This is a genomic window from Paenibacillus sp. PDC88, from assembly GCF_900106725.1.
GTDB lineage: Bacteria > Bacillota > Bacilli > Paenibacillales > Paenibacillaceae > Paenibacillus > Paenibacillus shunpengii.
Map to the genome: position 1 here is coordinate 1 of NZ_FNNT01000014.1, position 57,671 is coordinate 57,671.

The following is a 57,671-nucleotide window of genomic DNA, read 5'->3' on the forward strand; positions in this document are numbered from 1 at the left end:
GCGGAGGGGTTCCACACGTACCCATCCCGAACACGACCGTTAAGCCCTCCAGCGCCGATGGTACTTGGACCGCAGGGTCCTGGGAGAGTAGGACGTCGCCAAGCAAAGAACCACTGTCGATTACGACGGTGGTTTTTATTTTGTCTATTTTTACAGATGAATCGTTTATGTAATAGGTAGTAACATTTTTGTTACGGATTAAAACACATGAGAAGTTATAATAGAATAGGGTTCTTTTAACATAGAGATCGTGTCACTTCGCAACAAAGGGGGAATTTCGACTGCGTTACAGAATGCTATGTCTCTATGCTATCATCTGCTTCACTATCATCCTTACCGCCTGCAGCCAGGGCACATCGTGGGACTCATACGAGGGTGCAGTGAATGTTAATACCTTTCCCGTACCTAAAGAAGCCAATCGAATGGATCGAGCATCGAATAATCCAGAAATGGATTATGTACAATACACTCTGCCTGGTGTAGGGAAGAATACAGATATACCTCAAGAATATATTAATGAAATTATAGAGTGGGGCTGGAAAGAGGATACGGCGGCCGAGGATACGAGCAACACGGACTCTGCCCCTCGCATTTTCGTAAAAGATAGCACCCGTGTTCATTTATCCCTGCATAATGGCTATCTGACGGTATTGGTACCCACACAGGACCCTTCCATTATTAAACCTAAGACCGTAGACAGTAACTAGACCTTCACGAGTGTGAAGGTCTTTTTTATATGTATAGAAATGAGCCTTATGCGCTCTAATTCATTGAATATAGTAGGCAACTTCTTGATGGGATATTTTTAAATAGCCGTCTTTTCTTTGTCTGAATAGCCATAGGAGGCACGTGAGACGCGGCGCCATCAGCCATACATGCCAAAATAACAAGCTCATCGCAAATGAGGGAGGAGAAGCGACGATAAAAACAAAGACAAAGACAAGACCGATCCAGGTCATATGTAAATGAATACGGCTAAAAAGAGGATAAGCAATATGTTGGGAAGGAATCAGTCCTATCCAGGGAGCTCTCCAGGACCAGTGCCACCGATGAAGCTGCCGATTACGAAGAAGAAGGATAGAACGAGATACTAAATAATGAATCCATATCATGGTTACACAGGACAACAGAAAATACAAAATCCCAGACCAATTAAAGAAGATGAGGCAAGCGAACAGCATAATGAATGTTAAGCTTAAGTAACTAAGTAAAGCGGGCCTGGATATATTGATTTTGCGGATAAGACGATATTGATAATAAGTAGCCTGATCTCCGATTACCGCGGACATTCCATTCATAACCTCCTATTCATAGCAGAGAACGGCTCTTGATACGAGCTACACAGCAATCAAAAGACCGAATTTATATATTATATATCGGATGGCTGTCTGGAAAAATTTAAATGTTACGCATAATTGGGTACAGACACCTATACGTATTAGGTTGAATAGCATAGGTTATGGAAATAAAGTAGAGTTTCACTATGAAAAGGTTTAAAATAGTAGAAACTGTACCATACTGATAGCAAAAGGAATGAAGGTGGGATCGTATGGAAACACAACAAATGGAGCACACGTGCATTGTTTGTGAGCAGCGTAAGAAGGAAGGCATTTTTATAGTCTCTGAGTTTATTTGCACAGATTGTGAGACCGAGATGGTACACACTGACGCGCAGGACGCCAAGTATCCATTTTTTATTCATCAGTTAAAGCAGATTTGGCTGCATCAAAATAATGTATAATAGACAAGTCATAATTATGAACTTATTTTTAAAGGTCTGAGTAAGGCCTTTTTATTTTTTCTAAATTAAATAGATGGGTCCAGAGTAAGTTTGATATGATATACCTTTAAAATGTTTTACAATGGAAGAAGGATAATGACGGAAAGGTTTTATGATCTATGGGAAACCAGCTTGATAAGCATAGAGCACCTTTATATGAAGCACTTTTGAAATACAAATCATCTCAACAACGAACCTATCATGTTCCAGGTCATAAAAATGGACAAGTATACTCAGATGCATACAGCCGATTCATGCAAGACATCCTGAGTATTGATGTGACTGAAATAACAGGAACAGATGATTTACATCATCCTGAGGGTGTCATTTTAGAAGCTCAGCATCTGGCGGCAGATTGTTTTGGTGCTGAAGAGAGCTACTGGCTCGTCGGAGGCAGCACTTCAGGAAATATCGCCTTACTACTTACGGTATGTACAGAACCTGGTGATCTTATACTTGTTCAGCGGAACGTTCATAAATCGGTGTTACACGGGTTAATGCTGGCCGGAGCTCAGGCCGTCTTTATGTTACCGGAGATGGATCATCAATCCGGGTTAGCTACAGCTCCTTCGGTCGAGACGGTTAGGGCCTCCCTTGAAGCCTATCCGCAAGCAAAGGCTGTATTGATTACGATGCCGAATTATTATGGAATGGGCTTCTCTATCCAATCCATTGCAACAATATGCCATCAATTCCACGTTCCGCTTCTTGTGGATGAAGCACATGGCGCACATTATGGAATGCACCCAGATGTCCCGGTATCCGCGTTGTCGGCTGGAGCAGATGGTGTGGTTCAATCCACGCATAAAATGCTGTCGGCGATGACGATGGGAGCCATGCTGCATGTACAGGGAGAGCGGATCAATCGGACACTGCTGAAGCAGCGCTTGTCCATGATCCAGAGCTCAAGCCCTTCGTACCCGCTTATGGCTTCGCTTGACTTGGCGCGCCGGCATCTTCATGTGCACGGCGCAGAGGCTTTCACGGCTGGCCTCGCTGCCGTGGATACAGCAAAGCGCGGCATACAGTCGATGCCGCGCTACGGTATACTGCAGCCACAGACAACAGAGGCTGCAGGCTATACCGCTCAGGACCCATTTAAACTTGTCGTATATGACAAGTCAGGGGACCTGAGCGGTTACGAGCTGCAGCGAGAGCTTGAAGCTCACGGCTGCATGCCAGAGATGAGCGACGACCGTTACGTCGTCCTCCTGTTTAGCCTGGGCTCTACAGAAGAGGATGCCATGCACCTTTTAGGTGCACTCATGCATATATCGTTAGAGAAGGAGCCCAGAAATAAAGACAGCACAGAAGCAAACAACAGTCCTGTTTCCACGTGGAACATTTTGCAATCTGATGTCTATTCCTGTCCCGTCCCTTTTGATATGCGAACCAGAACGGAAGAAGATACCGAATCTGTTGAACTCAGCAAATGTGCTGGCCGCAGAGCAGCGGAGATGGTGATTCCTTATCCGCCTGGTATTCCGATCCTGTATCCAGGAGAGCTGATTGGTGAAGCCATGCAAGAGCGCTTAATTGCACTTCGCAATGCTGGGGCCAAATGTCAAGGAACGCGTGATTCGAGTTTAAATCAGCTGCTCGTTATACAACAAGAAAAAAGCTAGCGAACACTGAATATTTCAAATAGATCAAGTTGAAAACGTAGTTTAGGAGAGATACACATTGCCGATAGGAAAATTGATTACATTTGAAGGTGGAGACGGCTCCGGTAAAACAACCATGATTAAGAAGCTGTCTGCGTATCTAGAAGACAAGAAAATCCCATACTTAATGACACGCGAGCCCGGTGGAATTGATATAGCAGAGAAAATCCGCTCCATTATATTAAATCCGGAGCATACAACGATGGATGCTCGCACCGAAGCATTGCTCTATGCAGCTGCCCGCAGGCAACATCTTGCAGAGAAAGTCATTCCCGCTCTTCAAAAGGGTGTGATGGTTTTGTCTGACCGCTTTGTCGACAGCAGTTTGGCTTACCAAGGATATGCCAGAGGTCTTGGTATGGAGGAGGTTCGCTCCATTAATGAATTTGCTACAGATCATTTGTCACCCGATTTGACACTTTACTTTGATATTAGTCCAGAACAAGGATTAGCTCGAATTGCTGCCAATCAAGGGCGTGAAGTGAATCGGCTGGATATGGAGAACCTGTCGTTCCATGACAAGGTAAGAGAGGGATATCTAATTCTCGCGAAGCAAGAACCGGATCGAATTCAGATCATTGATGCTTCTTTGTCACAAGAAGAGGTATTTTGTAGCTTAATTACGAAGCTAAGGTGTGTAATAGAGGATATTTGAGGGTATATGTCTAATTATTAAGTATTTAAGAAGTACTGTACATCTCTCAGGTACGCTTTGAATCAAATTTTTAGGATCTTAGTATGGGTTATCACTGCAGCTTAAGATTCTTATGGACTAAGTTTTATTCTTCATTATTTGTCGAACTCCCTTAGATGGGGGAAGACTCATCATATCTTTGAAGGTTACGCTGCCTTTGGGCAAGAGTGGCCTACTCTGGAATAGAGTAGTAACTTATGCTTTATTCTAAAGCTTGATCCATGGTTGAAGGCAGGTTGAAGCATTAGTGCTGAGCAGGACATTATTTAGAGGAGGCGTTTCAAGATGAAACTTATTGTTGCGATTATTCAGGATAAAGACAGCAATCGTTTATCTAGTGCACTGGTCAAAGCGAACTTCCGGGCGACGAAGCTGGCGAGTACAGGTGGATTTTTGAAAGCAGGGAACACCACATTCATGATCGGGGTGGATGACAGCCAGGTTGAATCCGTAATGAACGTAATCCGCAGCAGCTGTAAGGTAAGAGAGCAGCTCGTTACTCCGGTTACACCAATGAGCGGAACGACCGACTCTTATTTACCACTTCCTGTAGAGGTTCAGGTAGGAGGAGCGACCGTGTTCGTTCTGCCGGTTGATCGATTTGAACATTTTTAAGAGCAGTCTTTTGGCAACAGAAAGCAGGGATATCTTGTGAAAATCAATCCAGGATTCAGACCACTTCAGAGCGGCATCAATTCGAATGAGAATAATACGAAGCCTGTGCAAAATAAAGGTTTTGCGGATATGATGCAGCAGCAGGGTGAACGAGCTTCTCAGGCAGAGCTTACTCGGCGGTTGAATGAAATCCAGCTGCAAGGGGATCGATTAGCGAGATCGATGACCATACGAGAGCTCAAGGCCTATAAGCAGCTGGTTAAGCGATTCTTAGATGATACGGTAAGAAGAGGCATAGCTACGAAGCAGACCAAAGGCTGGGACCGCCGTGGACGCGGTAAGAAGTATCTGCTGCTTGATGAAGTGGATGCCGCGCTGGTTGCTATGGCGGAGGAGCTGCTTCAGAGTGAGCAGGGGAAGATAGAGCTTCTGCAAAAAATCGGCGAAATTCGGGGAATGCTGATTAACTTGAGCTTTTAAAATCTCATAGCTTATGACGTAACCAAAGACAAGTGATTTCGATCGCTTGTTTTTTTGTAGATAAGAGCAGGCGTTAAATAAGCCGATTGATTTTTTGGCTGAAGAAATGGAAAATGTTTTTTTGTAAATACTAAAATTAAAATGGCTGCGTGTCATGGTATAATGAAGATTAGAGGATTGAACTAAGGATATCCTTCTTTCGAGGTTTTGCTAAGATGGATGATCTTTTTGGTTCTACTCTTCTAAATGATATATAATATCTCATGCTGACTTTTGGTGTGTAACAAGTGAAGTTCTAGACCGCAGCAGCTTTTTTATAGGGGAGGAACTCATGTCATTTCGTGAAATTTTGGGGCAAGATACAGCAAAACAAATGCTGCAGGGCGGACTCCGCAAGAACGCGATCAGTCATGCTTATATATTCAGCGGTCCATCCGGCAGCGGACAACGTCAGATGGCAACAGCATTTGCCCAATCTATTTTTTGCACTCAAAATGCAGACGATGCATGCGGTGAATGTCTGGAGTGTCGGAAGGTGAAGCATGGGAATCATCCAGACCTCCATTATGTAGAGCCTGAAGGCGCAAGCCTCAAAATAGATCAGATTCGCGATTTGCAAAAAATCTTTGCCTATCGGTCTGAAAAAAATAATCCTAAGATTTATATTATTGATCAGGCGGATAAAATGACGGTGCAGGCTGCGAACAGCATGCTGAAGTTCCTGGAGGAGCCGCCGGTGCCGGCAGTAGGAATACTGATCACGAGCAACAAGGGAGCTATGCTTCCTACGATTTTATCTCGAACGCAGGAGATCCCCTTTAAGGCATTGAATCCAGAGCTGGTTCAAGAGATGCTGCAGAAGGAAGGATATGCTCCCGCGCTCGTCAGAACAGCTTCATTTTTAAGCGCCGGACTTGATTCTTGCAAGAATTTGCTTGACCAGAATTGGTTTGCAGAAATTAGAAATGTAGTGTTACAATTAGGGAAAGAATCTCTGTCCAGAGGCGATATTGCGCTGATTTCTGCCCAGCAGAAGCTGTTCAAGACAGGGCTTTCTGAACATCTTGAACTGATGTTTGAACTCTTTCACTTATGGTTCAAGGACATGCTTTATGTTATTTACGGTAAGCAGGAGAACGTTATTTTTATAGATCAACTCAATACACTCTCTACCATTGCTATGACTCGTACAACCGAACAATGGGTGTCCTATATGGACTTGGCTGCAGAATGCAGGAAGAAGCTTCGGTATAATGTGAATGGTCAGCTATGTGTAGAACAACTACTAATTGGACTAGCCTCTTGAGGTGGAGCGCGCAAGTATGAGGTGACTCGATCTCAGGGACGTTCATTCTATACCCTAGCACAGTCCTAACATGATACGCTTCTCGATTGCGGCCCTGTCTTCAGGCTTCGATAGAGGTTTATTGGCATACAAGGGGGTTAATTTTTTTGTATAATGTAGTCGGTGTCCGTTTTAAGAAAGCGGGCAAAATTTATTACTTTGATCCCCTCGATCTTCCTATTGAAAAAGATTCTAGCGTCATCGTAGAGACAGCGAGAGGGATTGAGTACGGCAAAGTCGTTATAGGAAAGAAAGTTGTTGGTGAATCTGACGTTGTATTACCTCTGAAGAAGGTAATTCGCATTGCAGGTGACTCGGACGCCAAAGTGGTGGAAGAGAACAAGCTTGCTGCAAAAGACGCATTTGGCACCTGTTTAAATAAAATCAAAGAGCACGGACTTAAGATGAAGCTTGTCGATGTGGAATTCACATTCGATCGAAATAAAATCATATTTTATTTTACGGCTGAAGGACGTGTCGATTTTAGAGAGTTAGTTAAAGATTTGGCCAGTATTTTTCGGACACGGATTGAGCTTCGCCAAATTGGCGTTCGTGATGAAGCGAAGATGCTGGGAGGGATCGGTCCATGCGGACGGATACTCTGCTGTTCATCTTGGCTGGGTGATTTCGAACCGGTATCCATTAAGATGGCCAAGGATCAGAGTCTGTCCCTGAATCCAACCAAAATATCCGGACTTTGCGGCAGACTTATGTGCTGCTTGAAATTTGAGCATGATAATTATGAGAGCGTCAAGGAAGAGCTGCCGGCTGTCGGTAAGCTTGTCGTAACCTCGTTAGGTGAAGGCAAGGTTGTTGGCATTCACGCAGGCAACCGCAAGGTACATGTTCAATTGTTTGAAATCAACAAGGTAAAAGAGCTTTCTATGGATGACGTCGTCATCAAGTAACCATTATGTTTGCTTTCGGGGTGGGATCTTGGAGAAAAAATCGATTTTTGCGCACATTCTTGAAATGGAAACACAAATGGGACAAATGCATAATGATCTTGGCGAGTTAAAAATGATTGTAAAGGAACTGCTCGAAGAGAATCAACGTTTGACGCTGGAAAATGAACAGTTGCGCAAGGTCCTAAAGCGGGAGTCCTCTTCGGAGACACCTGCACCAGCTCCCAAAAATCCTGTACAATTAGTGCCCGCAGCCGAGACTACCGAAGAGGTGGTTGGAGAGGGTTACGATAATTTGGCAAGATTGTATTACGAAGGTTTCCATATTTGTAACGTTTATTATGGGCATTTACGTACAGAGGGCGATTGTTTGTTCTGTCTGTCATTTTTGAATAAGTAACGAGCCGTAGGGATACCCTACGGCTTTTCTATTAACAATACAAACATGAATCATTTCATAATACCTTTAGTTGCTTCAATCAAGGGTATATCCATTAATATAAATCAGGCAGGTATCAAAATGAGCATAAACAAGATTAAGCTACAGCCATCTGAACGATTGGATGATCTGTTAACTCATGATTTGCGTATTATTCAAAGCGACGAGGTATTCAGCTTCTCAATGGACGCTGTGTTGCTGGCCAGATTTGCAGGCCTTCCCAAGCGGGGAAAGGTCCTGGATCTCTGTACAGGGAATGGGGTCATTCCACTCCTCGTGTCCACAAGAACAGAAGCATCGATCGAAGGAATTGAGATTCAGCCTAGAATTGCCGATATGGCCAGACGAAGTGTCATGCTGAATGAGCTCGGAGACCAGATCATGATTCGGGAAGGGGACCTGAGAGCACTCTCTGGCATTACAGGTTATGGAGTCTATGATGCCATTACTGTTAATCCACCCTATATGCCGTTAAACGGCAGTGATATTACACTGAATGAGCATCAGGCGATCGCCAGGCATGAGATCCATTGTACTTTGGAGGAGGTGCTGAAGGCTTGTATGCATTTAGTACGTACAGGCGGAAAAGTATCCATGGTACACAAACCCCAGAGAATCGGTGAGATCATCACCTTAATGCGTAAATATCGGTTGGAGCCGAAACGAATTCGCATGGTTCATCCACGAATCGATAAAGAAGCGAATATGGTGCTCATTGAGGCTTTAAGAGATGGCAAACCGGATGTCAGAATGCTGCCGCCGCTGATCGTGTATAACGAAAATGGGGAATACTGCAAAGAAATTATGGATATTTACTATCCGAGTACATGACTAGCGCTGGATTGGATAGAAGCAGGATCCATGAAACGTGGAACTGGAGAGGAGTTAGCAATGAGTATTCAAGTACAGAAGAGCTTTGAACAAAAAGAAGGGACAGGTACATTGTATCTTGTAGGTACGCCCATCGGTAATTTGGAAGATATCACATATCGGGCGGTAAACACCTTGAAGTCATGTGATATCATTGCCGCGGAAGACACAAGACAAACCCGTAAGCTATTAACTCATTATGAGATTAGCCCTGAGCTGTTGTTTAGTTATCATGAGCATAACAAGGAAGCCAGTGGACCTGAATTAATTCGATATATAATAGAAGGAAAAAATTTAGCCCTCGTCAGCGATGCTGGTATGCCAGCTATTTCTGACCCTGGTTCAAACCTGGTCCGTCTTGCCATTCATGCAGACATTCCCGTGGTGACGGTGCCAGGAGCGAATGCTGCTCTGTCCGGACTAATTGCGTCTGGTCTTGGAACCGAGAGATTTACCTTTGTCGGATTTCTTCCCCGTGAGAAAAAGGACATTACGGCTATTCTGAAAAGTTTTGGCGCATCGCAGGGCACCCTGCTGTTTTATGAGTCGCCGCATCGGGTACAAAAAACGTTGACCGTCATGCAGGAGTTATGGGGTAACCGAAGAGCAGTGCTCGCCAGAGAGCTGACCAAGCGTCACGAGGAATATGTGCGAGGGAATCTACAGGAGTGTATAGAGTGGCTTGAGGAGCATCCGCCCCTAGGAGAATATTGTTTGATTGTAGAGGGAAGAAGTCAGGACGAAGAGAAAGAGCTGCAGAACGAGTGGTGGCAGCATTTAAGTCTTACAGCGCATGTGGAGCACTATGAGAAGGAAGGCCTCTCTCGCAAGGATGCGATGAAGAGTACGGCTGCAGACCGCGAGCTATCCAAAAGGGATGTATATAATGCTTTATTAAAAGAGGGACAATAGACCTCATGCGGATTACAAAGAAAAAACACCTTCTTCGGCAGATTGGATCTGACGAGGAAGGTGTCTAAGGAGATATGAAAAAGGTTAGAAATAACAATTATATATTCTTAAGAAAAGCGAGCATCTATATTAAAGGAATCGTAATGATTACTGATTGAAAGTATGCTTTTCTCTATCCAAAATTGATTATAACCTATTTTACTTAATTTGTCACAGGTGCCGGAATTTCAGAAATACATTCGTGACAAACAATTTTACCTTTGAAGTAAGTTACGTTCTCAGCGTTGCCGCAGAAAATACAAGCAGGCTCATATTTCTTAAGCATGATGCGCTCACCGTCTACGTAGATTTCAAGAGCATCTTTTTCACCAATACCGAGTGTACGGCGCAGTTCGATAGGAATAACAACCCGGCCCAGTTCATCAACTTTTCTTACAATACCTGTAGATTTCATCATTTTATACTAACTCCTCTCGCCATCGCTTATTACTGTCATGATTCGACATTATTTTATCTTTTATGCTAATCATCATACCAACCATTCCCAAATCAGTCAACATTGAAAATGAAGAATTAAGTTAACATTGTATGAAGAAAGGGAATGAGTACTGGTATTAACGATGATTTTCTAGTATCTATCTATTATTATAACGCGTGTCGATTTGGAAATCAAAACTGCATCATCATTCGACAAACTTTGTCGTATAATGTCGAATATATGAAGTGATTTGTATGGAAAAAGTCGAAATCCGACTTTAGTTGCACACAATTGAATTTTGTTATAAGAAATTAGGTTGAAAAAGGAGCTGATTATCGATGGAACAAAAGCTTAGCGAAGAGAAAGTATTCAAAGACCCTGTTCATAACTATGTGCACGTTCAGGATCCGATCATATGGCAGCTTATCAATACCCCTGAATTTCAGCGTCTTCGCCGAATTCGACAATTGGGGACTACATATTTGACTTTTCATGGAGCAGAACACAGCCGTTTCTCTCATTCTTTAGGTGTGTATGAAATTACAAGGAAGATCATATCGCAGTTTGAACGGAATGAATATCCCGATTGGCCAAAAGAAGAGAAGCTTGTCGCTCTATGCGCAGCTCTGCTGCATGATGTTGGACATGGCCCATTTTCTCACTCCATTGAAGAGGCGTTTGATATGGATCATGAAGAATGGACCTGTAAAATCATACTGGGAGATACAGAAGTAGGGCGGATACTGGGTACCGTAGGTCCTGATTTTGCCCAAAAGGTCGCTTCGGTTATTGCCAAGACGTATGACAAGCCTATAGTTGTTAATCTGGTTTCTAGTCCGCTTGATGCCGATCGAATGGATTACTTACTGCGAGATGCCTATTATACCGGAGTGAATTATGGAACTATTGACCTTGACCGCATACTTCGAATGCTGCGTCCTTACCAGGGGAGAGTTGTCGTTAAAGATTCAGGAATGCATGCCGTAGAGGATTATTTAATGTCGAGATATCAGATGTATTGGCAGGTGTATTTTCACCCGGTCACTCGAAGCTCCGAAATTGTCCTGCGTCAAATCTTTAGAAGAGCCAAGGAACTTGTAGCAGAAGGGTACATATTTGACTTCATGCTCAGACCTCTCCTTCATCTGATTAAGGGGGATGTATCGGTCACAGACTATCTTCGTATCGATGAATCCACGATTCAGGCTGCCTTTAATGAATGGACATATGAGAAGGATCCGATTCTGAGTGAGCTTTGTACCCGGTTCCTGGACCGTAAGCTCTATAAGTATGTGGAAGTGGATTATATTGAGCAGAAGGATATAAAGCGGATTGAAGATGCATTTCTCAAGGCAGGCTTGAATCCAGCCTATGACCTTGAAATTGATTTTCCTACCGATCTGCCGTATGATGTGTTCCGACCTGATATTGCGGGGAGCAAGAGACAGATCATTATTCTAGACAAGCAGGAAAGACAAAGAGATATATCCGAAGTATCCGAGATTGTTCGCTCCATTAGCGGCATGCAAAAAGGGAATTATCATTTATACTTCCCACAGGAGAAGCTGATGAATGCACTGCCCAAGCTTCCACCGGAAATTGCCGGCATGTTTAAGTAATGTGAGACAAGATACAGCATTGAAAGGAGTAAGAATATATGATGTTATTCGACACACATACCCATTTGGATGCACCTGAGTTCGACGCTGACCGCGAGGAAGTGATTCAGCGCGCTGTCGAAAAGGGGGTTACCCGAATGATTAATATAGGATTTAATCGGGAAACGATTCCTACTACGATGAAACTTGCTGAAACCTATGATTTTATCTATGCGGCAGTAGGCTGGCACCCTGTCGATGCCATCACGATGAAGGATGGAGATTTAGAATGGATTGCATCATTATGTAAACATGAGAAGGTTGTTGCAATCGGTGAAATTGGCTTGGATTATCATTGGGATACTTCTCCCAAAGAGGTTCAGCATGAGGTGCTGCGCAAACAAATCGGACTGGCTAGAGAGATCGCTATGCCGATTGTGATTCATAACCGGGATGCGCATGAAGATATTATTCGAATTCTGCGTGAAGAGAAGGCGCATGAAGTGGGCGGAGTGATGCATTCCTTCTCAGGCAGCTGGGAAACTGCAAAAATGGCGCTGGATATGGGCTTTCATATCTCCTTCGGAGGGCCGATTACGTTCAAGAACGCGAAGCAGCCCAAAGAGGTGCTTGCAAAGGTACCGCTTGACCGGCTCTTGATCGAAACGGATGCTCCATACTTGACTCCACATCCATTCCGCGGCAAGAGAAATGAGTCAGCTCATGTGGCCTTGGTAGCAGAAATGGCAGCCGAGCTGAAGGGGATTTCTGTGGAGGAATTGGCAGAGATTACGACCGCAAATGCACTGGAACGATTTGACATTCGTTAAAAGACAGAGGAAAATAGGCGAAAAAGTGAGTAAAACGGAGCGATTAAACTTTTTGTAAGACTTTTTCGCTGATTATTACAAATTTTTAACCAATTATTTAGAAAAACATAGTTGAATACTGCTTTACAACATGTATCGAAACAGGATATCATCGTTTCAGTGAATTGTTGATTGTTGGTAAAGTCCATTTTACATTGAGTTGATTTACCACTTTGAATTCACTTCATGAGTCATTCTCGCTGAATCTTTTGTAATTTAACAAAGAACGGGGGAACCGATATAGTGGTCTGCTGCTAGTCAGAAGATGGAATTAAGAGAGTTGTCTCTCTTGCTCTGACCACTGTATTTGATTTCAACACTTGAGTCTTGGGGTGAACGTAAAGGACAGCTGCCATGAGCAGCCTGGATCTGAGCGGGGGCGACTCTTACGCCCGAACCCGACAGCTAACTCCGTAAGCGTATTGAAGAGGCAAAACTCGTGCATGATGTTTCCGATATTCTCATTTGAACTTATCGGAGCCACGAAAGAGTTCCTCTTAAACTCTTTTTTGGCTTCTTTGTTTTAGGAGAATAAAAGTTACATTGTCGTCATACTGTTGGTTAACAGGAGGTGACATCATGCTGCGAAGAGTGGCACATGATGCAGAATCGGACGGGAGTTTCTCCGGTTTTGTAGACAAATCGGTATAGTCGCGTCAAATACAATCATGCAATACTCTTGACGGCGGGACTATGAAGGAGGACGGAGGAAGTGGGAAATTTCCAACTAGAGGAGACCCATGAGTCACCATCATCCAGCAAGTCTTTCGCGTTGCGATGGAAGCATGAGAATCTGCGTCAGATCACACTAGTCGCAATCTTCTCAATCGCACTGTTAGTCATGATCTCACTCATTGTGTATGGTCAGGGAGGCAAAGAAATCTCAATTGTCGTGGACGGCAAGGTTCAAACCTTGGAAACACGTGAAGGAATGCTTAGTGAAGTGCTGGATGAGCATTCAATCGCAGTCAGTCCACATGACGAAGTATCGATGTCTTTGAGTGATGAGATTGAAGATGGGGATCGAGTAACAATTAACCGGGCCGTAGCGATTAACGTAACGGCAGACGGTGAGACAGAGCAAGTTTATACAACACAGGATACCGTTAAGGAAGCACTTGCTGCTCATAGCATCGAAGTATCAGAAGATGATAAAGTATATCCTGCTGCTGACACTGCGGTGAAGGCAGATCTTAATATTCGAGTAGTCCGGGTGACTAAGCAAACAGCGTCACAAGAAGCTTCGATTCCGTTCAAGGTGATCAAGACGGCTGACCCAAGCTTGTACAAGGGCGATAACCGGGTCATTCAGAGCGGTAAGGAAGGCGTGATCGTCCAGACGATCGAGAAGACCTTCCAGGATGGCGAATTGGTGTCCAAGAAAATGACGGGCAAGAAGGTTCAAACAAACCGTGTCGACAAGGTCATTGCCGTAGGAACGAAGAAGAAGCCTGAGCCAGTTCAGGAAACCGTGGTTGCCTCTGCAAGTGAAGCTGAAGCTGCAACTGCAACTGCTTCTAAAGCTTCTAATGCATCCTCTTCGAAATCGTCAGCAAATCTGGCTGATAAAGTGAAGAAGGTATCTGCTTCAAGTGACAGCGATTCTGTCACGAAGGACGGAGTTACATTCAAGGCCAAAAAAGTGCTAAGCAATGTATCTATGACGGCCTATTCCTCAGAACAAGAGGGCATTGGTACGAAGACGGCTTCCGGCACGCGTGTACAGGAAGGGCGTACCATTGCAGTTGACCCTGATGTGATCCCTCTCGGATGGTGGGTATACATTGAAGGCGTAGGATTCCGTCGTGCCGAAGATACAGGCGGCGCAATCAAAGGCAACAAAATTGATGTGTATTATGACAGCTTGGAGCAGGCACTCAATTTTGGTCGCAAAAAAGGTAAAACAGTATACGTTATCGGTCCGGTGAAGCCGGAACTGAATTAAAATATATTTTACAATGCGTCCCTGATGTTATAGTATTAACATCAAGATTAGGTGATGCTATATAAGGTGAACGAAAGTTTAGACAGCAAGTCTATCGTTTGCCTCTTACATGCAGAAGAGGAGTTTTTCCTCTTCTCTTTTTGTTTAGAAAGGAAGTCATGTGGTCATGATTAAAGAAATCATTGTCGTTGAAGGCAGGGATGATACCGTAGCCATCAAGCGTGCAGTGAATGCAGATACAATTGAAACCGGCGGTTCTGCTATAAACGCCCGTATACTTAAGAAAATTGAGCTTGCTCAGCAAAGAAGAGGTGTTATCGTCTTTACGGACCCTGATCATGCAGGCGAGCGAATTCGCAAAATAATATCGAACAAGATTCCCGGCGTGAAGCATGCCTTCATTAAGGAGCAGGATGCGACCCGCAAAGGTGATATTGGTGTGGAGAATGCATCTCCTGACTCTATCCGCGCAGCACTGTCCAAGGTGCATACAACCTATGATGGAGCTAAGCCGCTCATAGACTGGCAAGATCTGATTGAAGCCGGACTCATCGTCCATAAGGACGCCGCAAATCGGCGTATGATGCTGGGTAACATTCTGGGCATAGGATATTGTAATGGCAAGCAGCTGCATAAGCGGCTGACGATGTTTCAGATAAGTCGTGAGGAATTTGTACGAGCACTAGAGCAAATAGAACGTGAGGGATCATGAGAACGTGAAAAATATAGATGAGATTGCAACGCCAAGACGAACGAAAGAGATCATAGCGAAACACGGTTTTTCTTTCAAAAAAAGCCTGGGACAAAATTTTCTGATCGATCAAAATATACTCCATAAAATTGTGGATGCTGCTGATCTGGATGAACATAAAGGTGCACTTGAGATCGGACCGGGAATCGGTGCTCTAACAGAGAAGCTTGCACAGCGTGCAGGGACGGTAACTGCGGTCGAAATAGACCAACGCTTGATACCGATCCTCACCGAAGTGCTGGAACCTTACTCTAATATATATGTACATCATGGAGACGTTCTTAAAACAGATCTTCCTGAATTATTTGCAAAAAATTTTGCAGGCATGGATAAGGTCAGCGTCGTTGCTAATTTGCCTTACTATGTAACGACACCGATCTTGATGAGACTGCTGGAGGAGAAGCTCCCGCTCGACAGCATCGTTGTCATGATTCAGAAGGAAGTTGCAGAACGAATGGCTGCTTCTCCAGGAACAAAGGATTATGGGACGCTCAGCATCGCGGTGCAATATTACAGCGAGCCTGAATTGGTTTGTATCGTTCCTCATACGGTTTTTATCCCGCAGCCTAATGTTGAATCTGCCGTTATTAAGTTAAAGGTAAGAGAGAAGCCTCCGGTTGAAGTGAAGGATGAGAAGTTTTTCTTCGAGGTGATTCATGCTTCATTTGCACAAAGACGGAAGACCATCGCAAATAATCTGAAGAGCCGTTTCTTTACCAAAGAAAACAGAGATCAGCTGGAGCCCCTGCTGGAGGCAGCTGAGATTGAACCTGCGAGACGAGGAGAGACACTCAGTATTGAAGAGTACGCCCGTCTAAGCGATGTCTTGCTGGAAGCAGGGATTAAAGGTTAAGACGCTGAAGAGCCTTGTACTCCGCAAATTACGAAAAAAGAGATGAACCAAAGCCCTGCCTCGCCCATAACATAGGGTTAGAGGTGATAACGTTGATGAATATAGGAGACTTGGTCGTTCGGAAATCGTATGGGGGAGATGTCACGTTCCGAGTGGAGGGCCTCGAGAAGGATAAAGCAGTCATTAAAGGAACTGAATTCAGGCTCCTTGCGGATTCTCCGCTGAATGATCTGATCAGAGTGCCGTATGAGCCAGAGACGAACAAGACCCGGCTGGCACATATTAAAGCAAACGAATCTTACTCGCTATTGCAGAAGCATCGTCTGGAGCAAGCACAGCGTAACCAGGCGGGGTTAGTTGATGAGTGGAGCAAGAACACACAGACAGAGTCTCCTTCTTTTTTTGAAATGCCTGGCAAGGTGCTCCATCTGGATGGAGATCCTAATTATCTTAAGAAAAGCATGGCATTGTATGAAAGACTGCGTGTACCCGCAGAAGGCCATTATGTACATGAAGCTTCCATGGCAGATACACTATATCGGCTCCTGCCGCGCTCACGTCCTGATATAGTCGTTATTACGGGGCATGACGGAGTACTAAAGGGCAGACAGCCCTATGATCTGTATAACATCAATCATTATAAGAATTCATCAAACTTCATTACAGCTGTTCAGGTAGCGAGACAATATGAATGGCATTTGGATGCGCTGACGATCGTTGCAGGTGCGTGTCAGTCTCATTTTGAAGCACTGATCCGTGCAGGTGCGAATTTTGCCAGCAGCCCCAGCCGGGTATTAATACATGCGCTTGATCCTGTATATGTGGCAGCGAAGGCGGCGTTCACTTCCGTAAAGGATACCATTAACATTAATGATATTATCCATCACACGATTAGCGGCAGTGACGGTGTCGGCGGGCTTGAGTCCAGAGGGAGCTATCGGATAGGCTTACCTCCCCTTCAGGATTTGTCCACTCTTAAGGTCACACCAGCGGCGATCTGAAGCTTATAGAAGAAATATTTGTGTCACAAGGACTCCTTAATTTAAAGGGGTCTTTTTTTGCTTCATATAACAAGGGTGAAATGAGCTATTTACCAAGAGAAGGGTAGCGAATTCGATCCAAAAAATATGGTGGCGAATTAAAGCAATAACGTTGCTAAAATATTCGTTGACAACACATTTTTGATGCTGATATAATTGATGATTTGACAAACTCTGAAACCCCTTGTATAATGGACAAGGAAAGAGGTGGTCGTTAGCCATGGCTAAAAATTCGCTATTGGATATCAAACGCAGTCTCGACGCTCATGTTGGCCAGAAGATTCTACTTCGTGCAAACGGTGGACGCCGTAAGACAATTGAGCGTACTGGTGTATTGGAAGAAACGTACCCTTCTGTTTTTATTGTGAAGCTAGATCAAGAACAGCAAACGTTTAAACGGGTGTCTTACAGTTACGCCGATATATTGACTGAAGCAGTACAGGTTTCAGTATATGATCCTGAGCAAGTGGTCAGCGAAATATCGTACAACGAAGTGTAAGCTTGATTTCTCAAGGCGGCTCTCGTCCATTAAGGACGAGGCCGTTTTTTTTATTGTCCAAGTGAGAGGATTAGCTGCCAGCACCGTCTTATTAAGGGCGAGGGATAAGTACGGCTTAAGGAGGGTGTTATGGAGGACACACACAGCATAGAAGAACAGCAAATCATCGCAGATATCCTTAATGGAAATAAGCAGCTATACAGCGTGATCGTAAACCGCTACAAGCATCGAATATTTTGCTTTATACAAGGAATGGGGATTCCAAGGGAGGACGCAGAGGATCTTGTCCAGGAGACCTTTATTAGAGCTTACCGCAAGCTGGCAAGCCACAGATTGGATAGCAGCTTTAGTGCTTGGCTGTATAAGATTGCAGTTAATCAAGCAATTGATGCACGTCGGAGACAGAAGACCTGGCTGCCTCAGGAATACATAGCTCATAAAGAAGCGTTAAATACTCCGGAGAACGTGATGCTCCAAAGTGAAATGATCTCTGAAGTGCATGCCCTCCTGCAGGTGCTTAAAGATGAGGAACGCTTAGTCATTCTATTGAGGTATACAAACGAGCTGAGTTATGAGGAAATAGCCAACATTACAGGGCTCAGCTCACATCAAGTGAGAAACAGGCTCCACCGGGCGAAGAAACGGATGAAAAAGGCATTGACTGAGGAGGTGAGGGATTATGAGCTGCTTGAAGCCTCATCAAATGGAAGATAAGGTGATTCGCGGATTAACGCTAACAGACAAAGAACATCTTAGCCGCTGTGAGCATTGCAGCACATTATATGAGTCGATCCTGCATGAACAACAGGATTGGAACAGCAGGCTGTATTCAGCTCGCGCAAGCGAAGAGTTCACCACCAATATAATGAATGCATTAGAAGATGTTGAAGTAGAGCCGGCTGGTTCGATAGAGGAGAAGAACATGACTTGGTTTAGACGTACAAACATTAAGAAATGGGTTTCAGCAGCAGCTGTAATAGTGATTTTGGCATGGGGTTCATATTTTGCTCTGCAGCAGCCTTTAGTTCAGCAACAGCTGGGGATTAAACAAGAGCAGCCTGATTCTTGGTGGGCAACGCCTATGGAGCTTGTAGGTTATGGTATTTTCAAGAAATACGGAGAGTTGGCGCACTATCCAAAAATTGAGGCAGAGAGCAACGGTATTACAGTGAGTGTAGAAGAGGTTTTGGCTGATGCCACACAGATTTTAATAGCACTGGAAATCACTAAAGATAAAGATGTAAATTACTCGCCTCATCTCGGATGGGAAATGAATATGGAGGATTACTTTAGGGTAACGAACTCGGAAGGAAAGGATATTGGCATCGTGGATAACAACAAGAGCAGGGGAATGAACGAATATAAATTCGTTAGGATCCCGCTGGACACGAGCAATATTTCGGACACCATACAGATCACCAGCACACTTAACAAGCTGCAGGCCTCAGACGCAAATGGCGAGCCGATCTTTCTCGAAGGAGACTGGAGCTTTGAGTTTGATATCGATATGAGGAAAGCGATGCAGCAAGCTGTCATTACTGAACTTCATGAATCTTATCAAATGCCTGATGGGACAAAGGTGAGAGCAGAGCAGCTCACTCGTACCCCGAACGGATACAGGATAGATTTTGTGACGGAGCAAGCGAGTGCCGATGTAAGTGAGGAGAATCCGCTTTATTCTGGGGATGAGGAGACGCTTCTATATTTTGACCTAGCCAATGTGACAGCTGGAGACAACTATGAGAGATATGTTTACTTTAATGATGATGATAACCGAATGACGATTCGTTATAGAGACGACAAGGAACTCCATTGGAGCCTCTACTTTAATGCAGAACAGGACATGGTTGACAAGCCATTCGTATTTCATTTCAAAGGATACTCTCAGCTTGCTTCTACCAAGGGAGAAATAACCTTTAGACCGAGAGCTCTCCTGTCCAAGCCGGCGGTGTTTAAAGATCAAGGAGATCAGTTCACATTTACCAGCATGACCGTGTCGGATGACCCCGGAGGAGAAGATGAAAAGGTAGGCATACTTAGTCTGACGGCTGAACTCAAGAACAACTTTGCTAAAGATAAGTGGGTAATGACCGATAAGAATGGGCAGGAGTATCAGGTTGAATATAGAGGAGCCATGGATATGGACACGAAAGAATTGTCCGGTTTCAAATTCATTATGAGAGGGATGTCAGAGCTGCCAGAGGAAGTGACCCTGAAGCGGGTTACAACCGATAAAACAGTCGATGATATGAATTGGAAATTAGAGCTGCCTGGCGTAAAGGAAGTTCCATGGGAATTAATCGATTGGGAGAAGGAAGAGCTCAAGTATAGAATGAATTTGGTAAGTGAATAAGTAAAATAAAGGGAAAAACTATGTCTACGCTTTAAGCAGATGCGCATACTTTATGCCTGCCAGACACATACTAACGTTCGAAACATGAAATTATGAGTCCCCTAATATAAGGAGGAAATCTGATGAGCCGCAGAAGACGCAGTGTAATGTCAGAAGAGCTCAAGTATGAGCTGGCCAAGGACCTGGGCTTTTATGATACTGTTCAGCAAGAAGGCTGGGGCGGAATCAAAGCCAAGGATGCAGGCAATATGGTGAAGAGGGCTATACAGCTTGCAGAGCAGGCAGCACGTAAGAATCAAGGATAATTAGGAGGGTCCCCTGGGATACAGCAGGGGGCTTTTTATATATTCGTATTCTAACAGCCTTATTTGTGAAGGGAAGAATATGACTTGACAGTCTGCTTTTGATATAATATGTTAAGTTGTCTTGAGGGAATAGCTGAGGGTGGGTGAGTCGCCTTGAAAATTTATGAAAAAGCTCCTGCGAAAATTAATTTGATGTTGGATGTATTACATAAAAGAAGCGATGGTTATCATGAAGTAGAAATGATTATGACCATGGTTGATCTTGCCGATCGGATTGAAATGTCTGAAATCAAGCGGGATACGATTATGATATCAAGCCAGGCGGGATATATCCCCCTGGATGAGAAGAACCTGGCCTTCCAGGCTGCCAAGCTGGTGAAGGAGAGATATGACGTTAAGAAAGGTGTGTACATTCATCTCGATAAGAAGATACCCGTTGCTGCCGGTCTTGCAGGCGGCAGCAGTGATGCTGCGGCAACCCTGCGGGGCTTGAATAAGCTGTGGGGTCTCGGTATATCAGATGAAGAGCTGAGGCTCCTGGGTGCAGAATTAGGCTCGGATGTACCTTTTTGTATTACCGGAGGTACCGCACTAGCTACAGGAAGAGGAGAACAGCTGCATCAGCTTCCGAATCCGCCGCAATGCTGGGTCGTGCTGGCAAAGCCGCCGATTAACGTCTCTACTGCAGAGGTATATGGTCGTGTACGCAGCGATCAGATCCAAAAGCATCCATCCGCCAAAAGAATGGAAGATGCGATTCGCAATCAGTCTTTTGCAGGGGTTTGTAAGGAACTAGGTAATGTATTAGAGGATGTGACAGTGAAGCTGCATCCAGAGGTAGGACAATTGAAGGAAGCCATGTTGAAGCTCGGAGCGGATGGTGTTCTTATGTCCGGAAGCGGACCTACTGTATTTGGTCTCGTATCAAAAGAATCAAAGGTGCCGAGAATTTATAATGGTCTTCGAGGATTCTGTAAAGAAGTTTATGCAGTAAGATTACTGACATAGGCTTCATTTTTTCCATTTATAGTATAAAAACGAATTGATTGTTGTACAAATACGTACAAAAATGATATATTGAATTGTAAACATTCGGATTTGGAGATAGATCGTGAGGAATCGACGTGAAGAAATTAAAGCGAAGCGCTCGTTTAGTGGAAATGACACAATATTTGCTCTCGAGACCACATACACTGATTCCCTTAACGACTTTTGCAGAGCGTTATGGTGCGGCGAAATCTTCAATTAGTGAAGATCTTGCCATTATCAAGGAAGTATTTGAGGATGAAGGAATGGGAGACTTGCAGACACTCGCTGGCGCAGCGGGCGGGGTGAAGTTTATGCCCAAGATGTCTTATGAACGTTCGTTATCCTTCATACAGAATTTATGTGAACTACTCGAACAGCCTGATCGGATTTTACCTGGCGGATATTTATATATGTCTGATCTGCTCGGTCAACCCGCTACAACGAACGAGATCGGCAAGATTATGGCTACTGCATTCGCAGGCCGAGACATTGATGTCGTGATGACAGTGGAGACCAAAGGCATTCCGCTTGCCTATGCTGTAGGCTCCCAGCTCAATCTTCCTGTAGTCCTAGTTAGACGAGATCATCAAGTGACAGAAGGCTCAGCTGTGAGTATCAATTATGTATCCGGCTCTCATAAGAGCCTGCATACGATGTCCCTATCCAGAAGGGCTCTTCCAGAGAAGTCTCGCGTGCTCATCGTCGATGATTTTATGAAGGCTGGAGGAACGGTGCAAGGGATGATTGATTTGTTGAAGGAGTTTAATGCGGAAGTGGCTGGAGTCGGCGTGCTTGTTGAGTCGGGCGAAGTTGATTCAGAAGAGCGTTTGCTTCATGATTATGTTTCGCTGGCAACACTGACAGCAGTGGATCCCAAGACGAAACAAATCTCAGTGGCACCAGGCAATTATTTTAACCGAAGCGAGTGACATGAACACCTGTGATACAGAAGGATTTTTATCGATCTTTCGCAAGTTTTGTCGAATAGCTCTTGAATTGCACCAAAACTCAAAAAATTCCTTAAATTAGGACATTTTTATGGAAATAAAAAGAAGGAGTTTCTGTATGCTGTGTGGAATTATACACCAAGTTCCGATGGAAAAAGGTGGTGAACACACATGCAGATTACAGATGTCAGACTCCGCCGTGTCAACTCTGAGGGGAGAATGAAGGCTATAGCTTCGATTACAATCGATAACGAGTTCGTCGTTCATGACATTCGCGTTATTGATGGTAACAACGGAATGTTTGTTGCTATGCCGAGTAAACGGACTCCCGATGGAGAATTCCGTGACATCGCCCATCCGATTTCTTCCGGTACACGCGAGAAGATTCAAGCCGCTGTTTTAGCTGAATACGAACGCGCTGCAACTGAGGAAGAGGTTATTGAAGAAGGCGCTTAAGAACATTATTGGGGTTCGAAAGAAAAGAGGGTCATTTTATGGCTCTCTTTTCTTTTTTTCAAGAATGAAGTATATTCATTAATGAGCAATATTGGAGCACAGACTTGTTCTCTCCCATAATATGGATTATGGGGTACTTGCTTGTGCCCAATTTAATGTTGACTAGACCGTTATTCCTTTCAAAGTGAACGAGGAATGGGATCCTTTTCGTTCTGTAACAGCAGAATGGATAACATTACAAATTTCAGCGCAGGAGGTCGGGATGTTGAAGAAAATGGCTATTGTACTTGCCGCTGGGCAGGGCAAACGAATGAAGTCCAAATTGTATAAGGTGTTGCATCCGGTATGCGGCAAACCGATGGTCGGCCACGTTCTGGACACCGTAAAACGTGCAGGCGTTACTCGTAACGTTGTCGTGGTAGGACATGGAGCAGAAGCTGTACAATCTTACTTGGGAGCTTCCGCAGAATACGTATTACAAGAGCAGCAGCTTGGCACGGGACATGCCGTTAAACAGGCTAAGGATTTGCTAGGTTCTGAGGAAGGAACCACGATTGTCATTTGCGGCGACACCCCGCTCGTTACAAGTGAAACACTCGAAGGCTTGATGCAGCTGCATGAAAGCCGCGGTGCTGCAGCTACCGTTCTGACCGCTCATATGGACAACCCGGCTGGTTATGGCCGTGTCATTCGGGGCGAGGATGGATCTGTAACGAAGATCGTTGAGCAGAAGGACTGCAACGATGTAGAGAATGCGGTTCAAGAGATAAATACAGGTACCTATTGCTTCGACAATGCCAAATTGTTTGAAGCTCTGGATAAAGTGACGAACAACAATGCACAGCAAGAATATTACCTGACTGATGTTGTCGGTATTTTCCGTGAAGCAGGCGAAACGGTTGAAGCCTTCATGACCTATGATGCAGCAGAATCGATTGGTGTAAACGATCGTGTAGCTCTATCTGAGGCGGAAGGATTTATGCGCGAACGTCTTGCACGCAAGCATATGCTTAATGGGGTAACGATTATTGATCCTTCTTCCACCTATATCGGTGCCGATGTTGAGATTGGCGCAGACACGGTCTTGTACCCTGGAACGATGCTTAAAGGCAACACCAAGATTGGAGAGCAATCCATCATTGGTCCGAATACAGATATTGAGAACAGTGTCATCGGCGATAACGTTACCGTGAAACAGTCCGTATTAGTCGATGCTGAAGTGGGCAATGAAACATCGGTAGGGCCATTCGCGTATCTGCGTCCAGGTGCCAAGCTGGGAGAACAAGTGAAGGTCGGCGATTTTGTTGAGATCAAAAACGCAACCATTGACAACGGATCGAAGGTGTCTCACTTGAGCTATGTAGGTGATGCAAAAGTCGGTAAGAATGTGAATATCGGCTGCGGCGCGATAACTGTGAACTACGATGGATATAATAAGGCTGTCACAGAAATTGAAGATGATGCCTTTGTCGGCAGTAACGTGAATTTAATTGCGCCTGTCAAAGTAGGTAAAGGCGCTTATGTTGTTGCAGGCTCGACCATTACGCATGCTGTTCCGGAGAATGACCTTGCTATTGCAAGATCGCGTCAAGAGAATAAGCCAGGCTATGCAGAGAAGATTCGCGGACGTGCGATAGCCAAGAAGAATAACGCTAAATCCTAATATTTGCTGCATTTCTCGATGAAGCAGCGCCGACGTTTTAGACACAAGCAGATCTAAAAATAGATTCCAATGAACCAGCACGGAGGTTTTTTATTTTATGACTTATTTTGATTCCAAATTAAAAATATTTACTTGTAACTCGAACCCGAAGCTTGCACACCAAATTGCTGATTACATTGGTATTCCTATGGGCGAATCCCATACCACAAGTTTTAGCGACGGTGAAATTCAAGTGAAGCTGTCTGAAAGTGTACGTGGCAGTCATGTTTACATTGTTCAATCGACTTGTGCCCCAGTAAACGACAACCTCATGGAGATGCTGGTTATGATTGATGCATTGAAACGTGCATCTGCCAAAACGATCAATGTCGTTATTCCTTACTACGGATATGCAAGACAAGATCGGAAGGCACGCTCAAGAGATCCGATTACCGCTAAGCTTGTAGCTAACCTGATCGAAAAAGCAGGAGCAACACGCGTCATCGGGATGGACCTGCATGCCATGCAGATTCAGGGCTTCTTCGATATTCCGGTAGACCACATGCTGGCGGTTCCGATCTTGGCACAGTATTTCCGTTCCAAGCAAATTGAGAATCCTGTTGTCGTATCTCCAGACCATGGCGGCGTTGTACGCGCACGCAAACTGGCGGACTTCCTGAATGCTCCACTTGCGATTATCGACAAGCGCAGACCGGAGCCTAATGTCAGTGAAGTTATGAATATTATCGGTAATATTGAAGGCAAGACAGCAATCTTGATTGATGACATTATCGATACTGCGGGTACAATTGTGCTGGGCGCCAATGCACTTATGGAAGGCGGAGCCAAAGAAGTATACGCTTGCTGTACACATCCTGTATTGTCAGGCCCTGCGATGGAGCGTTTGGAGAATTCTCCGCTGAAGGAAGTTGTTGTAACGGATACCATTCCGATTACACAGCCGAATCCAACGAAGAAGCTGAATGTTCTATCCGTCGCTCCATTGCTTGGCGAAGCCATCATTCGGGTTCACGAGGAATTGTCGATTAGTAAATTGTTTGAAATCGAATAAAGATCTGCATGAAATAAGAAAAAGGGGTTACGTTGTCGTCTAGGACGACAATGTAACCCCTGTCGGCGTATCCCGGTTATTTAATATCCGGGCCTTGAAATGAATTGATGATAAGATCGGTTAAACAGAGCACCGTTAATTTCTACAAAGGGCTCATCATAAGTGGTAATGCATCCGATCTCGACATGGTTGCCGTGGTCATACACTTGCACCGGTATGGCCTGTTCCAAATGGTGTTGAAATTGGTACGGCTGCGTTAAACGTTCAATATCATGGCGCATGACCGGTTCATCCTTTCTTGCTGTTATGCTGATCGAATCTAAACAATTGTTTTTATTGTAAAGTGAAACTTCGTGTAAGTCCAATTGGTTGTTCAAGATTTATGTGCTGGCAAGGAAGCAATATAATATATGAAGGAGGCAGCTTCTCATATGAAATGGATAGTGGGACTTGGTAATCCTGGTTCCGAATATGCCAAGACGAGGCATAACATAGGATTTATGGCCCTCGACGCTATGGCAGAGCGCCATGGCATCACTATTAATCAGAGTAAGTGCAAGGCTCTCATCGGAGAAGGTATGATACAAGGGGAGAAGGCTGTATTGATTAAGCCAATGACGTATATGAATCTCTCCGGCGAATCCATTAGAGCGTATATGGATTATTATAAGGTTGCCCTTGAAGATCTTATTGTAGTCTATGATGATATGGACACTGAAGTAGGCAAGATCCGCCTCCGATACCAAGGCAGTGCAGGCGGCCATAACGGAATTAAATCGATTATTCAGCATACCGGGACACAGCAGTTCAATCGTGTGCGTATGGGTATTTCGAGACCGGAACCAGGCTACGCGATTGTAGATTATGTTCTGTCTAAGTTCGCGAAGAAGGAGCAGGAAGCAGTTGAATCTATGATTGAAGCAACCTGTGACGCCCTCGAGTATGCGATGAAGGATACTTTCGAACGGACGATGGCGAAATTTAACTGATTTCATTTCCATGATAAAGTATCAAGAAAAGAATTATATAAACTCGTGATTTCTGGAAAGAATAGAAGATATCATTTCTTTTCAGGAGGATACGAGTATGCCAATTCATTATGTCTGCAGACATTGCGGGACTTCAATCGGACAAATTAATTCATCCGAAATAACAGAAGCAAGGCTGGGTCTTCATTTCTTGACCCCTGCAGAACGAAGGGATATAATAGCCTATAATTCAAAAGGCGAAATGATGGTTAACATCACATGCGACTACTGTAATGAGGCTATCCTGGTGAACCCAGAGCTTAGTCTGTTAACAAGCCCGCTGCAATAGCGGTTAATAGGGAATCAAGAAGCATAGTACAGTGCTTTAAGGATGGGAATTATGCATCCAGCCTTGCGGCCTTGGCAGCGTTTGCTGAGGCTTTTTTTTCAGTTATCGGACGGCAGCCGGACCACTTTTGCTGGTAAGGTCAGTCAAAAAAGATTATGATGAAATCAGATTCATTATCCATATGTTTACAGTTTAAAAGGCAATGACAGGTTATATTAAAAGTAAAGTAAGTTATAAGAGAGGTGCCCCTTTTGCTACAAGCACTTATTGAAGCTTTTACTAAAGATTCCGATTTTGAATCGATAACTTCCGGTATTCGGTCAGGAATGAAGGAGCAGCTTATCTCCGGATTATCGGGTTCAGCTCGCCAGGTCATGATGGCTGCGATGCATAAACAGCTGGATCGGCCGATGCTCGTGGTGACACATAATATGTTTGCGGCACAGAAAGTGGCAGAAGACTTACAGGAAGCGCTTTCTGCGGACCAAGTGCTGCTCTATCCTGCTAATGAATTGATTGCTGCAGAAGCAGCGATTTCTAGTCCTGAAACACTTGCTCAGCGCATTGAAGTATTACTGAAGTGTGCAGCCGGTTTTCGGGGCATTGTTGTGATTCCACTCTCTGGTGCAAGACGTTACCTTCCTGCTCCGCAGGTGATAGCTAGTGCAGAGATTACCCTTAAGCAGAGTGGAACGATTGAGCTGGAGCATTTTCTCAAGCGTATGGTTGAGCTCGGATATGAACGCGTTGAGCGTGTCGAATCTCAAGGTGAGATGAGTGTACGCGGAGGAATTATTGATTTCTTCCCACTCACGGCCGAGCTGGCTTATCGTATTGAGCTGTTTGATGATGAAATTGACTCGATACGGACATTTGATCCCGCAGATCAGCGTTCCATTGACCGAGTAGAGCAAGTGGTTATAACACCGTGCAAGGAACTGATTGCTAGTCAGGAGAGAATGGAACAGGCAGCAGATCGAACCGCGATTCTGCTTGAAGAGCAGCTTGATAAAACAACGGACCGCCAAGCGAAGCTGCGTCTGCGCGAGGAGATCCATCGTGAAATCGAGCTGCTGCGTGAGCATGTCTATTTTCCGGAAATCTATAAATATGTAACAGAGCTGTATCCAGAGAAACAAACCATCTATAACTACATGCCTGAAGATACGATTCTTATTATGGATGAGCCGGCAAGGCTTCTGGAGACAGGCAAGCAGCTCGAACGAGATGAATCGGAGTGGAGCGTTCATTTGCTGCAAAATGGCAAAACGCTGCCGCAGCTTACACTCTCGCTTGACCATGATGAGGTGCTGTACCATCGACCGTTCCAGACTTTATTTGTATCCATCTTCCTTCGTCAGGTACCACACACACAGCCGCAGAACATCCTAAATATGGTCAGCCGCAGTATGCAGGATTTCCATGGCCAAATGAATGTGCTTAAGGCGGAGATGGAGCGCTGGCAAAAAGCCGGCGTCAACGTCGTTATGATGGCCAGCGGTGAGGAACGGCTTGATCGGATGCGTAAAGTGCTGCAGGATTATGACATCCATGAGCCAAACATGGTCATTGGTAATTTGCAGAGTGGATTTGAAATGCCTTCGATCCATCTGGCTGTCATCACTGAGGGAGAGATGTTCTCTCAGAAACAACGTAAAGTACGGAAACCGATGCGTAATGTGGACAATGCAGAACGGATCAAGAGCTATAGTGAGCTCAAGGTTGGAGATTACGTCGTACATCAAAATCATGGAATCGGCAAGTATATGGGTATCGGCACCCTTGAAGTAGGCGGTATTCATAAAGATTACATGCATATTTTATATGCAGGCGGCGACAAGCTGTCTGTTCCGATTGAGCAGATCGATCTCATCCAGAAATATGTCGGTTCAGAAGAGAAAGAGCCGAAGATCTATAAGCTGGGCGGAAATGAGTGGACCCGTGTCAAAAATAAAGTCCGCAGCTCTGTCCAGGATATAGCCGATGACCTGATTAAGCTCTATGCAGAGCGGCAATCCTCTCCGGGGTATGCCTTTGATAAGGATACCGCAGAGCAGCAGGAATTCGAGGATATGTTCCCATATGACGAAACGCGAGATCAGGTTCGCGCTATTGAGGAAATCAAGAAGGATATGGAGCAGGGTCGTCCCATGGACAGACTGCTGTGTGGGGATGTAGGCTACGGTAAAACAGAGGTGGCCATACGTGCTGCATTCAAGGCGGCGATCGAAGGCAAACAGGTTGCTGTTCTTGTACCGACGACTATTCTGGCTCAGCAGCATTACGAGACATTCCGCGAACGCTTCTCGGGGTATCCGTTTAATGTCAGTGTCCTTAGCCGCTTCCGTACACGCAAAGAGCAGAACGAGACGGCCAAAGGCATCAAGCAAGGAACAATTGATATCGTCATTGGTACGCATCGTCTTCTCTCTCAGGATCTTGTGTTTAAAGATCTCGGGTTGTTAATCGTGGATGAAGAGCAGCGATTCGGCGTTACACATAAGGAGAAGCTGAAGAAGCTGAAGACGAATGTCGATGTGCTTACACTAACGGCTACTCCGATTCCGAGAACTCTCCATATGTCGATGCTGGGTGTAAGAGATTTGTCGGTTATCGAAACACCGCCGGAGAATCGCTTCCCCGTACAAACGTATGTTGTAGAGCACAGTCAGACGCTCGTTCGTGAAGCTATTGAGCGGGAGCTGGCACGAGGCGGTCAGGTGTACTACTTGTACAACCGAGTACAAGGTATACAAGAGATGGCAGCAGAGATTTCCGCACTTGTCCCAGAGGCAAGGGTGGGGGTTGGTCACGGCCAAATGTCCGAATCTGAACTGGAAAAAACGATTCTCGATTTTCTGGATGGTGAATTTGATGTGCTGGTCAGCACCAGTATCATCGAGACCGGGGTTGATATTCCAAACGTGAATACACTGATCGTGCATGATGCGGATAAAATGGGCTTGTCCCAGCTGTATCAGCTGCGCGGTAGGGTAGGGCGTTCGAATCGGATTGCGTATGCCTATTTCACGTACCAAAGAGACAAAGTCCTTACAGAAGTAGCTGAGAAGAGACTGCAATCGATCAAGGAATTTACAGAGCTCGGATCTGGATTCAAAATTGCGATGCGAGATCTCTCTATCCGCGGCGCCGGGAATTTGCTTGGTGCGGAGCAGCATGGTTTCATCGCCTCTGTCGGTTTCGATCTGTACTCTCAGATGCTGTCAGAGGAGATCAATCGACGCAAAGTAACGATGCTCGGTGAAGAAGCACCGCAGGAGCAAAGCTGGAGCACCTCCATTGATATCAGTATTGATGCTTATCTGCCTTCTGATTATATCTATGACAGTATTCAGAAGATCGAGATTTATAAGAAGGTTGCCGTACTGGCTGCATTTGATGATGCAATGGAGCTTGAGGATGAGCTGGTTGATCGGTTTGGCGATCTGCCGGAAGCCGTTACGAATCTGCTGTCTGTTGCCAGACTCAAAATATATGGCAAGAAATACGGAATCGAGACGATTGTGCAGCGCGGAGACCAAATCTCTGTGAAGTTCTATGAAGGACGCGAAAAAGCAGTGGATGGCGCTAAGCTTGCAAGGATTGGCAATCAATTCGAAAGACGTGTACAATTTGAACAAGGACAGAGCATGATTGTCCATATTAAAGGCAAGGGTCTGAGCGATCAAGAATTGCTCCAAACATTAGAGAAGTTTCTTGCAGCCATGAAGGATGCATTCAAATCAAAGGGGGAACTACAGGATGTTGCAAAATAACAGAAAAACCTGGAAAGCGATCGCGGTGACCGCTGTCGGTGCTCTATCGATCTCACTTCTGGCAGCATGCGGAAGCAATGATGAGGGAGGAGGCAGCACCAGTTTCAATAACTCAATTGAAGGCGACACGAGCAGTGTGGTTGTAAAATATAAAGGCGGCGAAATCACGGAGAAGGAATTCAATTCAGAGCTCAAGATTATGGAGTTCATGAATCCAACGATTGCAGCCTACCTGCAAATGGATGAAATGCGCGAGATGTTTGTGAAACAGCAAGTAGCGTATGAATATTTGAGTAAAGACGTGTCTCAAGAAGCAGGGGAAAAAGGTCTTGAAGAGGCTGAAGCACAGCTTACTCAAATGAAAACCCAGGTTGGCGGAGACGAAGCCTGGAAACAGATGCTTACGGATTATGAAGTAACAGAGGACGAGCTTAAGAATTATATGACTCGTGTCTTAAGCTTGGTTGAGTATAAATCGCAGGATGTAACGGACGAGCAGGCAAAGACGGAATATGAAGCGAATAAAGATCAATTTATTACAGCAAGTGTTCGTCATGTGCTGATCAGCAACACCGATCCTGAGTCAGGGGAAGCTCGCCCGGAAGGGGAAGCTCTTAAACTTGCGAAGGAAGTCAAAGCCAAGCTAGACAAAGGTGAAGATTTTGCTGCCATTGCCAAAGAATATTCGGAAGACCCGGGATCTGCAGAAAATGGCGGATTGTATGAGGACACACCGGTTACGAATTGGGTAGAGGCTTTTAAGGAAGCTGCAAAGACTCAAGAGAAGGGTGTCATTGGCGAACCGGTTGAAACGGATTACGGCTACCATATTATTAAGGTGGAGAAACGTACAGAGCCAACTTTTGAAGAATTAACAGAAGCTCAAATGAAGATGCTGAAGAGCTCTGTTGTAAACCAGGACGTGCAGGAATTCATGACGAATGAAGTGGATGGAGTCATTGAGGGAGAGATCACTCTGCCTGCGAAACCGGCTGCTGAAGAAGGTACCGAGGGTACGGAAGGCACCGAAGGTACTGAAGGAACCGAAGGAACTGATGCTGGAACTGAAGGAACTGAGGGAACTGATGCTGGAACTGAAGGTTCTGAAGAAGGATCGACAGGCGATGAAGGCGCAGCAGATGCAGGAACAGAGGGCGAGACCACAGAATCGAATACCGATGGTAAATAAAAAGAAGGCAGAGGCGCGGGAAACCGCGCCTTCTCTTTTTTGGCTGAAGGCTGATTCTGTGCTTAGGAACTTATTGTATATTTCATGTATAAGGAACTGGGAACAGAAGAATACTATGGTCTAGATAGATTGAACTAAAGTTCTGCATCGTCATTATTTTGATCAGAGGTGGATCTGGTGGCAGGACTAACCCTGCAATTACTGCAGGAAGCCCTTCACATTGGGGCTGATCTGTTACCCGTGATGAACATATTTTTCTTTAGTTCACTCTATATAGAAATCACACTTAACTACCCTGGCCCTCCTCATAAAAAGGAACAGTAGTTGAAAAATCTTCTCGAGAAAGTGGGGCAACATGTAAATGAAAGCTACTGGTATCGTCCGCCGTATTGATGATCTTGGTCGTGTGGTTATTCCGAAAGAGATTCGCCGTACTTTGCGAATTCGTGAGGGAGACCCGCTAGAGATTTTTGTGGACCGTGACGGCGAGGTCATTCTGAAGAAGTACTCTCCTATTGGAGAACTTGGCGATTTTGCGAAGGAGTATGCAGAATCACTGTATGAAAGTACCGGCCATGTAACGTTAATCTCAGACCGGGATACGATTATTACTGTGGCAGGCGGATCCAAGAAGGAATATTTGGATAAGCAGATTGGTCATATGGTAGAAACGTCTATGGATAACCGCAAGACATTGCTTGAGAACAGTAACGGATCTTATGAATTAGCTAAAGATCATATCGAACCTTTGTCATCCTATGTTGTGGCACCGATCATATCGGGAGGAGACCCGATTGGTGCAGTCATTATGTACAGCAAGGACGAATCCATTAAAATGTCTCAGCTCGAGACCAAAATGGCTGAAACCGCTGCCGCATTCCTTGGAAAACAAATGGAGCAGTAGCGTGCAGAAAAACTCCCGCCTTCTTATAGGCAGGAGTTTTTTGCTTTATTTGAAGCTTGTTTTGGGATTTATGCAAAATGCTCGTATAATAGAGATCATGTACTTCACCTTCATTTTATAACAAAGCAGGTATACATAGATGAACTCATCCAATTCGAGCAAGAAGCTGCTTCAAGGTGCATTTATTCTGAGCAGTGCTGCTATTTTATCCAAATTGATTGGAACACTGCAGAAGATCCCGCTGCAAAATATTGCCGGAGACAGCGTTTTCGGTATATACAATACAGTCTATCCTTTTTATATTATGCTTGTTACACTCGCAACCGCCGGCTTCCCTATTGCTGTATCTAAGCTAGTCGCAGAGGCCGAAGCAAGAGGTGATGAAGAAGAGGGACGGAGAGTACTGAAGGCGACGACCATACTGCTTGCCATCATTGGAGGATGTCTCTGTGTCCTTACGTATTGGAGCGCACCGCTGATTGGTGGTCTAATCGATAACAGCGAGGTCATTGCATCGGTGCGGGCTGCCTCTCTCTCCTTGTTATTCGTGCCGGTGATGGCAGGGCTGAGGGGGTACTTCCAGGGTCTCCAGAACATGGTGCCCACCGCGGTGTCTCAGGTTACCGAGCAGACGATACGTGTGACCGTCATGTTAATTGTGTTATTTCTGCTCATGGGATATGGTGCCGGTGCAGAGGATATTGCCGCTGGTGCTATGCTGGGATCCGCAGCAGGTGGGGCGGCAGGTCTTGTCGTCATGTGGATATTCTGGCTGAAACGATCTCGGTCAAAGGGATTTCCACAAATGGAGAACCGTTCTGGAGTAAAGGCGAAGCCTTTGGTCCGGGAGGAGAAATCTACAAGAGCGCTGCTCCGGACGGTATTGAAATATGCGATTCCGGTTGCTCTCGGCTCGGTTGCTGTCCCTCTCATTAATATGGTCGATACATTTACCGTCCCTCGTCTGCTAAAGCAAGAAGGACTGAGCGATCTGGAAGCCATGGGGACATTCGGCATCTATAATCGGGGATTGCCGCTTGTCCAGCTTGTCACCATGTTGGCAACGTCTCTATCGGTACTATTTGTTCCCGCTCTGGCAGAAGCCAGAATCAGACAGGATCAAGCGGGAATTCAAAGACACAGCAGCCTGGCCTTGAAGTGGTTTTGGCTGATCGGACTTGCCGCTTCGGTTGGTATTATGGTGTTGGCAGAGCCGATTAACCGCATGCTGTATATGAACGCAGAAGGGACAATGACGCTTCGTATACTCGCGTTATCTGCTGCAGGGAGCACCGTCAGCGTCATCGCTGCTGCCTTACTGCAGGGGCTCGGCAGCGCCAAAGCGCCTGCGCTCATCATGCTGGCAGCAGCAGCGATCAAGACGCTGCTGAACCTCGTGCTCGTGCCGCCGCTCGGAATCAGCGGAGCGGCTATCTCGCCGGCGGCAGCCTTTGCTGCAGCTGCCGCCATGAACGCGCTGCTGCTGGCAAGGCTCCTGCAGCTGCGTGTCTCCCCCAGCGCCGCGTTACTCAAGCCGGCGCTGGTTACCGCCGCGATGGCAGCCTTCGCGGCGATCGTCTCCGCAGGCGCTGCTGTGCTGTGCACAAGCGCCGCCGGGCTTAGCGCGGATGGGAGAATCACCGCGCTCGTCCAGAGCCTGCTGGGTGTTGCAGCAGGCGTGCTTGTCTTCGTGCTGGGAGCCATCCGCACGAAGCTGATTACGGCAGCAGAGATTGCCGTGCTGCCGAAGGGAGCGAAGCTCATACAGCTGCTGCAGAAGCTGAAGCTGCTGTGAGCCGCCTGCATGCTGATGACTGCATGCAGGCTGTCGGGCTGTGTTATAGTGAATACGACTTATACTATTTTGGAGGTAATGCTTATGAGCGGAGCGATCACGGTTGTTGGTCTTGGCTCGGGAGGGGAAGACCAGCTGACGCTTGGAATACTGAAGAAGTTGAAGCAAGCGAAGCGTATCTATGCACGGACACTCGATCATCCGGTGTTTCATGATCTGACAGATCTACAATTAACGATTACTTCTTTCGATAATATATATGAAGCCAAGAGTTCTTTCCCCGAGGTCTATGACGCGATTACGGAGGAGCTGATCCATCTGGCTGCCGGAGCGGCCGCAGGGGAAGAGATCGTGTACGCTGTACCCGGGCACCCCATGGTAGCGGAAGCTACGGTCCGCCTCCTGAAGGAACGTTGTCCAGAGCGGGGAATAGAGCTGACTGTGCTTGGCGGAGAGAGCTTCCTGGATGAAGCCTTCACAAGGCTCGGCTTTGATCCAATTGAAGGCTTTCAGCTGCTGGATGCCGGTGTCATTGACGCAAGCCTGTTTCATCCCCAGCTTCATACGGTGATAGGACAGGTATATGATATGTTTACCGCTTCCGATGTGAAGCTGAGCCTGATGGAGGTCTATCCTGACGATACTCTTGTCTATGCCTGCCATGCGCTCGGAGTAGAAGGTCAGGAGCAAATTCATGAAGTTCCGCTATATGAGCTGGATCGGGTAGAGGGATATGGCAATCTGTCCTTGATTTATGTACCAAGAAGAGACGACGAGCAGCTGCGCAGACGTACCTTCAGCCGTTTGCATGAGATTGTGGCCATTCTCCGCAGTCCGGAGGGCTGCCCATGGGACCGTGAGCAGACGCATACTTCGATCCGTAAGAATCTGATTGAGGAAACCTATGAAGTGCTGGAAACCATCGATGATGATGACCCAGAGCACATGAAGGAGGAGCTTGGAGATTTGCTGCTGCAAATCATGCTTCACTCCCAAATGGAGGAGGAGCTGGGCTCATTCAACGTATATGACGTGATTGAAACGCTGAATGATAAGCTGATCTTCCGTCATCCGCATGTCTTTGGCGATAATCAAGCAGAGGATGCAGACGAGGCGCTCGCGAACTGGGAAGCGATGAAGCTGCAGGAGAAGAAGCGCAAAGGACAAGAGAACGAGGATACATCGGCCCTGGCGGGGATTCCAAGAGATCTGCCTGCATTGATGAAATCGTACAAGCTTCAGAAGAAAGCGGCCAAAGTCGGGTTTGACTGGGACGATGTGAGCGGCGTCATCGCTAAAGTCGAGGAGGAACTGGCTGAGCTGAAGGAATCGATTGCCGAGGGGCAGTCTCCACAGGAGCAAATGCTGGAGCTCGGTGACATTTTGTTTGCATCTGTCAATATTGCAAGGTTCATTGATTCGGATCCGGAAGAGGCGCTGTCTGCCGTAAACCGCAAGTTTAGCCGCAGATTCCGCTACATTGAGGAGCGGCTGGCCGAGCAGGGACGAACGGTTCATGACAGCAGCTTGGACGAGATGGAAGGTTATTGGCAGGAAGCAAAGCAAGTGCTGAAGGATTACTGATGGAACCTGTTCTTTAGCTCCAAGGTATTGCTGAGAAATGGATTCAGGAATGAAGAAAATGGAATAGCATTCCTATTCACAAGAGGCGGCCTTGTTTGACAATGGCCCCTAAAATATCGTATTCTTGATCAAACCATGGGACAAATACCGGGCTTGTCACAAAAAAAGATCCATTACAGAAGGATTTATCCGGTATAAGCAAGAATAGACAAGTAGTAAAGTTACGTGACAGGATAGCGTTAGTGCGCTAAGGCTTTAGTTGCGTATCATTTTCTTTAATTTGGGAGGCTTTTAAACATGAACAAAACAGATCTGATCAACAACATCTCTGAAAAGAGCGGATTAACTAAAAAAGACGTAGAGTCTGTACTTAACAATTTCCTGGGTGAAATTACAGATGCACTTGCAAGCGGCGATAAAGTTCAATTGATCGGTTTCGGTACTTTCGAAACTCGCAAGCGTTCCGGACGTACGGGACGCAACCCGCAAACAGGAACAGCGATTGAGATCCCTGCTTCTAACGTTCCAGCATTTAAAGCGGGTAATAAACTTAAAGAAGCCGTAAAGTAAATGCGTGTTGATAAATTTCTTAAAGTGTCCAGGCTGATTAAGCGCCGTACCGTGGCAAAGGATGTCTCTGAGCAGGGGAGAGTGCTGATTAATGGACGCGAGGCGAAGCCTAGCACAAGTGTTAAGGTGGGGGACGAGATTACGGTCCAATTCGGGCAGAAGCTCGTTACGGTTCGCGTCGAACGATTAGCCGAGAGTACACGTAAGGAAGAGGCATCCAGCTTGTTCTCTGTGGTGAAGGAAGAAGCCATCGCCAAGGATAATGGACTTTTTTAAATGCCGTCAACATCATGGAAGAGCACTCTATCCCTCGGTCGGATAGAGTGCTTTTTTTCTATTCCTGGGATGTTCTAATCTCTGTATCTTGCCCATAAGCTAGGTGTAAGAAGGGAGGGGTACATGCCATGATGGAACAAACGAAGCTGAAACAGCACAGCATGTCGATACAGAATCGGAAGCTGCTCGATATTACGGGTGTCATGAATGTAGAGAGCTTTGACAGTGAGGAATTTCTGCTCAAGACAGAGCTCGGTCATCTGACCATTCGGGGCAACAATTTACATATTAAGAACCTCAGCTTGGAGGAAGGATTGCTCTCAATTGAAGGTTACGTCAGCTCCCTTGTATATCTTGATCCCGGTTCTAATGCTAAATCTGGTAAGGGGCTTCTTGGCAAGCTGTTTCGATGAATCCAGAGCTTCAGTGGCTTACGCTGGGATGGATGCTCCTCTCCGGAGGGATTATGGGAATTGTGTATGACAGTTACCGGGTGCTGTCAGGCCAGTTAAGATTTCCGCGGTGGAGCATTCATATCCTTGATTTGATGTACTGGCTGATCGCAGCCTTATTTATATTTCGAACACTCTATTCGGTTAACCATGGAGACTTGAGGTTTTATGTCTTTTTAGGTCTGTTCATAGGGGTTTGGATCTATTTTTTGGTTTTAAGTGTTACGATACAAAAATTTGTGGTAATGTTAATTGGAATTGTAAAACGTTTGGCATATGTGGTTTACCGGATATTCAATGTACTGATTGTTCTTCCGATCAAAGGGATGATAAGAATCCTGCACATTTTATTCGGATTTATCATGGCAGCTCTTATTTTTATCATCAAGATGCTGTATCAGTTGGTCAGACCGATATTGAAGCTGCTCTATTGGCCGCTTCGGCCACTGTTCAGCAGATGGAAGACACCGATGTGGCTGCAACGCATATGGGTTCGGATTAAAGAGTGGTGGACCTACTGGTTCTAGACCACCCTGATTATGATGAAGGAGGTTCCACGGATGAGTAAACCGTCTGGACGTCATGCTCGAAGTACAACTCGAGGAAATACACAAAAATCAAAAACGACGGGGGCACGCAGGCGAATCATGCTGTGGCTTACCTTTATGATTTGCTTTACAGGGTGGGCAGGGTACACTTTCTATAGTCAGTCTGTTCAAATGGCGGACAAGAGTGCCAAGCTTGAGCAGGCGACAAAGATCAATGCTGAGGCTGAGAAGGAGAAGACTGAACTGTCCAATGAAGTGGAGCGGCTGCAGGATCCAGAATATATCGGGCAGCTGGCACGGAAGAAATACGGAATGTTTCTGCCGGGCGAAACCCCCATTTATCCAGTAGACGAATAGGACAGGCAGGTACTTTGTAATTAGACGAAATTACTGGTATTTGATGCATATATAACCGTAAAATAGGCAATAAAGCAGGCGTCCGCTCAGTTGACCTTGCTTTGTGGCATAAGGTATAATTGACATACCGCAACAGATTCAAAAATCGGGTTGTATAATTTTAAGGGAGGATCATTTTATTCTATGGCAATTGAAGTGGGCACCAAGTTAGAGGGCAAAGTGACAGGCATCACGCATTTTGGAGCATTTGTGGATCTGTCAGGAGGTGTCACGGGTCTCGTTCACATCTCGGAAATCGCCGATAATTACGTTAAGGATGTCAATGATCACCTGAAGATCAATGACGTTGTAACCGTTAAGGTCATTAACGTTGATAAAGACGGCAAAATTGGACTTTCCATTAAGCAGGCGGTAGATCGTCCTGCAGGTGAAGTACAACAACAGGCTCGTCCGCCAAGAGCACCAAGACCGGAACGCACGGGTGGAGACAGAGAACGATTTGGCGGCGGCGGCAGCGGTAGTGGCGGCGGCAGCTATAACAATCGTGAACGGGGAGGGCGTCCTTACAAACCTTCTTCCGGCAAGCCTTCATTCGAGGATAAAATGTCACGCTTCCTGAAAGACAGCGAAGAGCGAATTTCATCGCTGAAGAAGAACACTGAAGGCAAACGTGGAGGCCGCGGCGCGAAACGTATGTAAGTTATCAACCTGATCTTACGCATAGATTGTAACGTATGGAAGAACCACAGACTTTTAGAGTCTGTGGTTTTTTTGTCGCTTGTAAAGAATCGTCCGACAGGTTTCAAGCGATTTCCAGTATTCTCTTTTCATATCGCTAGCAGATTTAGGCAGAAGGGTGTATGCAAAATAGGGTAACTTGATTCGAGTGGGAACCGACGAACCTAGATGGGCACTTCATTCGCCTGTGTTTCTCTGAACTTTCGCACACTCCCTGTTTTTGTCGGAAATTTCTTTTGGCACGGTCTGTGTTTCTGACAAACTTTCACAGAACAAGCTGACTATAATGGGTACCATCAAATCAAACGATTGGGGTGCCAAGTTAAATGGACAAGTGGAATGTAATACCTTTCCCTGGACTGAGAACAGGCAAAGGAGGCAAAGCCATTCGTAAAGAAGCGGGCATGAGAATCAAATCCTGGGTGGGATCGCTGAAGGCTGTACAGTTCATTGCGGAGAAGAAATGGATGATTCTGCTGACGGTAATGGGTTTTTTGCTCGGAAAGGCTATGATATTGGACGAGCTATCTCCTTTTGCCATAGCCTACTTCGCCGTCATTATGTTCCTGAGAAGAGATTTTTTGCTCCCGGTAGGGATCGCTATCTTGGCTGGAGGCTTTTTCGCTCCCTATCCCACACTGTTTACGATCGCCGCCGAGGTCAGCATTTTCTATCTGCTCTATCGAGGACTCTCGTCTTTTGGCAAAACAGAACTGTCTTACGCACCGGTGATGGTATTCACTTCAGCCTTTATGGTCAATTTGTTTACCGTCCTGATCGGACCCTCATTCACATGGTACGCGGTCCTAATGATGACCATCGATGCTGTACTCAGCTTCGTGCTCACTCTTGTGTTCATTCAGGCCATTCCCGTGTTCACCTATCGCAAGAAGAATGTAAACCTCCGCAGCGAGGAGATCCTGTGTCTTATTATTCTACTGGCATCTGTTATGACAGGGGCTGTCGGTTTCACGGTATATAATCTATCCGCAGAGAATGTATTGTCACGATATCTTATTCTTGTCTTTGCTCTAGTAGGGGGTGCACCACTTGGCGCATCGGTTGGGGTAATTACAGGACTGATCCTAAGTCTGGCCAATATGTCAGCGATCTATCAGATGAGCTTGCTTGCTTTCTCCGGTATGCTGGCGGGGATGCTGAAGGAAGGAAAGAAGATGGCTGTCTCTCTTGGGATGCTGCTTGGCTCCTCCATTCTAGCCATTTATCTGGGCGGAACAGGAGATGTGATCACATCAACCTATGAGAGCTGTGCCGCGATCTTGCTCTTTTTACTGACACCGAAGAGTATATTAAATGTCATATCAAAATACGTGCCTGGCACGCAGGATCATAGTCATAATCAGCATGAGTATGCGAAGCGGATTCGGGATCTGACAGCAGAGCGTGTAACAAGGTTCTCACAGGTGTTTAAGCAGCTGTCGAAGAGCTTTGATCAGATGTCGGAGGTGCCTGAGATCAAGCAGGGTCAACAGGACATGGAGCATTTCATGAATGCTGTGGCTGACGGGACTTGTGCTGCTTGCTTCAAGCAGTCTCAGTGCTGGGACGGCAAGTTCTATCAGACATACAAGTATATGACGGAGATGATGTCGGCCATCGAAGAGAATCCAGACTTTGAAGCCAAGGATATTCCTGCTTCCTGGACCAAATCCTGTGCCAAGACGGAGGCTGTATTAGACGTGATGAAGCGTCAGTACGGGCTATACCAAGATAATATGCAATGGAAGAGGCAAATATACGACAGTCGTGTACTGGTTGCCGAGCAGTTGTCCGGCGTGTCTCAGGTAATGGAGGACCTGGCACGTGAAATCCAGCGTGAAACGACGATCATGCATAAGCAGGAGGATCAGATTCGTTCCGCTTTGGAGCAGCTCGGTTTATCCATTCACAGCATCGACATCATTAACCTGGACGCAGGTCATGTCGAGATTGAGATCGTACATGCTTATACGAAAGGATTTGATGAATGCCGCAAAATTATTGCACCACTGCTGTCCGATATTCTAGATGAACACATTGCTGTAGTAGAGGAGGTCATGACTTTACCAAAACAGGGTCTGGCGACGGTTACCTTCGGTTCGGCAAAAACCTATGAAGTAACCACTGGCGTTGCTGGCGCAGCCAAGGGAGGAGGACTCTTGTCTGGTGACAGCTACAGTACAGTCGAGCTCGGGAATGGGACCTTTGCTGTTGCGTTAAGTGATGGTATGGGCAATGGTGAGCGGGCGAGAATGGAGAGCAGCACGGCTCTTAACATTTTGGAGCAGCTGCTTCAATCCGGAATGGATGCCAAGCTGGCCATTAAATCCGTTAATTCTATTCTGATGCTGCGGTCTCCGGAAGAGATTTATGCCACAGTGGATATGGCACTGATCGATCAATATTCTGCCCAGTCCACCTTTTTGAAGATTGGATCAACACCAAGCTTTATCAAGAGAGGAGATGAGGTGATCCCTGTGTCTGCAAGCAATCTGCCGATAGGAATTATTAAAGATATTGAGGTTGATCTTGTCAGTATCCAGTTGAATCCGGGGGATATCGTCATTATGATGACCGATGGCATCTATGATGCACCCGGCTATGCGGTGAATAAAGAAATGTGGATGAAGCGGATGATTCAGGAGCTGGATAGTGAAGATCCACAGGAAATTGCCGATATCCTTCTAGAAAGGGTGATTCGTTATCAGCAAAATAAAATTCATGATGACATGACGGTTGTAGTCGGCAAAGTAGATCACTTCAGACCTGAATGGGCAACACTGCGTATTCCAGGAATGGATCGAATGGAACGGCCGAGAACAGTCAGCTGATCAGGCTCTATTATATAGAAGAAAAGAAAATTTCCCCCGTTTGAATCAAATCCATACTGGAAATAATAGGAATGATCCAGTTGATTTGAAAGGGGAATGAAGGATGAAGCAGATTTTGCTGATTACAGATGGATGTTCGAATGTTGGATCAAGTCCGGTTCTTGCAGCGGCGCATGCCTTGGAGGAGGGCATTACCGTCAATGTGGTCGGTGTAGTGGATTATGGGACCATTGGAGAGCTGGGAAGTCAGGAGATCGATGAAATTGCGAAGGCAGGCGGGGGGATCAGCCGTATCGTCGGTACGCCTCATTTGGCCAAGACGATGCAGATGATGACACGCAAAACCGTGGTTCAGACGATTGAGATGGCGGTTAATAAAGAGCTGAAGCAAATTTTAGGCAAGGGGACATTAACGGAGCTTCCACCGCATCAGCGCGCGGAGGTTGTGAAGGTAATGGACAACTTGAGTGAAACGACTCCCTTGCAGGTCGCGCTCTTAATTGACGCAAGTGCGAGCATGAAGCCCAAGCTTCCTGCTGTTGAGGAAGGAATCCGGGATTTAATGCTGAGCCTTCAAGCGCGTGAAGGCATGAGTCAAATCTCTGTATTTCATTTTCCGGGAAAGCATGGGGGCGAGGATGCTGTCAATGATATCCCTTGGACAAACGATGTTCATGCCCTTCGCTCGATGTTTAACAGGCTCCAGATGAGGGGAGCAACCCCTACAGGACCCGCAATATTAAAGGTGATGGATTACTACCGTTATGGTACACTAAACGAACACGAGCTTATATCTTATGATCAAGGGACTAAAGAAGGGATGCTGGGTGACTATGCCGCTGGATCCTGATTTTTCTCCTGGAACGGTGGTAACCGGCAAATGGAAACAGGGCAAGTATGTTATCCTGAGAACGCTGGGTAAGGGAGCAAACGGGATCGTTTATTTGGTTCAGCGTGAACCGGGTGGAGGCCGGTATGCGTTGAAGATGGGCTTTAATGGAGTAGACTTGCAGTCAGAAATTAATGTCCTGACATCGCTCGAAAGTCGGTATTCGCAAGCTGGACATAAGTCCGCTTCCTATCTTAAGGAAGTCGATGATTATCGGATTAACGGTATCGATATTCCTTTCTACGTGATGAAGTATGTTCGAGGTGAACCTATTCACCATTTTATTCAGAAGCATGGCTCGGACTGGATTACGATCACGGATCTTAGGCTGCTGAAGAAGCTGGCCGAGCTGCATCGCCTGGGCTATATATTCTGTGATCTAAAGCCGCAAAATGTACTCGTCACCCGGTATGGGGAAGTTGAGCTCATTGATTACGGCGGAGTAAGTCCTGTCGGGCGCAGTGCCAAGCAGTTTACAGAATGGTATGATAGAGGATACTGGAACGCGGGAAGCCGTGTGGCAGATCCTGAATATGATGTATTTTCCTTTGCACTCCTGCTCATTCATCTCTCGGAGGGAGATGAATTACAGCGGCTTGCCGGAGAAGGCCTCCCCCAATTAAGGGGAATGGGTCCATTGACTGCATTGATTCAGCGCAGTGAGAGGCTCTCTCCATATAAAGGCTGGCTCGCACAAGCGGTTCAAGGAAAATTTGAAAATGCGGAGATCGCATTTCTACATTGGAAGAAGCATGTGTATGGACCGGTTAAACGGCAAAGAGAGTCCAGATCTGAGCCCGCTCCTAGATGGTTAATTCCATCGTTTGCATTATCTGCTCTAATCATGGCGGGAGCGATTATGTTCCTGTTCCGCTGATGGTTTAGAGGTACATAGGCTAACCTTGATTTATAGAAAGAAGGAGCAGCATGGAAGGACGCAACAAGCTGAGCAAGACGGCACTTCAGGTGCTAGAAACGGCAGAGTCTTTTGATTTATGGCAGCCGGGTTACCGGATCGTGGTCGCAGTATCCGGAGGAGCGGATTCTGTGGCTCTTTTACATATCCTGCACCAAATTTCGAAATACCACACACCGCTTACACTGATCTGTGCTCATGTTCATCATGGCTTTCGGGCTGAGTCTGACCAGGAAGCGGAGATCGTGAGGGAATTCGCCGAGTCTCTATTGATTCCGTTCGAGATGACAAGGGTAAATATACCGCAGTATGTCGAGGACAGCGGAAGGAATGCACAGGATGCTTCACGCGAGAAGCGGTATGCATTTCTTCATCAGATAGCTGCCAAGTATGATGCGGATAGTATCGCTTTGGCTCATCACGCCGATGATCAGGCGGAGACGGTCCTGCTTCATTTGCTGAGGGGGAGCGGTCCTTCGGGACTCACCGGAATAAAAATTAAACGTTTTGAAAAAAACGTGGAACTTATCCGCCCTTGCTTACGTATTAACAAGACGGACTTGGTTCATCATTGTGAACAATATGATTTGCCCTATGTTGTTGACAGCAGCAATATGAATACGAAGTACAGAAGAAATGCGATTAGACTGGATGTACTTCCTTTTTTGGGGCAATATAATGCTCAGTTTACAGAGTCACTGAATCGCTTGGCTGAGGTCATGAGTGTTGAAGATGATTATATGGATACTATCTCCCGGCAGACGTATTCCGAAATGGTTCGAAATTCAGAGGGCAGCCTGTCCTTTAAAGTGACTGATTTCAAGGAGCTACATGTCGCTTTACAACGGAGGTTGATTAAATTAATATTAAATTATCTGCCTTCGAACGATGATTTTGTTGATTTTTCGAGGATTGAAACCATTCGCAGAGGTGCGGTTCAGCATGAGCCCACAACGTGGAGCCACGATATAGGCCAAGGAATTGTTTGCATTCGGGAATATGATCATATCATTTTTTCTACCCAGAGGTCTTCTGTATTAGAGCATTATAAATACCAGTTGGATTTCTTGGATGGAGACGCTCAATTGGATCTTACTGAGATTGGCACAAGACTTCATTTATCCTGTCTGGACAGTTGGTCCAGGCCGGTTTCTGCTAGTGAAGCGCTGTTTGATGCGAATACATTCATATGGCCGCTTACGATTCGTTCGCGATTGCCTGGAGATACCATGAAAGTGATGGGATTAAACGGAAGCAAAAAGGTTAAAGATATTTTTATAGATGCCAAAATTCCTCCGTCCCTGCGTTCTCGTATTCCCGTAATATGCGATGGTGCCGGAAACATCATCTGGATTCCGGGCGTACGTCGCTCGATTCATTTCCCGGTAAGTGAAGATTCTACGTCCATCATTCGAATGCTGGTGGAGGAACTTTAGTGGGCCCGAGTGACAGTAATGGTGCAGGTAAGACTTTCATAGTATAACTTAGGAGGTTCGCGACGTTGCAGAACGATATTCAAGAAGTATTGATTAGTGAAGAAGAGCTTCAGAGCAAGATTAAGGAATTGGGAGAAATCCTGAGCAAGGAATATGCAGATCGCAATCCTTTAGTCATTTGTGTACTTAAAGGCGCGTTTATATTTATGGCTGATTTGGTGAAGAACATTACTGTTCCCGTTGAAATGGACTTTATGGCTGTTTCAAGCTATGGTGCTTCGACCAAGTCGTCAGGCGTTGTCAAAATCATTAAAGATCTTGACGCGAGCGTTGAGAACCGTGACGTTCTTATTGTGGAGGACATCATTGACAGCGGTCTTACTCTTACCCATCTAATTGATCTTTTGCAGCGCAGAGGAGCTAAGTCAACGACAGTGGTAACCTTGTTTGACAAACCTTCAGGCCGGAAAGTCGATCTGGAGGCGGACTACACAGGCTTCGTTCTGCCTGATGCATTTGTAGTCGGATACGGTTTGGATTATGCAGAGAAATACCGGAACCTCCCCTACATCGGGATTTTGAAACCGGAAATTTACACTAGCTGATATCCCAGCCATTGAGTAAGGATAACGTTCCTCCCTTTGTTGAGAAGGGCAGAATGGCTATGTTAAAATAACTTAAGTGTCTTGAGAGGAGGTAGGGGATGAATCGGTTCATCCGGAATTCTGGCTTTTATTTAATTTTATTTTTAGTAGTGGTCGGTATCTACCAGGTAATTAATGGTGGAAATGAAGCGGCTGATACCCCTAAATACAATCAGTTTCGGCAGGAGTTATCCGCTAACAACGTAAAGAATCTGAGCCTCCAATTTGACGGTTACACATATCGTGTAACAGGTCAATATAATGAAGTAGCTGAAGGCAAACCAGAAAATTTCATTACGTATATCCCTTACACTGAGACTGCTGTACAGGAAATCGTTGAGGCCAGCGAGACCAATGGCTTTGAACTTGAGCAACAACCGATGAAGGGTGACAGCATTTGGCTGACACTGCTAACATCGTTTATACCTCTTATTTTAATGTTTGTTCTGTTCTTCTTCCTATTCAATCAGGCACAGGGCGGCGGCGGCAAAGTGATGAACTTTGGCAAGAGCCGTGCACGTCTGTATAACGAAGAGAAGAAGAAGGTTACTTTTGAGGATGTCGCAGGAGCTGATGAAGAGAAGCAAGAGCTTGTCGAAGTCGTGGAGTTCTTGAAGGATCCTCGTAAATTTGCGGCAGTTGGCGCAAGAATTCCAAAAGGGGTTCTGCTTAACGGACCTCCGGGAACAGGTAAGACGCTCCTTGCTCGTGCAGTTGCAGGAGAAGCAGGCGTACCGTTCTTCAGTATTTCGGGTTCTGACTTCGTCGAAATGTTCGTCGGTGTCGGTGCATCCCGTGTACGTGACTTGTTTGAGAATGCGAAAAAGAATGCTCCATGTATCATCTTTATTGACGAGATTGATGCGGTAGGTCGTCAGCGCGGCGCCGGACTCGGCGGCGGTCATGACGAGCGTGAGCAAACGCTCAACCAGTTGCTCGTTGAAATGGACGGCTTCGGTGCAAATGAAGGTATTATCATTATTGCTGCGACGAACCGTCAAGACATTCTTGACCCAGCCCTTCTCCGCCCAGGACGTTTTGACCGTCAAATCACGGTAGACCGTCCGGACGTTAAAGGCCGTGAGGCAGTTCTGAAAGTACATGCGCGCAATAAACCACTTACGAAAGACGTTAAGATGGATGTTATTGCGAAGCGTACGACCGGGTTTACCGGTGCAGACCTGGAGAACCTGCTGAATGAAGCAGCACTTCTGGCTGCAAGACGTAATCGTAAAGACATCTCCATGCGTGAGATGGATGAAGCGATTGACCGTGTCATTGTCGGTACTGAGAAGAAGAGCCGTGTAGTCAGCGATCGCGAGAAGCGCATTGTCGCTTATCACGAAGCAGGGCATACGATTGTCGGATATTTCTTGGAGCATGCCGATATGGTTCATAAAGTAACGATTGTCCCACGTGGACGTGCAGGCGGATATGTTATCATGATGCCTAAAGAAGATCGTATGCTTGCAACGAAGCCGGAGCTGCTTGACCGTATTACTGGTTTGCTCGGCGGACGTGCTGCCGAAGAAATCTTTATCGGTGAAATCGGAACTGGTGCATACAGTGACTTCCAACAAGCGACAGGCATTGTACGCAGCATGGTTATGGAATATGGTATGAGTGAGAAGCTCGGACCGCTTCAATTTGGCAACTCTCAAGGACAAGTCTTCTTGGGACGCGATTTTGGACACGAGCCTAACTATAGTGATGCGATTGCCCATGAAATCGACCAAGAGATGAGACGCATGATCACAGAATGCTATGAGCAAGCTAAAGAATTGCTGAACAAGTATTCTAAGGAAGTGCATCTGATTGCTGAAACTCTTCTTGAGAGAGAAACGCTTGATCTTGAAGATATTAAGCAGTTGATAGAGAAAGGTGCCATTACTGACAAGGGTACTGACTCGTCTGGAGGTTCTTCCGAGAGCGGCGAGCCTGTCATCGATAATGTTGGTGATGTGCGTGTCCGTATTCAAGGTAAAGAGAACAACGGATCTCAGCCTGGTGATATTTCCAATGATGGTCCGAGTCAGACAGAGCCTGACACAACATCATCTAACCCAGAGTCTGGGGATGCAAATTCACCCGATCACAACAAACCAACGACGTAATGAATGAGTCATTAAAAGAGATTAAACCGGAGAACGCACGAGCGTTCTCCGGTTTTTTTGATTTAACATGGACAATGCTCCTTAATTTGCGACAATTTTGTGAATTGACACATGGAGGAACCTTCTGTAAATTAGGTGTAAACCTGAATCAGCTTCATGGACTCAGAAATTCAAGTGAGAATGAAATTGATCCACCGATGGTATTCGTATGTCGTACTTTGTGAATCGAATAACAAGCGATGGCATCACAAAGGTGAAAGCGGTTTTTATCTATTGCTTATATAAGGGAGAGGGTCTTCAAGTGGAAGCATTAGCATTAGAGCGTAAGGCAGAAATGAATCGTGAACTGAAGGAACGTATTAAGGTGTTAAAGAAAGAGCGTAATGCAATTATTTTGGCACATTATTATCAACGTGATGAGATTCAGGAGGTAGCTGACTTTCGGGGGGATTCATTCCTGCTTGCTCAGAAGGCAGCACAGACCGATGCCGATGTTATTGTGTTCTGCGGTGTTCACTTCATGGGAGAGAGCGCGAAGATTCTGGCACCGGACAAGAAAGTCATTATTCCGGATGAAAGAGCCGGCTGTCCTATGGCAGACATGGTAAATGTGGATGGACTGCGCAAGCTAAAAGCACAGCATCCGAATGCAAAGGTGGTTACATATATAAACTCCTCGGCCGAGATCAAGGCAGAGACAGATATATGCTGTACTTCTTCCAATGCAGTTAAAGTCATTCAATCCTTGGATGCAGAAGAAATTATTTGGGTACCTGATAAAAATCTGGGCCATTATGTACAGCAGCATACAGACAAGAAGATGATCATCTGGGAAGGCTATTGCAATACTCATGATATGCTGACCGTAAAAGATGTCGTTGAAATGCGTGCCAAATATCCGAATGCAGAGTTTGTTGTTCATCCAGAATGCCGCCCAGAGGTCGTTGAGATGGGTGATTTTGTGGGAAGTACGACAGCTATTTTAGAATATTGCAGAGATTCGGCATGTAAAGAATTTATTGTAGGTACGGAGGACGGAACAGGATATCAGCTTCGAGTGGATAGTCCGGATAAGGAATTCCACTTTGCAACGAAGTTCTTGGTCTGCCCGAATATGAAGGTGAACAATCTCAAGAAGCTGGCTAAGGCACTTGAAACCATGAAGCCCGAAATTTATGTGCCGCAGGATGTGGCTGATCGTGCTCGTTTGTCCCTTGAGCGTATGTTGCAGGTGAAATAATTCACTATGTTTGAGCAGTCCACCTTTTATGAAGAGACGGGAGACAGCAGACGATGATTCCTTCTTACTTGGTTAATTTCGATTTGAAAGAACTGCCTCGAATCGAAACCGATATTCTGATTATTGGCTCAGGCATTGCCGGACTTTACACAGCAATTGAAGCGAGCAGAGATCATCGGGTTCTTATGATTACGAAGAAAACACTCCTTGAGAGCAACACAAGGTACGCGCAAGGAGGCATTGCAGCCGTGACGGCCGAGGATGACTCGCCCCTTTATCATATGCAGGATACATTAACAGCAGGGGCAGGATTGTGCCGCAGCGAAGCGGTGGAGGTACTGGTTAGTGAAGGACCGGACCGGGTTCAGGAGCTCATTCAGCTGGGGACGGCATTTGATATTGAGAACGGCGAGCTTGCACTAACACAAGAGGGGGCACACAGCCATCGCCGGATATTACATGCCAATGGGGATGCAACAGGCTATGAGATCGTAAGAGCCCTGGCTAAAGAAGCAGCAGATCATCCGTCCATTAACGTATGGGATGAGCATTTTGTAATCGATTTAATTACAGAAGCTGGTGAATGCATCGGTGCTCTTGTCCAGTCTGCGAATGGTCAGCGTACTTTTGTGCGAGCCGATGCCGTTGTTCTCTGTTCTGGTGGAGCAGGGCAGTTGTATCGTTATACAACGAACCCTGAGGTGGCTACGGCAGACGGTGTAGCTATGGCCTACCGGGCAGGAGCTGAGATTCGGGATATGGAATTTATCCAGTTCCACCCGACATCATTATGTTATCCTGAGGCGCCTAGATTTCTGATCTCAGAGGCTGTACGAGGAGAAGGGGCCGTGCTGCGGAATATTCATGGAAATCGGTTCATGGAGCGGTATCACCCTCAGCTGGAGCTTGCACCGAGAGATGTGGTTGCTCGTGCCATCGTAAGTGAGATGGAGGACACTCATGCAACACATGTCTATCTGGATATTACACATGAGACGCCAGAGCTCATTAAGCGCCGTTTTCCAACGATCTATGAGACCTGTATGAGCTATGGTCTTGATATGACAGCGGACTGGATTCCTGTAGCCCCAGCGGCTCACTATATGATGGGCGGTGTAAAGACGGACCTGCACGGAGAGAGCAGCATCCCTCGACTCTTCGCATGTGGCGAGGTATCCTCAACTGGGGTGCATGGAGCTAATCGACTGGCAAGCAACTCCTTGTCTGAGGCGATCGTATTTGGCAAGCGTATTGTAGATAGAATTAGACAGCTGCCTGACACCAAGCACCATACTTCTATACTTCGCGTTCAGCGAGAGCTTACTGCTGGTGCTTCGGAATCTGTGCATGTACGAAGGCTGGCTCTGCAGAAGGTGATGGTTAGACAAGTAGGGCTGCGGCGAACGGAATCGGGATTGTTGAAGGGTAAAATTCTACTGGAGCAGGAACGCTCTATTTTTAATAGCAAGCTTGATAAGCAGGAAGAATACGAATTCGCAAATTTGCTGACCTGTGCACTGCTGGTTACAGAGGGCGCCTTATACCGGAAGGAAAGTCGTGGAGCCCATTATCGCGAGGATTATCCCGTAAGAAATGATCATCGCTGGCAGATGCATACGGTTCAGCAGCGGGATCGGGACATTGTGGAGGAAGTAAGTCATGCTTAATGGATATAATGAAGTATTGAAGGAATCAATTAAAGGCTGGCTGCAAGAGGATGTGGGTGCAGGTGACGTTACTTCCTTGACGACAATCCCGGAAGGACATAAGTCCAAAGCTGTCATTCACGCCAAGGATGAAGGTATCATTGCAGGAATTACAGTCGCTGAGCTTGTATTTCAAATTGTAGACCCAGAGCTCAAGTTTACGGCTTGTGTCCAGGATGGCGATGTGGTGACTAAGGGAACGATCCTCGCAGAAGTGGAAGGAAGCACACACCGTCTTCTGACGGGAGAACGCCTGGCTCTGAATTTGCTGCAAAGGATGTCCGGAATTGCGACAAGAACACGTAGCTATGTGGATGCTCTGGAGGGTCTTAACACAAGGCTCGTCGATACGCGGAAAACAACACCGGGCCATCGTATGCTTGAGAAATATGCTGTCCGGATCGGCGGCGGTCATAATCATCGGTTTGGACTTTATGATGCGGTTATGATCAAAGATAATCACATCAAAGGAGCAGGCGGGATTACCGAGGCTGTTCAGCGTGCCAGAGCTGCTATCCCTCATACCATGACGATTGAGGTCGAGGTCGAGTCGCTTGAACAACTGGATGAAGCCCTGGAAGCCGGCGCTGACATCATTATGCTGGACAATATGGACCTCATGATGATGCGTGAAGCAACTCAGCGTATCCACAGCCGGTCACCTCATGTTAAAATAGAAGCTTCGGGCAATGTTTCGCTTGCTACAATTCGTGGTATTGCTGAGACGGGAGTGGATATTATATCAGTCGGCAGACTAACCTACTCTTTTGAAAGCCTTGATATCAGTTTAGATCTGAATGAAAAGAAAGGAGGATAATCCTCTTTGATTCTTGTCGTAGATGTAGGAAACAGCAATATTGTACTTGGTATTTACAAGAAGAAGGAGCTTCTTCACCATTTTCGCATTAGTACTTCCAGACAGTCGACTGTAGATGAGTATGGAGTCATGATCCATAACTTGTTTCAGATGTCAGGCATATCTGCTTCCGATATAGAAGGCGTGATTATCTCTTCTGTTGTCCCGCCGCTCGTGAACGTGCTGGAGGAGATGTGCATCAAATATGTAGGCAAAAAACCGCTGCTGGTAGGACCGGGTATTAAGACAGGACTTAATCTCCGCTACGAGAACCCGCGAGAGGTCGGTGCAGATCGTATCGTAAACGCCGTAGCGGCTATAGATCGTTATCAATGTCCATTGGTTGTTGTTGATTTTGGTACAGCGACTACCTTTGATTGTATTGATGCAGAGGGCAACTATTTGGGAGGGGCCATCGTCCCGGGAATTGGAATCTCTACAGAGGCGCTATATCAGCGTGCATCCAAGCTGCCCCGAATTGAACTGGAGAAGCCCAAGAAAGTGATTGGGCGCAACACCGTTCATGCAATGCAGGCCGGAATTATATTCGGCTATGCCGGACAAGTGGATGGAATCGTGGAGCGCATCAAGGACGAGATGAAGGCTGAGCCCAAGGTCATTGCAACAGGCGGACTGGCAGAGCTGATCGCAAGTGAGACCAGAACGATCGAAGAGGTAAATCCCATGCTCACCCTGGAAGGGCTTCGAATTATATATGAAAGAAACAAGGGATAATTATACCTGTTCTCTATAAAAAGATAATGGAAGGAGGCAAGAGCTTGGCTGCCTTTATTCCATTATCTTTTTCGATTACAATAAAGAAATAACGAAGCATGATTGAATTGACGTCGTTGCATGATAAACATACAGGGCAGCCAAGAACTGGCTGCCTGTCTTGTGAGACAATGGTCATCGTCAAATCTAGATTATAGAAGTTATAGGCGTTGCAGCTTTCGGGATTTGCATAATCTGAGTCAATCTTTTTTAGGATATATCTATATTAAGGAGGCATTTATACAGCCATGGACAACAACAAGAAGGACTATCTAGTACGTGGAACGGCATTAGGAGGACGTGTACGCGCTTTTGCAGTGAGCACAACCCAACTGGTTGAAGAGCTTCGCAGAAGACATGATACTTTTCCGGTCGTAACGGCAGCTTTGGGACGCACAGTAACTGCTGCGGCAATGATGGGTGCTATGCTCAAGGGAGAAGAAAAGCTAACAGTGCAAGTTAAGGGTGAAGGCCCTGTCGGGCAGATCGTCGCTGATGCGAATGCGAAGGGAGAGGTTCGCGGCTACGTAAATGAACCTCATATTCACTTGCCGAGCAACAGTATGGGCAAACTCGATGTGGCCGGAGCGGTCGGTACTACAGGCTACATTCATGTAATCAAGGATCTTGGTTTGAAGGAGCCTTACCGGGGGAGTATCCCGATTGTTTCCGGTGAGCTTGCTGAAGACTTTACGTATTATTTCGCAACTTCAGAGCAAACGCCGTCTGCAGTGGGTCTGGGTGTGCTTGTTGATACAGATAACTCGGTCATTGTTGCGGGCGGTTTTATTATCCAGCTGCTGCCGGGGTTAAACGATAACGAGATCACAGAGATTGAGAATTCCCTTGGTTCGCTGCCTCCTGTAACCACTCTGCTTGAGCAGGGACTAGAAGTAGAGGATATGCTGCGCCGGATCTTACCGGATGTGGAAATTCGGGATCAAATGGATATTGAGTTCAAATGTCAGTGCTCTCGTGAGCGCGTTGAGCAGACACTGATTTCCTTGGGAGAAGAAGAACTGACAAACTTGATCGAGGAAGGCAAGGCAGAGGTTGTATGTCACTTCTGCAATGAAGCTTATCAATTTGAGAAAGAGGACCTGGAAGCGATACTTGAGCAAGCCAAAAGCTAATCCATTATGGGGTAGATGAGATGGGATGAGGAAACAGGAAAAAGGACTGTGGGTAACCGTTGTTGTCTTGACCGCTTCAGTTGTAATGATGGGTACTTTCATCCTTCAGGGATTGAACACGGCTTCTGACGAAGCCGATTCTCAGACGCAGGATCAGGAGGAGACTGTAGCCCGGATTGCCGGACAGGATGTTTCAGAGGAAGAATGGGTGAACTTGCTCAAGGCAAGATACGGGAAGAACATGCTTACTGAGATGCTGAATCGTCGTGCGGTGTTGGAAGAAGCCAAGGAGAAGGGTTTAACGATAACCGAAGCAGAGGTCGAGGCTGAACTGGAGGAGACGATGGAAGGCTACACCTCAGAGGAAGCTTACTACAAGGAGATGTTCACTCAATTCGGTCTTAGTATAGATGACTTGAAGGCAGAGGCTACCTATCACATTCTGCTCGAGAAAATCGCTACTGCTGGTATCGAAGTCAGTGAAACAGAAGTTGAGCAGTACTATGAAGAGCATTTGGACAGCTATACCCCAAGCAGACAGCTCGACCTCTCCATGATTCAAGTGAATGATGCAGAGACTGCGGAGCAGGTCATGTCACGACTGGAGCAGGGAGAGAGCTTTGAAGCGCTGGCTCAGGAGCTGTCGACGGATGAATACAGCAAGGATACGAATGGCAGGCTTGGACTGATTGATGAGGATGATCCTTTTCAGCCTGAGGCGATGATGGAGGTTGCCAGGGAACTTGACATTGGTGAGGCTGCCGGTCCTATTCTCATAGAAGACGCTTATATTATTATCCGGCTTAACGATATTAACGAAGAGAACGCGATGACTCGTGAGCAGGCAATGGAGGATATTCGGCGGATGCTCGCGCTTAATGAAGCAGGGCCGCTCTCTGAAGTGGAGAAGTCGCTTCGGGATAAACATGGAGCTGAGATTCTGATAGAGCTGGATAAGGCATCCTAGTCTAAGCTTAGTTTAGTAAAGACACTAATCTGGTTATAAAATACTTTGACAACCGGCTAAAGGCCCAAGTCAAAGTATTTTTTTTGAGCAATATTGACAAGTGCAGCTAAGGTTGATAAGATTAACTTTGAAATACCTACTGATTTACTCGGAATATAAATGATTTTTATCAATCTTGTATGAATTCTTTATAAATTCGGACTCATGACACGCTATTTAAGGTTCCCTGTACTACAGCGTGCCTGCCCGAATGAATTTAACAACCAAGAAGCAGCAGCATTCTTCATATTTCATCTATCTCAAGGAGGTCAATTATCATGGCTAAAGTTGTTAACAACGTTACTGAACTGATCGGAGACACACCCCTTGTGCGTCTAAATCGCGTCGTGCCTGAGGGAAGCGCAGAAATTTATGTTAAGCTCGAGTACCAGAACCCAGGTGCCAGCGTTAAAGACCGTATCGCCATCAGCATGGTAGAAGAGGCTGAGAAGCAAGGGCGCATTAAACCAGGTGATGCTATTGTTGAAGCAACAAGCGGTAACACAGGTATTGGCCTCGCAATGGTAGCAGCAGCAAAAGGCTACCGTGTTATTATTGTTATGCCTGAAACAATGAGCTTGGAGCGCCGCAATCTGCTTCGCGCATATGGTGCAGAGCTTGTGCTGACACCAGGTTCAGAAGGAATGAACGGTGCTGTTAAGAAAGCAGAAGAGATTGTTCAAGAGAATCCGAACTACTTCATGGCAGAACAGTTCAAGAACCAAGCGAACGTGAAGATTCACCGTGAAACGACAGGACCTGAGATTGTGGAAGCCATTGGCTCCATCGGCGGAACACTGGACGCATTCGTTGCAGGAATTGGTACTGGCGGAACGATTACAGGTGCTGGCGAAGTGCTGAAGCAAGAGTACCCGGACATCAAGATCGTAGCTGTTGAGCCTGCAGCATCTCCAATTCTTGCTGGAGGAACGCCTGGACCTCACAAAATTCAAGGAATTGGTGCTAACTTTATTCCAGAAATTTTGAATCGGGACATCTATGATGAAATCGTTCATATTGAGAACGATGATGCCTTTGAAACGGCACGCCAAGTAGCTAAAGAAGAGGGTATTCTTGCGGGAATCTCCTCTGGTGCAGCCATTCGAGCAGCTCTTCAAGTAGCTAAGCAGCTTGGAGCTGGCAAGCGTGTAGTTGCCATCGTACCAAGTAATGGTGAGCGTTACTTGAGCACACCGCTGTACAACTTCGAAGGCTAATCGTAATCCGAACTTTGAATCATGCAACTTTACTCACTTCTTAGGTCATCCTAAGAGATGAGGCAGACTGTAGACAAACTGCTTAATTGAGTTTGCCTGCAGTCTTTTTTTATTTCCATCCTCTTTATGGATGCTCTGAAATTTAAGAATGGTGCAATGCGGCTCTTTCCAAAAAGCTGCACGCTCTAGTATACTTACAAACAATAGATCAGGCGGCTGGGGGATATAGATTTACATGAATAAAGTAATAACGACATATGAACACTGGCAGGCCTGGAGCAAGGGCGATTGGACTGTGCTTCCTTATGTTATCTGCAAGCCATTTCCTGGAGACGACAGAGTTGGCTCATGGAAGCCCGCTTGGGAACAGGCTTCTCCATATGCTTTTGTATTAGAGAGCGGCAAGGACGGCAGGTACACCTATCTGGGCCTTGATCCTGTATCTGTTATTACAGGCAAAGGGAATAGGGCACAGACAGAGGAGCTTACGAATACAGCCGAAGCAGGGATGTCTAATCTTCTGGAGGGAGATCCTCTGTCCATACTTGAGGAGTGGCTGAGTCCTTATACTGCTCCACGTGTAGAAGGGATACCGCCTTTCTCTGGTGGCATTGTCGGCTACTTGAGCTATGACATAGCTCGCTCGCTTGAGAAGCTGCCTGTAATAGCGAAGGACGATTCCGAGCTCCCTGATTATATGTGGATGCGGTTTGATGAAGTGTGGATGATGGATCATGAACGCAAGATGCTCTTCAGTGCTGTTTATGTACTTAAACAGGCGGAGTTTTCTCTTGAAGAGCAATTTCAACAAGCCGAACTCCGGGCTGAGCGAATGATGGTAAGAGCTGAGAAGATCATTGAAGCGGCAAGTGGCTTAAAATACAGGACGGAGCTGAAGCAGCGGTTAGATCGGATGAAGCTGGCATCACAGCAGGGAGATGCATCTATTGACGTTACAACAGACTGGGAGTCCTCCTTTGCCCAGGATGCATTCGAGCAGGCGGTACGCAAAGTCCAGGATTATATCAGCCAAGGCGATGTATTTCAGGTGAATCTGTCTCTACGCCAGCAAAAGGAGCTTCATACCTCTCCGGAGGATGTATATGAGTGGCTGCGTGTGCTTAATCCATCTCCGTATATGGGGTATGTACGTACTCCAGAATTCGAGCTGGTGAGCGGTTCTCCGGAGCTCCTAGTCAAGCTTGATGATGGACAAGTGGTAGCAAGGCCGATTGCAGGCACGAGACGAAGAGGAAAGACACCCGAAGAAGATGAGCAGATGGCAAACGAGCTGCTTCATACCGAGAAGGAGCGGGCCGAGCATATCATGCTTGTTGACTTAGAAAGAAACGATATCGGACGTGTTGCGCAGTACGGTTCGGTAAGGGTCCCTGAATTAATGACGATTGAGTATTACTCCCATGTCATGCATCTCGTATCTCAAGTCGAAGGAACGATTGCGGATGGGAAAAATGCCTTCGATGTCATTGCAGCCGCTTTTCCAGGAGGGACGATTACCGGCGCCCCCAAGGTTCGTACGATGGAGATTATAGAGGAGCTGGAGCCTGTCAGACGAGGGCCCTATACTGGTTCGATCGGCTGGATTGGCTACCATGGAGATATGGAGCTGAACATCGTTATCAGGACCTTGACGGTAAGAGATGGAATAGGTTACATTCAGGCCGGAGCAGGCATTGTTATTGATTCCGATCCGTATCGAGAGTACCGGGAATCAAAAAACAAAGCACGTGCAGTGATGAAAGCTGTACAATATAGTGAAGAGGCAGCATTGAAGCTGACGAATGCCAAAGTATAGATAAATACAGTAACACTGAGAGAAACATACACACTAACGTGATGTA

The 57,671-nt window shown here is 46.1% G+C and carries 55 protein-coding genes, 1 rRNA gene and 1 riboswitch; of the genes, 54 read left to right on the plus strand and 2 right to left on the minus strand.

Translation table 11 applies throughout. The annotated features are described in order from the left end of the window. The 12 genes from rrf to rsmI form a co-directional block, all read left to right on the plus strand. Window positions 1–104 (plus strand): 5S ribosomal RNA (gene rrf, locus BLW49_RS25755); the annotation flags it as partial. Between the two features lie 276 nt (window positions 105–380). Further along, window positions 381–707, plus strand: a complete 327-nt coding sequence (locus tag BLW49_RS25760) for a hypothetical protein (protein WP_143042164.1) — start codon at window positions 381–383, stop codon at window positions 705–707. 842 nt (window positions 708–1,549) lie between these two features. After that, window positions 1,550–1,741 (plus strand): sigma factor G inhibitor Gin, encoded by a 192-nt coding sequence (locus BLW49_RS25770; protein ID WP_047914181.1) that lies wholly within the window; start codon window positions 1,550–1,552, stop codon window positions 1,739–1,741. Between the two features lie 158 nt (window positions 1,742–1,899). After that, the gene (locus BLW49_RS25775; protein ID WP_090727827.1) at window positions 1,900–3,405 is read left to right on the plus strand and encodes an aminotransferase class I/II-fold pyridoxal phosphate-dependent enzyme; all 1,506 of its coding nucleotides are present in this window, start codon (window positions 1,900–1,902) and stop codon (window positions 3,403–3,405) included. Window positions 3,406–3,463: 58 nt separating this feature from the next. After that, window positions 3,464–4,099, plus strand: coding sequence for a dTMP kinase (gene tmk / locus BLW49_RS25780; protein WP_090727828.1), 636 nt, complete (start codon window positions 3,464–3,466; stop codon window positions 4,097–4,099). A gap of 324 nt (window positions 4,100–4,423) precedes the next feature. Then, window positions 4,424–4,753 (plus strand): cyclic-di-AMP receptor, encoded by a 330-nt coding sequence (locus tag BLW49_RS25785; RefSeq protein WP_047914178.1) that lies wholly within the window; start codon window positions 4,424–4,426, stop codon window positions 4,751–4,753. Window positions 4,754–4,789: 36 nt separating this feature from the next. Then, complete coding sequence (locus BLW49_RS25790; protein WP_047914177.1) at window positions 4,790–5,233, plus strand: YaaR family protein; 444 nt, start codon at window positions 4,790–4,792, stop codon at window positions 5,231–5,233. A 331-nt stretch (window positions 5,234–5,564) separates the two neighbouring features. Further along, window positions 5,565–6,539, plus strand: a complete 975-nt coding sequence (gene holB, locus BLW49_RS25795) for a DNA polymerase III subunit delta' (RefSeq protein ID WP_090727830.1) — start codon at window positions 5,565–5,567, stop codon at window positions 6,537–6,539. Window positions 6,540–6,685: 146 nt separating this feature from the next. Beyond that, entirely contained in the window at window positions 6,686–7,486 is an 801-nt protein-coding gene (locus BLW49_RS25800; RefSeq protein ID WP_047914176.1) for a PSP1 domain-containing protein, read from the plus strand. Window positions 7,487–7,514: 28 nt separating this feature from the next. Continuing rightward, entirely contained in the window at window positions 7,515–7,883 is a 369-nt protein-coding gene (gene yabA / locus BLW49_RS25805) for a DNA replication initiation control protein YabA (RefSeq protein ID WP_047914186.1), read from the plus strand. 120 nt (window positions 7,884–8,003) lie between these two features. Next, on the plus strand, window positions 8,004–8,753 hold the full coding sequence (locus tag BLW49_RS25810; RefSeq protein ID WP_090727831.1) for a tRNA1(Val) (adenine(37)-N6)-methyltransferase: 750 nt from the start codon (window positions 8,004–8,006) through the stop codon (window positions 8,751–8,753). Window positions 8,754–8,813: 60 nt separating this feature from the next. After that, window positions 8,814–9,704: a 16S rRNA (cytidine(1402)-2'-O)-methyltransferase gene (gene rsmI, locus BLW49_RS25815; RefSeq protein ID WP_090727833.1), complete on the plus strand. Its 891-nt coding sequence runs from the start codon at window positions 8,814–8,816 to the stop codon at window positions 9,702–9,704. Window positions 9,705–9,906: 202 nt separating this feature from the next. On the opposite strand, the gene BLW49_RS25820 is transcribed toward rsmI, so the two are convergent. Then, the gene (locus tag BLW49_RS25820) at window positions 9,907–10,161 is read right to left on the minus strand and encodes an AbrB/MazE/SpoVT family DNA-binding domain-containing protein (protein ID WP_047914173.1); all 255 of its coding nucleotides are present in this window, start codon (window positions 10,159–10,161) and stop codon (window positions 9,907–9,909) included. 359 nt (window positions 10,162–10,520) lie between these two features. Between BLW49_RS25820 and BLW49_RS25825 the strand changes: the two genes are divergently transcribed. The 15 genes from BLW49_RS25825 (at window position 10,521) to BLW49_RS25895 (ending at window position 25,541) form a co-directional block, all read left to right on the plus strand. Next, window positions 10,521–11,801, plus strand: a complete 1,281-nt coding sequence (locus tag BLW49_RS25825; RefSeq protein WP_090727834.1) for an HD domain-containing protein — start codon at window positions 10,521–10,523, stop codon at window positions 11,799–11,801. Between the two features lie 38 nt (window positions 11,802–11,839). Next, window positions 11,840–12,610, plus strand: a complete 771-nt coding sequence (locus BLW49_RS25830) for a TatD family hydrolase (RefSeq protein ID WP_177178844.1) — start codon at window positions 11,840–11,842, stop codon at window positions 12,608–12,610. A 227-nt stretch (window positions 12,611–12,837) separates the two neighbouring features. Further along, window positions 12,838–13,084: riboswitch (cyclic di-AMP (ydaO/yuaA leader) on the plus strand. Window positions 13,085–13,361: 277 nt separating this feature from the next. Further along, a complete protein-coding gene (locus BLW49_RS25835; protein WP_090727836.1) occupies window positions 13,362–14,594 on the plus strand; it encodes a ubiquitin-like domain-containing protein in 1,233 nt (410 codons plus the stop codon). Window positions 14,595–14,760: 166 nt separating this feature from the next. Continuing rightward, window positions 14,761–15,306: a ribonuclease M5 gene (gene rnmV, locus BLW49_RS25840; protein WP_047914170.1), complete on the plus strand. Its 546-nt coding sequence runs from the start codon at window positions 14,761–14,763 to the stop codon at window positions 15,304–15,306. A gap of 4 nt (window positions 15,307–15,310) precedes the next feature. Further along, on the plus strand, window positions 15,311–16,198 hold the full coding sequence (gene rsmA / locus BLW49_RS25845) for a 16S rRNA (adenine(1518)-N(6)/adenine(1519)-N(6))-dimethyltransferase RsmA (RefSeq protein WP_076315671.1): 888 nt from the start codon (window positions 15,311–15,313) through the stop codon (window positions 16,196–16,198). Window positions 16,199–16,293: 95 nt separating this feature from the next. Further along, window positions 16,294–17,199: a sporulation peptidase YabG gene (gene yabG, locus BLW49_RS25850; protein ID WP_076315660.1), complete on the plus strand. Its 906-nt coding sequence runs from the start codon at window positions 16,294–16,296 to the stop codon at window positions 17,197–17,199. Between the two features lie 259 nt (window positions 17,200–17,458). After that, a complete protein-coding gene (gene veg / locus BLW49_RS25855; RefSeq protein WP_076315659.1) occupies window positions 17,459–17,737 on the plus strand; it encodes a biofilm formation stimulator Veg in 279 nt (92 codons plus the stop codon). Window positions 17,738–17,866: 129 nt separating this feature from the next. Beyond that, window positions 17,867–18,451, plus strand: coding sequence for an RNA polymerase sigma factor (locus tag BLW49_RS25860; protein ID WP_090727838.1), 585 nt, complete (start codon window positions 17,867–17,869; stop codon window positions 18,449–18,451). Then, the gene (locus BLW49_RS25865) at window positions 18,417–20,090 is read left to right on the plus strand and encodes a DUF4179 domain-containing protein (RefSeq protein WP_090727840.1); all 1,674 of its coding nucleotides are present in this window, start codon (window positions 18,417–18,419) and stop codon (window positions 20,088–20,090) included. Before BLW49_RS25860 ends, BLW49_RS25865 begins: the two co-directional genes overlap by 35 nt. A gap of 122 nt (window positions 20,091–20,212) precedes the next feature. Beyond that, entirely contained in the window at window positions 20,213–20,395 is a 183-nt protein-coding gene (locus BLW49_RS25870; protein ID WP_076315656.1) for a small, acid-soluble spore protein, alpha/beta type, read from the plus strand. Between the two features lie 153 nt (window positions 20,396–20,548). Beyond that, entirely contained in the window at window positions 20,549–21,403 is an 855-nt protein-coding gene (gene ispE / locus BLW49_RS25875) for a 4-(cytidine 5'-diphospho)-2-C-methyl-D-erythritol kinase (RefSeq protein ID WP_076315655.1), read from the plus strand. Between the two features lie 116 nt (window positions 21,404–21,519). After that, complete coding sequence (purR, locus tag BLW49_RS25880; RefSeq protein ID WP_090727841.1) at window positions 21,520–22,353, plus strand: pur operon repressor; 834 nt, start codon at window positions 21,520–21,522, stop codon at window positions 22,351–22,353. A gap of 189 nt (window positions 22,354–22,542) precedes the next feature. Then, window positions 22,543–22,827: a septation regulator SpoVG gene (gene spoVG / locus BLW49_RS25885; RefSeq protein WP_047914164.1), complete on the plus strand. Its 285-nt coding sequence runs from the start codon at window positions 22,543–22,545 to the stop codon at window positions 22,825–22,827. Between the two features lie 262 nt (window positions 22,828–23,089). After that, window positions 23,090–24,490, plus strand: coding sequence for a bifunctional UDP-N-acetylglucosamine diphosphorylase/glucosamine-1-phosphate N-acetyltransferase GlmU (gene glmU, locus BLW49_RS25890; protein WP_076315653.1), 1,401 nt, complete (start codon window positions 23,090–23,092; stop codon window positions 24,488–24,490). A 97-nt stretch (window positions 24,491–24,587) separates the two neighbouring features. Beyond that, window positions 24,588–25,541 (plus strand): ribose-phosphate diphosphokinase, encoded by a 954-nt coding sequence (locus BLW49_RS25895; protein ID WP_076315652.1) that lies wholly within the window; start codon window positions 24,588–24,590, stop codon window positions 25,539–25,541. Between the two features lie 80 nt (window positions 25,542–25,621). Here the strand turns inward: BLW49_RS25895 and BLW49_RS25900 are convergent, their stop codons facing one another. Then, on the minus strand, window positions 25,622–25,822 hold the full coding sequence (locus BLW49_RS25900) for a hypothetical protein (protein ID WP_047914161.1): 201 nt from the start codon (window positions 25,820–25,822) through the stop codon (window positions 25,622–25,624). Between the two features lie 150 nt (window positions 25,823–25,972). Between BLW49_RS25900 and pth the strand changes: the two genes are divergently transcribed. From pth to BLW49_RS26035, 27 genes are all read left to right on the plus strand, one after another. Next, complete coding sequence (pth, locus tag BLW49_RS25905) at window positions 25,973–26,530, plus strand: aminoacyl-tRNA hydrolase (protein WP_076315651.1); 558 nt, start codon at window positions 25,973–25,975, stop codon at window positions 26,528–26,530. A 97-nt stretch (window positions 26,531–26,627) separates the two neighbouring features. Then, window positions 26,628–26,858 (plus strand): anti-sigma-F factor Fin family protein, encoded by a 231-nt coding sequence (locus BLW49_RS25910; RefSeq protein ID WP_076315650.1) that lies wholly within the window; start codon window positions 26,628–26,630, stop codon window positions 26,856–26,858. A 251-nt stretch (window positions 26,859–27,109) separates the two neighbouring features. Further along, entirely contained in the window at window positions 27,110–30,634 is a 3,525-nt protein-coding gene (mfd, locus tag BLW49_RS25915; protein WP_090727843.1) for a transcription-repair coupling factor, read from the plus strand. Further along, window positions 30,621–31,823, plus strand: a complete 1,203-nt coding sequence (locus BLW49_RS25920; protein WP_090727844.1) for a peptidylprolyl isomerase — start codon at window positions 30,621–30,623, stop codon at window positions 31,821–31,823. The genes mfd and BLW49_RS25920 overlap by 14 nt, the downstream gene beginning before the upstream one ends. A gap of 361 nt (window positions 31,824–32,184) precedes the next feature. Continuing rightward, window positions 32,185–32,727 carry a stage V sporulation protein T gene (gene spoVT / locus BLW49_RS25925; protein ID WP_076315647.1) on the plus strand — a complete coding sequence of 181 codons (543 nt, stop codon included), beginning with the start codon at window positions 32,185–32,187 and terminating at the stop codon, window positions 32,725–32,727. Window positions 32,728–32,866: 139 nt separating this feature from the next. After that, a complete protein-coding gene (locus BLW49_RS25930; protein ID WP_090727846.1) occupies window positions 32,867–34,522 on the plus strand; it encodes a putative polysaccharide biosynthesis protein in 1,656 nt (551 codons plus the stop codon). Window positions 34,523–34,606: 84 nt separating this feature from the next. Then, a complete protein-coding gene (gene mazG, locus BLW49_RS25935) occupies window positions 34,607–36,106 on the plus strand; it encodes a bifunctional methyltransferase/pyrophosphohydrolase YabN (RefSeq protein ID WP_090727848.1) in 1,500 nt (499 codons plus the stop codon). A gap of 297 nt (window positions 36,107–36,403) precedes the next feature. After that, entirely contained in the window at window positions 36,404–36,676 is a 273-nt protein-coding gene (locus BLW49_RS25940) for an HU family DNA-binding protein (protein ID WP_047914152.1), read from the plus strand. After that, entirely contained in the window at window positions 36,677–36,952 is a 276-nt protein-coding gene (locus BLW49_RS25945; RefSeq protein WP_076315644.1) for an RNA-binding S4 domain-containing protein, read from the plus strand. Window positions 36,953–37,080: 128 nt separating this feature from the next. Continuing rightward, window positions 37,081–37,365: a sporulation protein YabP gene (gene yabP, locus BLW49_RS25950; protein ID WP_076315643.1), complete on the plus strand. Its 285-nt coding sequence runs from the start codon at window positions 37,081–37,083 to the stop codon at window positions 37,363–37,365. Further along, the gene (yabQ, locus tag BLW49_RS25955) at window positions 37,362–37,931 is read left to right on the plus strand and encodes a spore cortex biosynthesis protein YabQ (RefSeq protein WP_076315642.1); all 570 of its coding nucleotides are present in this window, start codon (window positions 37,362–37,364) and stop codon (window positions 37,929–37,931) included. Before yabP ends, yabQ begins: the two co-directional genes overlap by 4 nt. Before the next feature lie 33 nt (window positions 37,932–37,964). Next, on the plus strand, window positions 37,965–38,309 hold the full coding sequence (locus BLW49_RS25960; protein WP_090727849.1) for an FtsB family cell division protein: 345 nt from the start codon (window positions 37,965–37,967) through the stop codon (window positions 38,307–38,309). Between the two features lie 183 nt (window positions 38,310–38,492). Next, on the plus strand, window positions 38,493–39,008 hold the full coding sequence (locus BLW49_RS25965; RefSeq protein WP_090727851.1) for a S1 domain-containing RNA-binding protein: 516 nt from the start codon (window positions 38,493–38,495) through the stop codon (window positions 39,006–39,008). Between the two features lie 365 nt (window positions 39,009–39,373). Then, entirely contained in the window at window positions 39,374–41,878 is a 2,505-nt protein-coding gene (gene spoIIE, locus BLW49_RS25970) for a stage II sporulation protein E (RefSeq protein WP_076315639.1), read from the plus strand. Between the two features lie 103 nt (window positions 41,879–41,981). Further along, window positions 41,982–42,728 carry a vWA domain-containing protein gene (locus BLW49_RS25975; RefSeq protein WP_076315638.1) on the plus strand — a complete coding sequence of 249 codons (747 nt, stop codon included), beginning with the start codon at window positions 41,982–41,984 and terminating at the stop codon, window positions 42,726–42,728. Then, a complete protein-coding gene (locus BLW49_RS25980) occupies window positions 42,712–43,644 on the plus strand; it encodes a protein kinase domain-containing protein (protein WP_371264627.1) in 933 nt (310 codons plus the stop codon). The genes BLW49_RS25975 and BLW49_RS25980 overlap by 17 nt, the downstream gene beginning before the upstream one ends. A 50-nt stretch (window positions 43,645–43,694) precedes the next feature. After that, window positions 43,695–45,119, plus strand: a complete 1,425-nt coding sequence (gene tilS / locus BLW49_RS25985) for a tRNA lysidine(34) synthetase TilS (protein ID WP_090727854.1) — start codon at window positions 43,695–43,697, stop codon at window positions 45,117–45,119. Between the two features lie 65 nt (window positions 45,120–45,184). Then, a complete protein-coding gene (gene hpt, locus BLW49_RS25990; protein ID WP_090727856.1) occupies window positions 45,185–45,724 on the plus strand; it encodes a hypoxanthine phosphoribosyltransferase in 540 nt (179 codons plus the stop codon). 98 nt (window positions 45,725–45,822) lie between these two features. Continuing rightward, a complete protein-coding gene (gene ftsH, locus BLW49_RS25995; protein ID WP_076315634.1) occupies window positions 45,823–47,877 on the plus strand; it encodes an ATP-dependent zinc metalloprotease FtsH in 2,055 nt (684 codons plus the stop codon). 301 nt (window positions 47,878–48,178) lie between these two features. Next, window positions 48,179–49,117, plus strand: coding sequence for a quinolinate synthase NadA (gene nadA / locus BLW49_RS26000; RefSeq protein ID WP_076315633.1), 939 nt, complete (start codon window positions 48,179–48,181; stop codon window positions 49,115–49,117). Between the two features lie 53 nt (window positions 49,118–49,170). Beyond that, window positions 49,171–50,784, plus strand: a complete 1,614-nt coding sequence (gene nadB, locus BLW49_RS26005) for an L-aspartate oxidase (protein ID WP_090727857.1) — start codon at window positions 49,171–49,173, stop codon at window positions 50,782–50,784. Beyond that, window positions 50,777–51,640: a carboxylating nicotinate-nucleotide diphosphorylase gene (gene nadC, locus BLW49_RS26010; RefSeq protein ID WP_090727859.1), complete on the plus strand. Its 864-nt coding sequence runs from the start codon at window positions 50,777–50,779 to the stop codon at window positions 51,638–51,640. Before nadB ends, nadC begins: the two co-directional genes overlap by 8 nt. Before the next feature lie 6 nt (window positions 51,641–51,646). Beyond that, window positions 51,647–52,414, plus strand: a complete 768-nt coding sequence (locus tag BLW49_RS26015) for a type III pantothenate kinase (RefSeq protein ID WP_076315630.1) — start codon at window positions 51,647–51,649, stop codon at window positions 52,412–52,414. 287 nt (window positions 52,415–52,701) lie between these two features. After that, entirely contained in the window at window positions 52,702–53,586 is an 885-nt protein-coding gene (gene hslO / locus BLW49_RS26020; protein WP_076315629.1) for an Hsp33 family molecular chaperone HslO, read from the plus strand. Between the two features lie 25 nt (window positions 53,587–53,611). Next, complete coding sequence (locus tag BLW49_RS26025) at window positions 53,612–54,553, plus strand: peptidyl-prolyl cis-trans isomerase (protein ID WP_090727861.1); 942 nt, start codon at window positions 53,612–53,614, stop codon at window positions 54,551–54,553. A 317-nt stretch (window positions 54,554–54,870) separates the two neighbouring features. Then, window positions 54,871–55,809, plus strand: coding sequence for a cysteine synthase A (cysK, locus tag BLW49_RS26030; protein WP_047914135.1), 939 nt, complete (start codon window positions 54,871–54,873; stop codon window positions 55,807–55,809). Between the two features lie 235 nt (window positions 55,810–56,044). After that, complete coding sequence (locus BLW49_RS26035; RefSeq protein ID WP_090727862.1) at window positions 56,045–57,625, plus strand: anthranilate synthase component I family protein; 1,581 nt, start codon at window positions 56,045–56,047, stop codon at window positions 57,623–57,625. Window positions 57,626–57,671: the final 46 nt, after the last annotated feature.

Excerpts from the sequence above, each read along its gene's own strand:
- BLW49_RS25810 (WP_090727831.1), top strand. The coding sequence starts at position 8,004 with ATGAGCATAAACAAGATTAAGCTACAGCCATCTGAACGATTGGATGAT.
- yabG (WP_076315660.1), top strand. The coding sequence starts at position 16,294 with ATGAATATAGGAGACTTGGTCGTTCGGAAATCGTATGGGGGAGATGTC.
- veg (WP_076315659.1), top strand. The coding sequence starts at position 17,459 with ATGGCTAAAAATTCGCTATTGGATATCAAACGCAGTCTCGACGCTCAT.
- BLW49_RS25965 (WP_090727851.1), top strand. The coding sequence starts at position 38,493 with ATGGCAATTGAAGTGGGCACCAAGTTAGAGGGCAAAGTGACAGGCATC.
- pth (WP_076315651.1), top strand. The coding sequence starts at position 25,973 with ATGAAATGGATAGTGGGACTTGGTAATCCTGGTTCCGAATATGCCAAG.
- BLW49_RS25775 (WP_090727827.1), top strand. The coding sequence starts at position 1,900 with ATGGGAAACCAGCTTGATAAGCATAGAGCACCTTTATATGAAGCACTT.
- BLW49_RS25930 (WP_090727846.1), top strand. The coding sequence starts at position 32,867 with ATGAACTCATCCAATTCGAGCAAGAAGCTGCTTCAAGGTGCATTTATT.
- BLW49_RS26035 (WP_090727862.1), top strand. The coding sequence starts at position 56,045 with ATGAATAAAGTAATAACGACATATGAACACTGGCAGGCCTGGAGCAAG.
- cysK (WP_047914135.1), top strand. The coding sequence starts at position 54,871 with ATGGCTAAAGTTGTTAACAACGTTACTGAACTGATCGGAGACACACCC.
- BLW49_RS25785 (WP_047914178.1), top strand. The coding sequence starts at position 4,424 with ATGAAACTTATTGTTGCGATTATTCAGGATAAAGACAGCAATCGTTTA.
- BLW49_RS25975 (WP_076315638.1), top strand. The coding sequence starts at position 41,982 with ATGAAGCAGATTTTGCTGATTACAGATGGATGTTCGAATGTTGGATCA.
- yabQ (WP_076315642.1), top strand. The coding sequence starts at position 37,362 with ATGAATCCAGAGCTTCAGTGGCTTACGCTGGGATGGATGCTCCTCTCC.
- BLW49_RS25900 (WP_047914161.1), bottom strand. The coding sequence starts at position 25,822 with ATGCGCCATGATATTGAACGTTTAACGCAGCCGTACCAATTTCAACAC.
- glmU (WP_076315653.1), top strand. The coding sequence starts at position 23,090 with ATGTTGAAGAAAATGGCTATTGTACTTGCCGCTGGGCAGGGCAAACGA.
- BLW49_RS25960 (WP_090727849.1), top strand. The coding sequence starts at position 37,965 with ATGAGTAAACCGTCTGGACGTCATGCTCGAAGTACAACTCGAGGAAAT.
- BLW49_RS25940 (WP_047914152.1), top strand. The coding sequence starts at position 36,404 with ATGAACAAAACAGATCTGATCAACAACATCTCTGAAAAGAGCGGATTA.
- BLW49_RS25920 (WP_090727844.1), top strand. The coding sequence starts at position 30,621 with ATGTTGCAAAATAACAGAAAAACCTGGAAAGCGATCGCGGTGACCGCT.
- ftsH (WP_076315634.1), top strand. The coding sequence starts at position 45,823 with ATGAATCGGTTCATCCGGAATTCTGGCTTTTATTTAATTTTATTTTTA.
- BLW49_RS25825 (WP_090727834.1), top strand. The coding sequence starts at position 10,521 with ATGGAACAAAAGCTTAGCGAAGAGAAAGTATTCAAAGACCCTGTTCAT.
- nadC (WP_090727859.1), top strand. The coding sequence starts at position 50,777 with ATGCTTAATGGATATAATGAAGTATTGAAGGAATCAATTAAAGGCTGG.
- BLW49_RS25830 (WP_177178844.1), top strand. The coding sequence starts at position 11,840 with ATGATGTTATTCGACACACATACCCATTTGGATGCACCTGAGTTCGAC.
- BLW49_RS26025 (WP_090727861.1), top strand. The coding sequence starts at position 53,612 with ATGAGGAAACAGGAAAAAGGACTGTGGGTAACCGTTGTTGTCTTGACC.
- BLW49_RS25820 (WP_047914173.1), bottom strand. The coding sequence starts at position 10,161 with ATGATGAAATCTACAGGTATTGTAAGAAAAGTTGATGAACTGGGCCGG.
- mazG (WP_090727848.1), top strand. The coding sequence starts at position 34,607 with ATGAGCGGAGCGATCACGGTTGTTGGTCTTGGCTCGGGAGGGGAAGAC.
- BLW49_RS25945 (WP_076315644.1), top strand. The coding sequence starts at position 36,677 with ATGCGTGTTGATAAATTTCTTAAAGTGTCCAGGCTGATTAAGCGCCGT.
- BLW49_RS25895 (WP_076315652.1), top strand. The coding sequence starts at position 24,588 with ATGACTTATTTTGATTCCAAATTAAAAATATTTACTTGTAACTCGAAC.
- BLW49_RS25860 (WP_090727838.1), top strand. The coding sequence starts at position 17,867 with ATGGAGGACACACACAGCATAGAAGAACAGCAAATCATCGCAGATATC.
- BLW49_RS25910 (WP_076315650.1), top strand. The coding sequence starts at position 26,628 with ATGCCAATTCATTATGTCTGCAGACATTGCGGGACTTCAATCGGACAA.
- BLW49_RS25870 (WP_076315656.1), top strand. The coding sequence starts at position 20,213 with ATGAGCCGCAGAAGACGCAGTGTAATGTCAGAAGAGCTCAAGTATGAG.
- BLW49_RS25980 (WP_371264627.1), top strand. The coding sequence starts at position 42,712 with ATGCCGCTGGATCCTGATTTTTCTCCTGGAACGGTGGTAACCGGCAAA.
- holB (WP_090727830.1), top strand. The coding sequence starts at position 5,565 with ATGTCATTTCGTGAAATTTTGGGGCAAGATACAGCAAAACAAATGCTG.
- rnmV (WP_047914170.1), top strand. The coding sequence starts at position 14,761 with ATGATTAAAGAAATCATTGTCGTTGAAGGCAGGGATGATACCGTAGCC.
- BLW49_RS25865 (WP_090727840.1), top strand. The coding sequence starts at position 18,417 with ATGAGCTGCTTGAAGCCTCATCAAATGGAAGATAAGGTGATTCGCGGA.
- tilS (WP_090727854.1), top strand. The coding sequence starts at position 43,695 with ATGGAAGGACGCAACAAGCTGAGCAAGACGGCACTTCAGGTGCTAGAA.
- BLW49_RS25770 (WP_047914181.1), top strand. The coding sequence starts at position 1,550 with ATGGAAACACAACAAATGGAGCACACGTGCATTGTTTGTGAGCAGCGT.
- yabP (WP_076315643.1), top strand. The coding sequence starts at position 37,081 with ATGATGGAACAAACGAAGCTGAAACAGCACAGCATGTCGATACAGAAT.
- spoVT (WP_076315647.1), top strand. The coding sequence starts at position 32,185 with ATGAAAGCTACTGGTATCGTCCGCCGTATTGATGATCTTGGTCGTGTG.
- hslO (WP_076315629.1), top strand. The coding sequence starts at position 52,702 with ATGGACAACAACAAGAAGGACTATCTAGTACGTGGAACGGCATTAGGA.
- spoIIE (WP_076315639.1), top strand. The coding sequence starts at position 39,374 with ATGGACAAGTGGAATGTAATACCTTTCCCTGGACTGAGAACAGGCAAA.
- nadB (WP_090727857.1), top strand. The coding sequence starts at position 49,171 with ATGATTCCTTCTTACTTGGTTAATTTCGATTTGAAAGAACTGCCTCGA.
- spoVG (WP_047914164.1), top strand. The coding sequence starts at position 22,543 with ATGCAGATTACAGATGTCAGACTCCGCCGTGTCAACTCTGAGGGGAGA.
- rsmI (WP_090727833.1), top strand. The coding sequence starts at position 8,814 with ATGAGTATTCAAGTACAGAAGAGCTTTGAACAAAAAGAAGGGACAGGT.